The following is a 57,671-nucleotide window of genomic DNA, read 5'->3' as shown; positions in this document are numbered from 1 at the left end:
AACTGAATATTAATAAATTTAACTGGCGAGTAAGACAAATAAGCCTCTGCTACTGGGTAATCGTAAGCATCTTCTTTAAACCGCTTAGCAATTCCTCGGCCTGGAATTATTGCTGGATCTGGACCAAAAGCTTTTAAGCTTTCGGCATATTCGTTATAATATTGAGGAAATCGTCCCTGACTTTCAAAAACAGAAGCCGAAAAATTAAATTTATCTCCAAGACCACCTTGCACATACACCCCTCTAGTATTATTATACGTATAATTAAAATCTGCATCAGTATCTTTCCCTAACTCTAAATCAAAAACAGGATCCATAGTAAACCAGTAATCCTTACCTTGAAGCTGTACTAAATGTGCATTCCATAATTTTCTCCCCATCCAAGAGCTCACTGTTTTCTTCAACTCTTCTTGTGCCGCTTCCAAGTCATAATACCTAGAAACATCATCATAAAGCAAAGGCTTTGCAGCAGTATGACTGTTAGTGCCTATTAGATTAATTGCGCGATCAAACTTAGCGTAATCGCTATGAGTAAATGGTATGTTCAATTGACTTTTATACGCCTTATTAGTATAAGGGACTACTGAATCATTAATCTTATCAAACTCAGATTTAGCACGCTTTTCAAGCAGAGTTAGCTCGCCTTCTATTGTTTTCGAATCAGACAAATCTTGAGTTAAAACTGTTTGCGCTTCTAATGGTATTTTTAGAACTATAGAATACTGTTTAAAAACAGGACTCCCATTATAAGTTCCGGGCTCTATTTTTGGAAATGTTTTAACGACACGGATTGCTTCTGTTTTTAACTCATTATATATAGCATCTACATACATCACCCTAAATTGACCTGATGCATTGACTTCAAAAAGAATAACAACATCACCTTTATAACCTTCACTTAAAACAATCTCTGGAATTTTAAAGTTTTTATATAACAAATCGAACACCTGGCTATCAAAACATTTCTGAAGATCACTTATAGTTTCTGTTTTACAGCTATCAAAAACAGGAGGCTTATTATAAGAAGCGCTCTCTTGTGAAAAAACGAACGACTGAACACATAGTAATGCAACTAAGATACAATACTTCATAATGGCAAAATGGGGTTTATTTGAAGGCGGAAAGATACTCTTTTTTTAACAACGAGAAAACCCAAAAAAACCCTTATCTTTACTATAGGATAAGGGTTTAAACGATACAATATAAGGCAACTTATTTAATTATTAACATAAAGCGTTATAGGAAGACTATACATTACTTCTACAGACTTACCATTATTTTTTCCTGGTGTCATTTTCGGTATTTTTGCCACAACTCTATTCGCTTCTTTTTCTAACTTATGGTGCGGCCCTTGTGTTTTAAGAATCTCAACATTGCCTTCTTTATTGATTTTAAACGAAACATATACTTTTTGTTTCCCTGTAAGTCCTAATTCACCTCCCAAATCCGTATCAAACCGCTTTCTTATCAACTTGCTCAATTTATCAGACATGCATTTTCTACGCGCATCATTATCCTTAGATTTCTCACAACCAGGGTAGATTGGCACCTTTTGAACCGACATAATATTTACCAGCTCTTCTGGTTTTTCAATATCAAGACTCTTATCATCATCAGCGAGTACTGCTTTTTTTTCAACAGGTTTTTCTTCAGAAGCTAGACCAAAAACCTTCTTAACTACAACATCATCTTTAATAACCTCAACGGCATCATTTATAACCTTTGATTCCACTTTCTCAACTTTTGGCTCTACTTTTTCAGGCTCTGGCGCTTTATAGATTTCATAATTATTCATCACATACACAACATCTTCTTCAACAACATCTGATACTTGATCATATTCATTTTCCGCATAGGAAAAGGTCATTTCTAAAGCCGTGTAGCTTGCCAGCAAGCATATAATTAACCCAATCTGAAAATATAACGTTGAGTTTTTTTGTAAATTTGCACTATGCTTTTGTGATTTTGCTGCAGTTTTGTCGTTTTGGCGAACGACACTGTAGTTTTCATTAAATTGTTTCATAATAATTAAAGTTTATATGTTAATATTATGATAAAATAACAATAAGCATACCAAAACAAGAAATCCCGTTACAAAATTTGTAACGGGATTTTAAACGACCTTTATAAAGGCTATATATTAGTTTTGTATTTGAAACTTTATTGGCAAATGATAAGGTACTGTTACAGATTTCCCTCTTTGTTTCCCAGGTTTCATTTTAGGAAGTAAACTTACTATACGCTTAGCTTCTTTTTCTAATTTTGGGTGTGGAGCTCTCGCTTTTACATCAACGATGTTTCCATCTTTATTAATTTTAAAGAATACACTTATCCTTTTATTTCCTGGTGATAAACCTAGATCCTGAGCTAAATCAACGTTAAATTTCTTTGAAACGAATTTTCGTATCTTTTCATTCATACATTTTTTCTTAGCTTCATTATTTCCTTTTTCACATCCTGGGAACACAGGTACATTTTCAATTACAGCAAAAGCAACTTCAATATCTTCTTCTACTTCCTCTACTTCTACCTCTTCTACCTCTACAATTTCTTCTTCTTGAGATGTCTCTGTAGATTCCAATACTGTTTCTACCACTTCCTCTTCATCTTCGACAACCTCAATTACTTCTGGTGCTGGTGGTGGCGGCGGTGGTGGCGGTGGCGGTGGCGGTGGTGTAACATTTGTAATTGGTATTTCTTCGTCCAATTCATCCTCACCGGAAGAATAGGCATACTCGTCTTTTATATTTTCGTAAGTTTTGAAATTGATGGCGTAATTTGTAAAAAACAACATCAATGCCAAACCTACAGCAAAATACAACGCACTGTTACGACCGACGTTTGCTTTTGGATTTTTCTTAAGTTCCATAAATTAAAATTTGTTTAAACTCTGCCCGCTAAAATAACTATTAATTTGTTAAATAAACAAGCTATTATTCTTTTTTAACACCTATTTTCACAGTCTCTATTATTAATACAGCAAAAACTGTGCCTATTGTATTGGCTATAACATCGTTAAAGTCTGCCTCTCTATTTCTAGTTAATAGTCCTTGTAAAATTTCTATAAGTATACCATAGCTTAAAGACAATAGAACAGCATTTTGTATTGCTTTCTTTTTTTTAAGTTTTCTTTTATGATAAAACATAAAAAACCATAACAATGTAAAAAGCGTATATGCTATACCATGAAAAAGTTTATCGCTATTACTAGGTAAATCTTGTGTTACAGTATTTACATTAAAAAGGCTTAATAGTGCAAGAAACACACTATATAGTATACTTAATGATAATACATGCTTTTTAAGCACTTATGAGCGCTTTGTAATCCTCGGCAGATAATAAATTATCTAATTGAGAAACGTCTGAGAATTTAATTTTCACCATCCATCCGTCTCCATAAGGATCGGTATTCACCTTTTCTGGTTCATCTTCTAAAACGGCATTAAACTCAATAATTTCACCTGAAACGGGAATAAACAAGTCTGAAACAGTTTTTACAGCTTCTACTGTGCCAAAAACGTCTTCTATCTCTAGAGTTTCATCGACTGTTTCTACTTCTACATAAACGATATCACCTAATTCGCTTTGTGCAAAATCTGTAATACCTACAGTTATTGTATCGCCTTCTATGCTAATCCACTCGTGGTCTTTTGTGTATTTTAATTCTGCTGGAATATTCATTATTCTTTTTTATATAATTTTTTACAAATATATCTAATCAAACTGTCATTTCAAATTAGTACACTATAATAGTTTAATTACCAAAATTATATCTTAAAGTTATCCCTGAACGTATTGTTGTTTGAGGGAATGCTGTTGATATAGCATACTCTGAAAAAGTATAATCGAAGTAAAAAATTCCTGTTAAATTTTTACTAAAAGCATAATCTGCTTTGTATTTTAAAGTCCAAATAGTTTGCCCATTAGTAACTTGATTGTTTTCTATATCTAAATATCTAACTATTGTTTTGTTATCTCTTACAGAGATGTCTGCTTCCATATTTAGGTCACTAACAATTCTTTGCCTTGGTCCTGCTAAATTAGATTTTATTCTGACGTCTTTAAATTTATAACCCAAACCAAGAATATACTCTTTACCTTGCACCTCAGTCATTAAATTATTATCAAAACTTAAGGACAAGAATCTGTCTTTTCTAACTTCTGTTAGAATTTTCACTGAATTTTTCATTTCAAAATCGACTTTTATCAATGGACTAAACGTTTCTGTTAAATTAACATTACTGTATAGTGTTTCACTTTTAAAGTCTCCTGCCTGATCTAAATCTTCAAGTGGTTGTGAATCGTAATCCAAAGTATAGTCGATACCATTATAATCTAAATTTGTTCTAAATTGATTGATAGTATAATTAGAACGGTAACCGTGTGTGATTGAAAAACGCTTAAAACGTTTTTTAAACCATTTTAGTTTCATTAAACCTGTATACTTTAAATCCCAGTTTGGAATGGGGATATCTCGCAAAGCCTCTAATGTTGTTTTATTTGCTTTTTGTCCTGTATACGCACTTAAAAACGATGGTAATAAAACGGCCTGACTTGTTTTACCAAATCCTAAGGGATACCCTTCTTCGTCTAAGTTTGCTGGATTATTAACATCGATACCTTTCTCTTCTGCTAATCGTTTTGCTATTATTAATCTATTGGATCTTAAATCATCAAAAGCTGCAGAACTAATTTCATCACTTTTTCCAAAAGCTGTAGGCAAAGTAAATGTAGATATATTAAAATTACCGAATGTATTTGGTGTTAGAGACCTATATGTTCCATCTTCTATTTTATAATTTTCTGTATAATTCTGTGCATATGTTCTAAAACCTACTAAATCTATCTTCAAATCTTTTATAGGCTCTACATTTACAGAAACATCTAATTGCTTTGTTTGATTCTGCGTATATTGTTGATTAAATTCAGGGTAAACCGTTAGCCATCCATTTCGCGCAGCAAGTTCTCTAACATCTTTCTGACTTCCAAAAGTATACCCTGTAGTAGGCTCTAGAGAACCTAAAAAGTTTGGCGTTTGTAAATACCCTGGTAGAAAAGTTCCGTTTGTTTCTGAATAATTTAATTGGATACGTTTAACACTCGTTAATATATCTATACCAACATTTGCTATTTTTGTTCCAAGCCCTTTACCGCTTTTTGTTGGGGTCGTTACTTGTGTTTTACCTTTTGTAATCCCGTCTTTTTTTCCAGGAGGTGTTCCGCCTTTATTTCTATCTGACCGCGTAATTTTATTCTTTCCTCTCTTATTTCGTTTTTTAGTTAACCCAATATATTTGTACAACTTGTTCATATCCATCGTTGAATTTATATTGTGGGTATTCCCATTAGATATAGAATTACCTAAATCGTATGTAAGGCCATCATCTGCTAACAAATCACCATATAGATCTGACCCTTTTTGCCATTGAAATTCTCCCGTATAGGAATAGGTTGCACTTAAAAAACTTAACGTAGGGATCTTGTTTAACGGAATTTCATAATTAACCCCCAATTGTTGGTATTGAATATTAGGGTCTCCAAAGTCGAAAAAACCATCCCAAACATCTAATGTAGGGTCTTGCTCTCCATTAACAATATTATCTTTAAAATAATTTCTTACAATATTATTCTTTGATGTTGCATAATTAAAAGACAAGGCTTTTGTTAAATTCCAATTTACATTGTATTGGAAATCGAACGTATAATTTCGTCTAAAGAGCTCATCTAATTCGATATTACCTTCTCCTAATTCCAAGTCTCTAAATTTCTGCCTATTAAACTGTCTATTTAAGTTTGTATTCACAGAGAAACTTGCTGGCAATAAATTAAAATTAAAATCCTTTAATAGCTTCCAATACTTACCTGTAAACAAAGAGTCATTTTTCTTGAAGGGCTCAATAACTGTTGGCTGAAAGCTATAAGCATAATTAACCCCTGCTCTTACTTGTTTATCTATAGATCGCTCAATTTCGAAATCACGATGCTCAACCTTATTATAAGAATAGTCTAAGGTTAAATTTTCAACATCGTAAAATTTAGGCTTTGCGTCTCCAGTTCGTGTTTTTCTAACACCAATAAAATTGATACTTTTCCGTCTTGTATGATCTTCTGAATTTTCTTTTATTTTCTTACGATCTTCACTACTCTCGGCAGCGTCTAAACGTGTTTCCAACTCTAAATCTTCATATTGCTGATCGTATTTAGGTGTAATTAATTCTTCTGATTGTCCATAATTAAAAGGTATTTGTAGTCCCCATTTTTTAGGAAGTAATTGTCCTACGTTTACGTTTGTAACAAAATCGTACTGCTTCACGTCTTCAAGGCTTCTTTCATTTGGGCCTTGATCTACTGAACCAAAACCAGCAGTACTCATTCTTCCTGTAGCACTCAGGTTAGCAAAATCTGCAAAATTGGTATCTACATTTAAAATCGCAGCCCAACCGCCTTCGTTATCCATTTCGGATAAACGTAATTCATTATACCAAACCTCACCACAAGTCGTGAAATTTCTAGCATTTTTAACCCCAACCATAAGTGTTCTAACATCTCCAAAATTAGGATTTCCTTTTACCGCAATACGTTGTTGTCCGGCTACATAACCTGAAAACTGATCTCCTACTACAGGAACAGCTTCGTCACCAATCACATCATAAAAACTAGCTTCAACATCTGATAATGTGCCGTTACTAATCCCTAACGATTTTATTTGTTGCAGTAGTTCTAGTCTTAAATCGATCTCATTGGCTTCTGGCCATAATTGTTCACGAGAGCCTCCTTGAGAGACTTGTAACGGTATTTCTATTTGGTAATAATTTTGGGTTAAATCGTTACCCATTCTTATAAAACCTATTAAATCACCATCGGAAAGTCCTGGTGTATCCCCTTCGCCAGCATGCATAAACATACGCAAACGTTTATACTGCCTCATATCTAAACTGATATTCTTATATACCGCTCTAGAATCCTCTGCTTCTAAATTACAAACATTTACGACTAGGGATTGTTCGTTTTGTCGAATAATTGAATTATTATTATTTAATTGTTCTGGCTCTATGCCTGGAGGTGATTGATAACTACCGTCGTTTTCCAATGTACTTATTGCACCTACAGAAAAAGCGGTATCATCATCCTCTGCATTATCATCTACTCCTGGAGCTTCAAGTGATAGCGTATAACGCCTCCAGTCACTACGAACTAAATCTAAACTCCCAAAACGAAAAATGGTATTCTCTGAAAAATCTGTTAAATACATACGCGCAAAACGAATAGAACGTAAATCGGAAATCCCGTTAACCGACTCTACATGATCCCCTTGTACTGGTATTCTAAATTGATACCATCGTATTTGCTCTGTATCGCCATTAGCCAACTCTCGGGGTCTTATTTTTAAATCTCTAATAAAGCTACCAATTGGATTTGTACTCGTTATCTCACTCAGATCATTCAGGGGTAAATTTTGACGTGTTATTTCTAATTCATACTCATAATAACTATCGATTGTATTCATCGTATTGTCACGATTAATATCTTCGACATCGGGTTCTGTTGTAGACCCTCTATTGGTATCACTAAAAGCATCTGGTGAATTTCCTTCCACATTGTTATATTTTTTATAACGTTCTAATACATTCCCTTCTGCACTAATATAATATTGATAATTATCATTTGCCGGATCTAAAAGCCCCATATACGCTGGTGAAATTAAAACTTCTTCGGCATCATCTAAACCATCATAACCAACATCTTGATTGGCGCGTTCTTGTCCTGTAGTATCAAAAGCATAAATTAAAGCTTGATTTTGAGGCACTACTGTTTGTTCATTCCAACCGTTAACATTAGCAGCGCCTTGTAATAAAGAAATATTTCCATCTTGAGGTAATCCATTTTCATATAGTTTTCGTCCATCTTTTAACACATCTTCAGAAATACTTCCTAAGTTAAATATCAATTTTCCTCCTGGATTTAATGCGTTTTCTTGAAAAGGATCTTGTAACCAAAACTCTATATATTCAACATTAGATTGCTCAAAATCTGTAGAGGTTAATGCTCTCGTTATGCCGGCCCAACTCTCGGCAGGATCCGGATTTATATTATCTTCGGAACCTGGTTTAAAATTATAAGGCCCTCTTTCTTCTGGATAATATGACAAATCAAGCGTATTCAACACTGTTGTTTGCCCTTGTGCAATGTCTTGCTCTGGGAACAACTCATTCACAAAAACACGAGAGGTATAAATGCTAGAAATATCGTCGACATCAATTCCGTTTGGTCTTTGAATACTATAAAAAATAGGATCTATACTATACCAATTTAAAAGTGCTCTATCATACCCGTTCTGTATACCGCTCTCATCTTCTGGTTGGTTGTATATACGGCCTAAGTTCCTTGGCCGACTTGACATAAACCAAGCTTGTGGTGATTTTAAATCGATTCCATTTTGTGAACCTTCAAAATCATCTACATATGCTGTTGCTTCTCCGTTTAAATTAGTTCCTTTTGGTGCTCCTGGCAGTAAATAAGCAAATTCTCCACTAACAGAAAGATTAGAAGCCGCATCGGTATCTACATTAGGCAACTTGTTTGTTAATCGTGTAAAAAACGGAACCTCTGTAGAGAAGTTACCATTAAGGCCAAATATCGTATTGTTAATAGGCTCGCTATCGTAGTTTGCCTTTTGTGTTATTGGTCTTTCATTTAGATTTATATAGGTTGCACCTAAAACAAAATTTTCATTAAACTGATGTTCTACATTTAACCCTGTAAAACGCTTCGTTTGTTGGCCAAAAATAGCATTGTTTTCTGCTGTTACTTCTATAGGTGTATTAGACGCTTTTAATGCCTCGTCTAAAATTTGAACTGTTCCCGCGGTATAATTCACAGTATAATCCACGCCTTCTACCAGCACACGTCCTCCTGCTGTTACTGTTACAGATCCGCGTGGCACGTTAAATCCTCCTATAGGAATGCCGCCACCGCCTGAAGATTTATAGCGCCCCTTTAATTGGAATTTATTCTTTTCTATTTCATCTAAAGCACCGGTCTTTGTTTCCTTGTATAGAAGATCGTATACGTATTTTTCTTGATTAGGATTATCATAATTATCATCCTCATAATTTGATGGCATAGCAGGATCGGCTAAAACGTCGAATAAATAGCGACCAAAAGGCTCTACTTTAGTAAATACTATTTTCCCATTCTGAGGAATTACAGTTATTCCTGGAACGAAATCAAAAAAACCATCTCCATTAGCTTGTGGATCATTATTAAAATTTAACTGATCTAAATTAAAAAGTCGTAAAAGTGTTGTTTCTATAATAGGTTTGCCTTTAAAATCACTGCCAAAAGTTGTTCCTTCTACAGGACTTATATTGTTTAATGGAGCTCCTTCGTTATAAAATATATTCAGCTTAAAATCCTCTTGACTTAGCTGATATGCCCCAGTATCATAGATGTTTTTCATCATTAAGTTCCAAATAGGCTGCTCTACGCTTGTAATACTACTTTTAAGAAGCTTAAGGATTAGGTTATTATTCGTTACATTATCTATAGTCTCTCCATTAGTTCCTGTTGTTGTTTCTACGTCTGTAGCGCTTACACCATCATTAGCAAATTCTCCTACTTGATAAACTTGGCCTCCAACAGTAAATTGAAAAGCGACAGCTAAAACTTCATCATTATTTAAACGCTGATTTAAAGAAATGTAACCTAATTGCGTACTTAACTGATACTCTTGACCTTCTGTTAATTTTCTCGCATTTTCTAATTTAGCATAATCGAAACCTTCATTAAAATTAGGGATTAAAATTCCTGATCCTACTGTTGAAATATCTCTAATAGCGTCTGTTATTTGAGATCCAGGGCCTCCAATATTAGTTGGATTTAATCTATTATTACCATTATCGGGGAAAGCGCCTGGCCCTGCTGTAACTTGTACTCCTGGATTTCCAATAATACTCGATTCCCCTAAGTCTTGTAAGGCAACGATATTTCTTACATTTTCAGTACGGTTACTTCTATTTGTAATCCAAACTTCAGCTCTTGTAATTTGAATGTTTGTATTTATAAATGGGTAGTTTTCCAATGCTTTATCATAATTCTCTCTAAAGTATTGCGCTAAGAAGAAGTGTCTGTTTTCATCATAGTCTCTAATAAAGAAATCAAATTCAGCTAAAGTTCCTCCGCCTTGCGCTACTACAGATCGCGTATCGGATTTCTGTTCGGAAAAAACACCTGTAATTCTTGTTTTACCAAACTTAAGTTCGGTCTTTACTCCAAATAGACTTTGTGCTCCCGAAATTAAAGAACTATTTAAAGGCATACTTACATTACCAACTTCAATTTTCTGTATAATGTCATCCTCTGTTGGTGTATATTCTAATTTTATTAAATTCTGAAAATCAAAAGTAGACTCTGTATCATAATTCGCAGTCACTTGTAACCTTGAACCTACCTTACCCAACAAGCTCAAACTTATTCTTTGGTCAAAATCAAAAGTAAAGTTGCTTCTATTTCTTGGAGAGAATGATGGATTATCCTGCTTTGTAAACAAAACACCTAAATCCATTTCTAAAGACCCTTGAGGTATAATGGTTATAGGGCCTTCTCCAAAAATACTAGTAAAGAAATCTGAGTTAACATAAAGCTCTGGAATTAAATTCTTTTTTTCCTCTTCCGAACCTTCTTTTTTTCCTTCATAAGCATCGACCTTATCTTTATAATACCTTTTTAAATTTTCTTTAAGAACTAAATCCTGATACTCTTTAGGCGTTAGAATTATGGGATAATTTATATTAAAATTCCCTACCGTTTCTGTATAAATATAGCGATCTATACTGGCATCATAAGTATATTTTGTTTGAATACTGTTAGGGTTTGGCATTTCCAAAGTCCCTAAGCTAAACCCTGTTTTTACAGAATCTTGAGTTATCGTAGGGTCTAGCTCTTGAGCTAAAGCTGTAACTGACAACAATAGGAGAATTATTAATAAAGTGTATTGTTTAATGAATTTCTGTAAGGGCATGTTGGTTGTATTCAAAATCTACTATAAATTTTTTAAAGCTCGTTTGATTATTGTTTCTACGCTAACTTCTGGTTCTGCTTTTACAATTTTATCTACCACACGTTCGGCTTGTTTTTTAGAAAAACCTAGAACCTCTAAAGCAGATAACGCTTCATCTTTATTGGTATTGCTTTTGGCAACAGAAACTTCATCAATATCATAGATTTTTATTATTTTATCTTTTAAATCTATAATTACACGCTGTGCTGTTTTTAAACCAATACCTTTAATAGACTGAATTAAAGCAACATCTTCTGTTGCGATTCCCTCTTTCACCTGTTTTGGTGTTAGCGAGGACAACATTGTTCTGGCCGTGTTTGTTCCAATACCACTTACAGAGATTAACAATCTAAATACATCTCGTTCACCTTTAGAAACAAAACCATATAAACTATGCGCATCTTCCTTTACTTGGAGGTGCGTGTATAATTTCAAATGTTCTTCATTTGGGATTTGTGAAAATGTATGTAGTGAAATATTAAGTAAATAACCAACACCATTACAATCTATAACAACATCTGTTGGGTTCTTTTCTACTAATTTTCCTTTTATATGTGTAATCATTTCTAAAAGTCTTGTTAAACTTTCAAAACTACGCAATTTTTTTTATTTAGAGTCTATAAAAAACAAGTGCTAAAAAAGAGGTGTAATTTCCTGTTAACTACCTTTTTTTTTAAATATTTAGAGAGTCTTAAAAAGACTATAAAAGTTAGAATAAAAATAAAGGGAGCGCTATTTAAATGGCGCTCCCTTTTTATACTAAAAGATGTTTTTTTTAGGTTTTTATTTTTTTTCTTTTTGTTGTGCATCTATAACGGCAATAGCAGTCATATTTACAATTTCATCTACACTAGCTCCTAGTTGAAGGATATGTACAGGTTTTCGCATCCCCATCATTATTGGGCCTATAGATTCTGCCTTATTTAGTTCTTTTAATAACTTATAAGTAATGTTTGCTGATTCTAAATTTGGAAATATAAGTGTATTTACTTTTTTTCCTGCCAATTTTGAAAACGGAAACTTATCTTGAAGCATTTCTTTATTCAATGCAAAATCCGTTTGTAATTCGCCATCTACTAACAAATTAGGATGCCTCATATGTAAATATGAGACTGCTTCACGTACTTTTGTTGCTGTTTGATCATTTGATGAGCCAAAATTTGAATAAGAAGTCATTGCCATTACAGGCTCGAGACCAAACATTTTAACAACACCAGAGGTCATTTGAGCAATTTTTATTAAATCTTTAGCAGAAGGATTAATATTTATAGACGTATCACTCAAAAACATTGGGCCGCGCTGGGTCATCATAACATTTGTTGTAGCTATTCTTGTGGAACCTGGCGCTAAACCTATAAGCTCTAACATAGGTTTTACAACGTTTGGATAACTTCTTGAATAGCCAGAGATCAGTGCATCTGCATCGCCTTCATTAACCATCATTGCAGCATAAAAATTACGTTCTCGCATTACTTTTTGAGCTTCAAGCAACGTCACGCCTCTTCGCTTACGTTGTTCCCAATATACTTGAGCGTATTTATTTTTTTGCTCTATTTGTTCATCCGATTTAGGGTCTATGATTAATACGTCTGCGTCGAACTCTATCTCTTCCTTTAAGCGTTCTATTTGTTCTTTGCGTCCTAACAAAATAGGGATAGCAATACCATCATCGTGAACAATTTGAGCGGCCTTTAATACATCTAGGTGATCTGCTTCTGCAAATACAACTCGTTTAGGATTCAATCGGGACCTATTCATTAACAAACGTACGATCTTATTATCTGACCCCAAACGCTCCATTAATGTATTCTTATATTTCTCCCAATCGGTAATAGGTTCTTTAGCTATTCCACTTTCCATTGCTGCTTTTGCTACTGCTGGAGGTACTTCTGCTATTAAACGTGGGTCAAAAGGTTTAGGTATAATATAATCTTTTCCAAAAGTTAACCTTGTTTCTCCATAAGCTATATTTACTTGTTCTGGCACAGGTTCTTTAGCTAAACTGGCTAATGCTTTAACAGCTGCCATTTTCATAGCTTCATTTATTCCTGTTGCTCGCACATCTAAGGCGCCTCTAAAAATAAAAGGAAATCCTAAAACATTATTTACTTGGTTAGGATGGTCACTTCGTCCTGTTGCCATAATAATATCTTTACGTGTTGCTATAGCCACATCGTAATTAATTTCCGGGTCTGGGTTAGCCATTGCGAATACTATTGGATTTTCTGCCATTGTATTTAACATCTCTGGAGACACAATATCTGCTTTAGATAAGCCTATAAACACATCGGCATTTTTCATTGCTTCTTCCAAAGTATCTATTTTGCGATGGGTAGCAAATTCTGACTTTTGTGATGTTAAATCGTCTCTATCGTCTCTAATAACACCTCTACTATCGAGCATCACAACGTTTTCACGTTTAACACCGCATGCTAAATACAATCGTGTACAAGAAATGGCTGCTGCTCCTGCTCCGCTAACTACAATTTTAACATCTTCGATACCTTTTTTAGTCAGTTCTAAGGCATTTAATAACGCAGCTGCTGATATAATTGCGGTACCATGTTGATCATCATGCATTACTGGAATGTCCAATTCTTCCTTCAAACGGCGTTCAATTTCAAAAGCCTCGGGAGCCTTTATATCTTCTAAATTAATCCCTCCAAAAGTGGGCGCTATCATTTTAACGGTTTGAATGAATTCGTCTATATTTTCTGTATCGACCTCTATATCGAAAACGTCTATATCGGCAAATATCTTAAACAACAATCCTTTGCCTTCCATTACGGGTTTTGACGCTTCTGGACCAATATTCCCTAGTCCTAAAACAGCTGTTCCGTTAGAGATTACTGCTACCAAGTTGCCTTTAGCCGTATATTTATAAACGTTATTCTTCTCTTTTTCTATTTCTAAACAAGGTTCTGCTACACCTGGAGAATATGCCAATGCCAAATCCCTTTGGGTTGCATATTTTTTGGTAGGTACAACCTTTATCTTACCTGGTGTTGGCTTTGCGTGATATACTAAAGCTTCCCTTCTCTTGCTCTGTTTACTCATATTTATGTAGATTTTACTCTGACTTACAAATGTAAGTTTTTTTAAGATGAATGCTGTTAGAAAAAAACGACTCTTTAAAAAACCTGATTCTATAAAAATAGAGAACCTAAAGGGAGTATCGTTTTTACTTTTAATGCTATAAGTATAATAACGCTAAAGTTATAGTAGGTCTTACCATTAAATATGTAATGTTATCTTTTTTTCTATTTTAAATAATTATGTTTTCAAAAAATCAATATTACGTTTCAACCCTGAAAATTTTGTGCGTTTTACTGCCGATTTTTGAAATACTTTGCGAAACACATCTTCAGTTATTTCCTCCCAATCCTTTTTAGTCATATCTAGCAATTCTGGATGTGGGTTAAATAGAGGCTCATTATGCGCTTTTGAAAACCTGTTCCACGGGCATACGTCTTGACAAACATCACAACCAAACATCCAATCGTCGAACTGGCCTTTCATTTCATTAGGTAGTTGCTCTTTAAGTTCTATTGTAAAATAAGAAATACATTTACTACCATCGACTACATAGGGTTCTACAATGGCTTGTGTAGGGCAAGCATCAATACATTTAGTACAAGTCCCGCAATGGTCTGTTGTGATAGAATCGTAATCTAATTCTAAATCTATAATCAGTTCCGCTATAAAATAAAAGGATCCTACTTGTTGGGTTAATAGGTTACTATGCTTACCAATCCACCCTAATCCAGATTTAGCAGCCCAAGCTTTATCTAATACTGGTGCCGAATCCACAAAGGCACGTCCACTAACTGCTCCTATTTCATCTTGAATATAATGCGTTAATGCTTTTAACTTTCCTTTTATAATGTGATGATAATCGTTTCCATAAGCATATTTAGATAATTTGGGTGCAGTTAGGTCTTTTTGTGTCGCTTTAGGGTAATAATTAAGTAATAATGAAATCACACTTTTAGAGCCTTCTACTAACTTCGTTGGATCTAAACGCTTATCGAAATGGTTTTCCATATACTGCATTTCACCATGCCTATTGTTATTCAACCACTGTTCTAACCTTGGGGCTTCTAATTCCAAAAACTCAGCTTTACTAATACCACAGGACAAGAACCCTAAGCGTCTGGCTTCGGTTTTTATGAGTTTAGTATATTTTGCTTTTGAATTCATTTTTTATTAATTCTTTAAATTTGACCGTTCTTCAAACTTTAAAAAAGCATTTTTAGGTTTTAAGGTTATCAAAGGAATGATTTCTATCGCTTCAAATCTTGGAGTAAACGTATACTTTTTTACTAATTCTGCAACAGCAATAATCATTTCATACATTGCAAAATTATTTCCTATACATTTTCTTGGTCCTGCTCCAAAAGGAAAATAGAATTTTGAAAATTGACGTCCTCCTTCGGCAAAACGTTCTGGCATAAATTTCTCTGGATCATTCCATAACTTTTTATCACGATGCATTTCGAAAACCGAAAATAGTAAATTACACCCTGCAGGAAACGCCATCCCATTAAAAGTATCTGACGCTATGTTTACGCGGTCTAAAAAATAAACAGGAGGATATAATCGCAGACTTTCTTCGATAACTTGTTGTGTTATTTTAAAGCTAGAAACTTGAGTCATTAAATCCAAGGCTTCCTTGCCTTTAACTTCGTTGTATATCTGGTCTTGCCATTCGGGATGCTTTGCTAATAATTGAAGAGTAAAGGTTAAAGCATTTGATGTTGTTTCGTGACCTGCCGTAAATAGAATAAGCATTTCATCAATTAGCTGCTCTTCTGCCATTGGATGACCATCTTCATATCTAGCCTCCAAAAGCATGTCAAGTAAATCCTTTTGTTTTATTCCTGAAACCTTACGTGTATTTACAATTTGTTTTAATATTGCTTTGGCTTCTTCACTTTCCTTTATGTGCTTTTTGAGTAGACCACTAGATTTAAACCACCAAAGTAAATAGGGTTGTCGAAGTTCTTTAACTAGCATGCGTTGGCTAGACTCCGTAATTTCCTGTAATCGTTTTATTTCACTTGTATTCGCTATGCTGCTAAATAACGATTTAACAACAGTTTGAAAAGCGAGGTCATTTAAAATTGCAAAAACATCTATATTTTTATTCGGCGTAATCTTTTCATATTCAAAAAGAATAGCTGTTTGCATTGCTTCTAGTAATTTCTCTAATTGTTTTTTATGAAATGTGGGCTGTATTAATTTTCTCTGTTTTTTCCATAACTCGCCTTGAGACGTTAAAAGTCCTTTACCTACGTATTTAACTAAATCTTCTGTTTGTATTTTTGATTTAATATAGTTTTTTTGATTTTTTTGAAGGACATACTCTGCAAATTCTGCATTTTTTGAAAAGTAGATTCTAGAATTAAATCCTATTTTTAAACTAAAAGTATCCCCTTTTAATTTAAAATTTTTACGATGAAATGGTAGTGGATTCTTTAATATACCCGCCGAATGTTTTAAAAAGTGAATCAATGACACTTTAGGTATCTTTCTTTTTTTATTCATTGATTCGATCTTTCTTTTTATTTAAATTTTTAAAATAATCCCCCTTGTGTAGGTCCTTTTATTTTACCCAAGTGATTATAAGCTAAAGCTGTTACTTCTCGCCCTCGAGGTGTACGCATTAAAAACCCTTGTTGTATTAAAAAAGGTTCATAGACCTCTTCTACCGTTTCAGGGCTTTCACTTACAGCTGTTGCTATTGTACTAATTCCTACAGGGCCTCCTTTAAATTTTTCGATTATAGTAGACAAAATTTTGTTATCCATTTCATCTAAGCCATAAGCATCAACATTAAGAGCTTCTAAAGCAAATCTGGCAATTTTAATGTCTATACTTCCATTGCCTTTTATTTGAGCAAAATCACGAACACGACGTAATAGCGCATTTGCTATTCTTGGAGTGCCTCTACTTCGTCCAGCGATCTCTATAGCGCCTTCCATTGATATTGGCACATTTAAAATCTCTGCGCTACGTTGTATTATAGTTGTTAGTAATTCTGTACTATAAAATTGTAATCGACTTTGGATTCCAAATCGTGCACGCATTGGAGCAGTAAGTAAACCCGATCTCGTTGTAGCACCTACCAATGTAAACGGGTTCAAATTTATTTGTACTGTTCGAGCATTAGGTCCAGATTCAATCATTATATCAATTTTATAGTCTTCCATTGCCGAATATAAATACTCTTCAACAATGGGACTCAACCGATGTATTTCGTCTATAAATAAAACATCTCTATCATCCAAATTTGTTAAAAGTCCCGCTAAGTCTCCTGGTTTGTCTAAAACGGGACCAGATGTTATTTTTATGCCTACTCCTAATTCGTTTGCTAGGATATTTGCTAAAGTCGTCTTCCCTAAACCTGGAGGGCCATGGAATAATGTATGATCTAGTGCTTCTCCTCTTTGGTTTGCAGCTAGAACGAAAATCTTCAGATTCTCCAACACTTTATCCTGACCAGTAAAATCATCAAAGGATAATGGTCTTAAGTTTTTTTCGATATCGAACTCTTCTGGAGAAAAGTTATTTTTTGTTGGATCTAAATTCTCATTCATAATCATTCTCTGCCAATACAGAAATCTCTTTTAGTGTATATATAAAGCCTTCTTTTAAACGTTTGCTATGGAAGATACAAAGCCTTTAGTTAATATTTTAAACCTGAAATTAAGCCTCCTTTTAACCTAAACCTAGTATAGAAACGTTATTCAAAGATAAATAAAAAGGCCCATTCTTACGAATGAGCCTTTTTATTTATATAACTATTATTTTATTTAGTGTTGTAGTTCCTCTTCACCTTCTTTTAAAGGAACAACTTGAGGTACAAAATCTACATCATGTCCTGGCTTGCTATAGTCGTATGCCCAACGGTGAACATGAGGAATTTCACCTGGCCAGTTACCATGTACATGTTCCACAGGTGTTGTCCACTCCAATGTATTAGACTTCCAAGGGTTTTGAACCGCTTTTTTACCATTAAACATACTGTTAAAAAAGTTGTATAAAAATACGATTTGGAAAGCTCCTCCAACTAAAGCGAAAACTGTTATAACGACATTTACATTAGCTAAGTCATCGAATAAAGGGAAGCTACTATTTGTATAATAACGTCTTGGTAAACCAGCCATTCCTATAAAGTGCATTGGAAAGAATACTCCGTAAGCACATACAGCCGTTACCCAAAAGTGAACATATCCTAAGTTTTTATTTAGCATACGGCCAAACATTTTTGGAAACCAGTGATAGATTCCTGCAAACATCCCGTATAATGCTGAGATTCCCATTACTAAGTGAAAGTGAGCAACAACGAAGTAAGTATCATGTACGTTAATATCAAGCGCACTATCTCCAAGTATAATCCCTGTTAAACCTCCTGTTATAAATGTAGATACTAAACCAATTGAAAACAACATTGCTGGGTTCATTTGGAGGTTTCCTTTCCATAAGGTGGTTATATAATTAAATGATTTTACTGCCGATGGAATTGCAATTAGTAATGTTGTAAATGTAAATACAGATCCTAAGAATGGATTCATTCCTGAAACAAACATATGGTGTCCCCAAACAATTGTAGATAGGAAAGCAATTGCTAAAATAGAGGCAACCATGGCTCGGTATCCAAAAATTGGTTTACGTGAATTTGTTGCTATAATCTCTGATGTTATACCCAATGCTGGTAATAAAACGATGTAAACTTCTGGGTGCCCTAAGAACCAAAATAAGTGTTCAAATAAAACAGGTGATCCCCCTTGATAATGTAAAACTTCGCCTTGTATAAATATATCTGATAAGAAGAATGAAGTTCCAAAACTTCTATCCATAATTAATAATAATGCTGCCGATAATAATACTGGGAATGATATAATTCCAATAACAGCAGTTACAAAGAAAGCCCAAATTGTTAATGGAAGTCTAGTCATAGACATTCCTTTTGTTCTAAGGTTTATAACAGTAACAACATAATTAAGAGATCCTAATAAGGAAGAGGCGATAAAGATAGCCATTGAAACTAACCACATTGTCATTCCTGCTCCCGATCCTCCTTGTGCCATTGGTAATGCACTTAATGGTGGGTATATTGTCCATCCTGCTGCTGCTGGACCAGCTTCAACAAAGAATGATAATACCATAATTACACTAGATAAGAAAAATAACCAATATGATACCATATTAAGGAATCCTGAAGCCATATCTCTAGCACCAATTTGTAACGGAATTAATAAGTTACTAAACGTTCCACTTAAACCTGCTGTTAACACAAAAAATACCATTATAGTACCGTGTATAGTAACCAAAGCCAAATAGATATCGGCATCCATAACACCATCTGGTGCCCACTTCCCTAACAAGGCTTGAAATATTGCATTTGGCTCTTCTGGCCAAGCAATTTGCATACGCATCATGAGGGACATAAAAACACCTATAACCCCCATAATAGTACCTGTTACAAGGTACTGTTTAGCGATCATCTTGTGATCTTGACTAAAGATGTACTTCGTTATAAATGTCTCCTTATGATGATGACCATGATCGTCGTGTGCGTGAGTATCTGCTGCGTGTGCTGACATAATCTAATATCGTTTTTTCTTTTTATTATTTATTAAGAGAATCTTTAAATGGTTTTTGAGTTTTTAACCAAGCATCGTACTCTTCTTGTGTTTCTACTATTATTTTCATTTGCATATTGTAGTGAGATTTACCACATATTTTATTACATAATAATAGATAATCAAATTCATAACGTTCTAATGCTTCACCACCTTGAGCGACTAATTCCTTGCTTTTTTCAACTCTAATTTTATTAATGTTTTGAACCTTATCAATCATCTCTGGTGTTTCTCTCATATCGGCTGTAGTCACAGTAGGTGTAAAACCAAACTGAGTAATCATTCCTGGAACACAGTTCATTTGTGCTCTAAAATGAGGCATATAAGCCGAGTGCAATACATCTTGCGAACGCATCTTAAACAATACCGGGCGCCCTACTGGTAAATGTAATTCTTTAGTAATAATATCATCTTGTGCATTAGGATCTGCTTCATCAACTCCTAAAACATTAGCGCGGTCTATATCAATCAACCTTACATTTGCTTTTCCTAATGTATTATCAGCACCTGCATAACGTGCTTTCCAGTTAAATTGCTGTGCATATAATTCTACAACTATAGTATCGTCTTCTTCAGAGACATTCATTATTTCGGTCCAAGTAAACAAACCTTGAATAATTAAACCTGCTAATACGATTACTGGAATAATAGTCCAAATGGCTTCTAATTTATTATTATCTGCAAAAAACACAGCTTTTTTACCTTTTTCGCCTCTGTATTTAAATGCAAAGTAGTGTAATAAAAATTGAGTTATGGTTTGAACAAAGAAAATAATGACCATTGATATAATCATTAAATTATCAATGCCTGGCCCATGTTCTGATGCTGAGTTAGACATTAATGGTAAATCGCCATATTTAACAAAGCATACAATAGTAATTACATAAATGAAGATTAAAAAACCTATCATTAAATATCCATTTAACCTATTGTCACCATCATGTGCTATTTGACTGTTACCTCCATCGGCATTATTGCCTTGAGTTAAATCAAATATTTTTACCATTTGCCTTATGGCAACTGTAATAAATACTAAAACTAAAATTGATAATAAAGCCGTCATTGTTGTCGTTCTTCTTTACTTATTTATTATTAATAATGGAAATGTTCACTTTCTTTTACAAAAGGATTTCTTTTTGCTGTCAATGGTTGTTTCGAAATAGCATAGAATACTACTAGAATGAATAATCCTGCGAAGAATAACATTGAACATATTTCAGGTATACCTATGTGCCATTGATCTCCAACTGTTGCTGGCATGATCATATTGAAAATGTCAATATAGTGGCCTCCTAAAATTACTAAACCTGCCATTACTACGAACCATGGTAATCGCTTATAATCACTGTTCATTAATATTAGTAATGGGAATATAAAGTTCATGGCTAGCATTCCAAAGAATGGTAATTTATAATCTTCTATACGTGTAACAAAATAAGTTACCTCTTCTGGGATGTTAGAATACCAGATTAACATAAACTGAGAGAACCATAAATAAGTCCAAAAAATACTAAAACCAAACATAAATTTAGCCAAATCATGTAAGTGACTATCATTTACTTGAGGTAATAATCCTTTGCCTTTTAAATACATTGTAATTAAAGCTATAACAGTAATACCACATACCATCATACCTGCTAATATGTACCATCCAAAGAGTGTACTAAACCAGTGTGGGTCTACACTCATTATCCAATCCCAAGACATCATTGATTCTGTATATAAAAAGAATACTAAGAAAGCAGCCGAAATACGGAATGTCTTTTTAAAGTTTTTATTATCATTTGCTTGATCCTGAGCTAAAGAAAATTTTCTTGAGAAATAACGGTATGCACTCCAACCTCCTATAAAGATCAATGCTCTAATGATAAATCCTGTTTTATTTAACCAACCTGATTTCCCTGCTACTAAAGCATCAAACTTAGGACTCTCTGGGTTTACCATATCTGGATCCATCCAAACAAAGATGTGATGTCCTGACAAAGCAGCAATAAGCACTACTATTAATGCTCCTGGCAACAAGTAGTATGTAATTCCTTCCATGACTCTAAACAATAATGGTGACCAACCTGCTTGTGCTGCATATTGTACGGCATAAAAGGCTAACACACCTAATGCAATCATCATAAAGAAAAAAGCAGCAATGTATAATGCAGACCAAGGTCTATTATGTACTGCGTGTAATACGTGTTCGACATGTTTTGTATGTTCATCTACAACATCGTGTCCTGCTGTATGATTATTTCCTGTTGGATGCTTTTCACTGTGCACAGCCTCAGTTGTATGTGAATCATGCGCTTCTCCCGCACTATGGGTTTCTGCGTTACTATGGTCTCCTCCTCCATGGTGAGACTCACTAGCTAACATGGTTTCAACTTCTTGAAAGGATTTATGAGAATCCAAGAAACCATATACTATCCCTAGTGCTCCTATGATGATTAGTGCAAAAGCAGCTATTTTTAGTCTATTTGAAAATGTGTACATATCTATATATAAACTTTATCTATCTTATTTTTCTAAATCTGCTTTTAACTTTAAAACGTAAGCAATTACTTGCCAGCGTTCCTCTTCGTTAATTAGGTTAGCATAAGAACCCATTGCATTTTTTCCGTAATAAATCGTATGGTATATACTTCCTGCTGTAATAGCTCGTCCTGCATCAGCATAACTTGGTATCCCTAATATTTTCTCACGTTTAACTAATTTCCCTTGTCCTTTACCTTTGTTACCATGACAAATACCACAGTAGATATCGTAAAGTTTTTTTCCTCTAGCTAAATCTATTTGTGTAGAATCCAAAGGACTTACTAATGAATCTTTAGCCAATAGGTAGCCTTCATTGGTATTTGGTATATCAAATGGCGTGTATCCTCTAGGCACAGATCCTTCTACAGGTAATTGAGCTTCAACACCTCCTGGAAAGGCATCAGATTCTTGATATGTAACATAACCTACTGGTTCGTACATATTGGGCATATACTCATAGTTAGGTCTTGTTTTCTTTTGGCATGAAGCCATAGACACTAAAACTATTGCTAATATTATTATTTTTATACTGCTTTTCATCTTGTATAATTAATGCGCTTTATCTACTATGTTTATCTCTACAGCTCCAGTTTCAACCAACAAGTTTTGTAGTTCGGTCTCATTACCATGAATAGGCATCTCCATTAGGAAATGGTCATCTGTAGTTCTTGGATCTGGATTTTCTGCTTTCTTGAAAGGCCACATTTTACTTCTCATATAAAATGTAATAACCATTAAGTGAGCGGCAAAAAATATTGTAAGCTCAAACATAATAGGTACAAATGCGGGCATATTCTCTAGATAGCTAAAACTAGGTTTTCCACCTATATTTTGTGGCCAATCTTCTATCATGATAAAATTCATCATTACCACTGCTACACACAGCCCCACACAGCCATATATAAACGATGTAATGGCTATTCTTGTTGGCGCTAATCCCATTGCCTTATCTAGCCCATGGACTGGAAATGGCGTATATATCTCTTCAATGTGATGCTTTTCGGCTTTTACTTTTTTAACAGCTGCCATTAAAACATCATCATCTGTATAAATAGCGTGAATTACTTTTGAAGCTTCCATATGCTACTCTTTATTATTTTTTTGTTCTTTATCGTCTTTTTTCTCAACATTAGAAGTCCTTGCATCTGCACCAGTTCCTACTAGACTATCACCTCTCTCTCTAATGTTCTTGTAACGCTCTCCTGATGATTTCAAAATTGTCTTCACTTCGGCTTGAGCAATTACAGGGAATGTTCTTGAGTATAATAAGAATAATACAAAGAAGAACCCTATTGTTCCAATAAAAATTCCTATATCTACAAATGTTGGCGAGAACATTGTCCATGAAGATGGTAAATAATCTCTATGTAATGATGTTACAATAATTACAAAACGTTCAAACCACATTCCTATGTTTACCACAATAGATATTGCGAAAGAGAACATAATACTCGTTCTTAATTTCTTAAACCACATAAATTGAGGAGAGAATACATTACAAGACATCATTGCCCAGTATGCCCATGCATAAGGTCCTGTTGCTCTGTTTAAGAATGCGTATTGTTCATATTCAACTCCCGAGTACCAAGCTACAAATAGCTCTGTGATATATGCAACACCAACAATAGAACCTGTAATCATAATTACAATGTTCATTAACTCGATATGTTGTACGGTTATATAATCTTCTAGACCACATACTTTTCTCATAATGATAAGCAATGTGTTTACCATTGCGAATCCAGAGAAAATTGCTCCTGCAACGAAGTAAGGTGGAAATATCGTTGTATGCCATCCTGGTATTACCGATGTTGCGAAGTCAAACGATACAATAGTATGCACTGAAAGTACAAGTGGAGTTGCTAAACCTGCAAGGACCAAAGATACTTCTTCAAAACGTTGCCAGTCTTTTGCTCTTCCTGTCCAACCAAAACTTAATAAACTGTATATTTTCTTTTGGAAAGGTTTAATTGCTCTATCTCTAAGCATTGCAAAATCTGGTAATAAACCTGTCCACCAGAATACTAATGATACTGATAAGTATGTAGAAATTGCAAATACATCCCAGAGTAATGGAGAGTTAAAGTTTACCCATAAAGATCCAAATTGATTTGGAATAGGTAATACCCAGTAAGCTAACCAAGGTCTTCCCATATGTATAATTGGGAATAATCCTGCTTGTACTACTGAGAAAATTGTCATTGCTTCTGCAGAACGGTTAATTGCCATTCTCCATTTTTGACGGAATAATAATAGTACTGCAGAAATTAATGTTCCTGCGTGACCGATACCAACCCACCAAACGAAGTTAGTAATATCCCAGGCCCAACCTACGGTTTTATTCAAACCCCAAGTTCCAATACCTGTTGATACGGTATAAATAATACAACCAATCCCCCAAAGAAACGCGACTAGTGCGATTGAAAAGACAATCCACCACTGTTTGTTTGCTTTTCCTTCTACAGGTGCTGCAATGTCTACAGTTACATCGTGATACGATTTTTCGCCTGTAACTAAAGGTCTTCTAATAGGTGCTTCGTAATGAGACGCCATAATCCTTTTATAATTGTTTGTTAGTTAATTCTTTTTATGCTTCTGTCGTGTTTCTCACTTTTGTATGGTACTGCACATTAGGTTTAGTACCTACGCTTTCCAATAAGTGATACATACGATCGTCTTTTAACAGTTTTGCAACTTCACTACTCTTATCGTTGATGTCTCCAAATATCATTGCACCACTACTACAAGCTGCAGAACATGCTGTTTGGAAATCACCATCTTTAATAACTCTTCCTTCTCGTTTGGCATCCAAAATGGTTTTCTGTGTCATTTGAATACATAGAGAACATTTTTCCATTACACCACGAGAACGTACTGTTACGTCTGGATTGATAACCATTCTTCCGAGGTCATCATTCATAAAGTAATCGAATTCATCGTTCTCATTGTACAAGAACCAGTTAAAACGACGTACTTTATATGGGCAGTTATTTGCGCAATATCTTGTCCCTACACAACGGTTATATGCCATTTGGTTTTGTCCTTGACGACCATGTGATGTTGCTGCCACAGGGCATACTGTTTCACAAGGTGCATGGTTACAATGCTGACACATTACAGGTTGGAAAGCGACTTGAGGATTATCTGCTGGATTTTCCATTTGTCTGAATCCATCTAAAGATCCATTCTCTCCAAACAAACCTGAAAACCCTTCTTTTTGAGCATCATCTTGCGCAAAAGTATCGTCATTAGAGTAGTATCTATCAATACGTAACCAATGCATATCACGACTACGTCTAACTTCTTCTTTACCTACAACAGGAACATTGTTTTCTGCGTGACATGAGATCACACAAGCACCACATCCTGTACAGGCATTTAAATCGATAGAAAGATTAAAATGATGTCCTACGGAGCGATCAAATTCATCCCATAAATCTACCTCTTGTGAAGTCACTGGTGTTTCTTCGTGATTTAAAGACACTACAGGAACAGCATTCCAATAGTTTTTATCCTTGGTATTGAAGATCTCTAGAGTTGTTTCTCTAACAATGTCTCCACGTCCCATTAATGTATTTTGAAGCTGAGTACATGCAAATTCATGTTCACCAGCTGCTGGTGCAATTTTAGAAATATTCTGAACAGTATTAAAGCCATTGTATAACGCAAAAGCATTCACACCATTTCGCATTTCATCCTTTAAGGCTTTACTTGTTCTTCCATATCCGAAAGCTAAGCCTACAGATCCTTTAGCCTGCCCTGGTTGAATGATAACAGGTACAGTCATTGAGATACCGTTTACAGTTATATCTGCATAACTACCATTCAATCCACCGTCGGCAACGTGCCAGTTCTTAAAACCTAATGTTTCAGCATCTACAGCAGAAACGGTTAAGTAATTATCCCAAGTTGTTCTAGTAATTGGATCTGGAAATTCTTGAAGCCAAGGATTGTTCGCTTGTTGCCCATCTCCCATACCTACTTTAGTGTATAAAGTAAGCTCCATTCCTTTTGCTTTGGCAGCAGCTAAAGCTCTTGCTGCATCTCCAGAAGGCACAACCGTTGTTTGTTCCTCCCCTTCTGTTGAAAAAGATTCTGTTTCAACTGTTACTGCTGGTGTTTTGCTTACAAATACTCCATCGTGTAATGCTTTATTAAAAGATTCTCCCTTTAATATATTCTCATTCCATAGTGCTTTAATATAGTCGTTATATGATATATTATTTCCATTCCACGTTAATAACGCTTCTTGGAATTGCTTTGTATCGAACAACGGACGAATAGTTGGTTGCATTAAACCAAAATGTCCTTTTTTAATTTCTACATCACCCCAAGATTCTAAATTATGAGGAGCGGCTGCTTTATATTGTACTAAAGAGGATGTTTCATCTAATGTCATTGAGAATGCAACAGACAACCCTGTTTTCTTTAACCCTTCTGCAAAGTCGTTTGCATTAGATAAAGTATACATTGGGTTAACACCACTCATTATAATAGCTCCTACCTTACCTGCTTTCATATCAGCAATTAAAGCGGCTATTTTTTTATTATCACCTTTTCTTGTTTGAATTGTATTTACGGTATCAAACGCTTTACTTTTAATGTGTTCATTAATTTCGAGCACAACCGTTTGAGCATCCACATCTTGAATCCCTGTAATTACAACACCATTGCGCCCTGCTCTTACAATCTCATCTGCTGCCTTTTGTACAGCAGTCTCAATATGCTTTGGTAACTTAACAGTTACAGAACCACCAACGATTAAACTATATAATTTAGCCAAGGCTCTTTTCTGCTCTGTAGGAGTTAATGGGATACGCTTGTCTGCGTTTGCTCCAGAAAGCGACATATTAGACTCAAACTGAATATGACGAGACATTTTTCCATGTTCTGGAACACGTTTTTTAGCATAATCGGAATCAAATCCGCCACCTTGCCAATCGCTTAAGAAATCTGCACCAACGGAAACAATTGTTCCTGCTTTTGAAAAATCGTAATTAGCAAGTGCACGTTCGTTGTATTTTGCTTGAAACGCATCCAATGCAGCCGATTCTGAAACGGCATCGTATGCGACATGATTTACATTGCCATACTTTTCTTTGAATTCTGAAATCAACTTACTTGTTGATGGACTAGCATAAGTCTGTGTCAACAATGCGATTTGCTGACCAGAAGCTTTTAGTGCCTCAAGTTTCTGAGATACCTCCATATTAAAAGATGACCAAGAGATTACACTCTCATCTTTCATTGGTGTTTTTAATCGCTTGCTATCATACAATCCTAAAACCGATGCATTTACTCTGGCATTAGCGCTACCATTAGCAGCTGCCATTGTATTGTTTTCAATTTTGATTGGACGCCCTTCTCTAGTCTTGACTAAAACGCTAGCAAAATCAAAACCATCAGCTATAGTCGTTGCATAATAATTAGCAACACCAGGAATAATACGATCTGGTTGAACTACATAAGGAATTGATTTAATCACTGGCCCTTCACAGGCAGCCAGAGAAGCTGCAGCCGTACTAAAACCAACATATTTCAAGAAATCACGACGCGTTGTCGAAGAACTTTCCAACGCTTCCTTATCACCTAAGAACTCATCAGTAGGAATTTCTTGAACAAATTCGTTTTGTTTTAGCGTCTCAACAATAGAGCTATTTTCTTTTAGCTCTTCAACACTTTTCCAGTATTTCTTGTTTGATGACATATTATATAATTGAATTACTTCTTAATTTATTCTTTATCGTTTTAAATCTCTTTATAGTGAGATTTACACTTTTATATTAAGCGTACTAAAACACTTTCTAGTAATGGCATTTACCACATTCTAAACCACCCATTTCAGATACAGTAATCTTATCTAAATCACCATACTTTTTGGTTAACTGGTCATGTATTTTTGTATAGTATGGGTTGTCTTTAATTTTTACTTTAGTTTCTCTATGGCAGTTAATACACCATCCCATTGTTAATGGAGAAAACTGAGACACTACTTCCATAGTCTCAACTGGACCGTGGCAGGTTTGACACTCTACACCTCCAACAACAACATGCTGTGAGTGGTTAAAATAAGCAAAGGCTGGCAAGTTATGTATTCTCGTCCATTTTACTGGCTTAGTCACTCCTGTGTAGGCTTGATTTGCATCATCCCATCCTACAGCATCGTACAACTTTTTAATCTCGCCATCATAAAATCCTTTTGTGTAATCTGGAGTTGCCGTATCTTCTGCCACTTCTGAAATAGATTTATGACAATTCATACAAACGTTTAACGATGGAATACCTGAAGTTTTACTCACTCGTGCAGAAGAGTGACAATACTTACAATCCACGCCATTATCTCCTGCATGTATTCTATGTGAGAAATGAATTTCCTGAACAGGCTCATACCCTTGATTAACCCCTACTTGCATTAAGTAACCATAAACAAAATAGGCACTAGCTAACAACAAGAGTATCGCTGTTACCAATACCAAGAATTGATTTTGCACAAAGACTTTCCAAACTGGAACACCTTTAGACTCTTTCACCTCTAACGCTACACCTTTTTCTTCAGCAAAACGACGCAATGTTCTATTCACTAAAATAAGCGCACCTGCTAATAAAGCAAACAACAATGCCAGAGCACCAAGGATTAACTTGTTTGAAGCACCATCTCCTTGCCCAGAACCACCTCCTCCTACAGAAACTTCTGGCTTCACAGGAGTCTTTTTAACTTCTGCTGTATAGGCTAAAATATTATCAATATCTGCATTTGACAACGACGGAAAAGCGGTCATCGCCACACCATTGTACTCTTTAAATATTTTGTTTGCATAAGGATTTCCAGCTTTAACCATCCCGGCACTATTCTTGATCCAAGAATAAAACCACTCTCTATCTAAACCTTCTGCTTCTGCCAAACGAGATTCAATATCACGCAATGCTGGCCCTGTCATTTTCTTATCTAACTTATGGCAAGACGCACAATTCGTATTGAAAAGTATTTTACCCTTTGCAGGATCGCCATCTTGGGCAGAAAGAGAAGTTGAAAACGCTATTAAAAGAATTAAGCTTAAACGAAGGATACTGCTGCTTAACTTACGGTGAATCACCTGTTTCATATTATTAGTAAAATTAGCTTCTAAACTTTGGTATGGTTTTTTCATATGTATTGAGAAAAAAATACGCTTATAAAATCTAGGCAAAAGTAACACTTATACTCCATTTTAGAAATGTTAGGGAAGTCTTAATTTCTAATTTAGAGATATTCTAAATAATAAATTTAAGCTATTATTAGTTTATAAGATTTACATTTGTAATAATTAATATACATCTATGAAACGATTTTCTTATAAAAACCTTTGTTTGTTAGGTATTTGCCTTATCACAATTACGATTAAAAGCTACGCACAAGAGGGCAGTGTAGTTGTCAATCAAGCCCCAGCTATCGCCTCATTATTAGAATTAAAAAAGGAGATAAACAAAAGTGAAGATGATATTGGCCGTTATAAAATTCAAATATATTCAGGACAGAGATCTGAAGCTAATGAAATCAATTCAGCCTTCAAACATAAGTTTAACAAATGGCCTAGTAAGATGGTTTACGAGACACCTAACTACAAAATATGGGTTGGTAATTTTAGAAGTAGACTTGAAGCTGATCGTGCCTTAATAGACATTCAAAAAACATTTCCTTCTGCCTATAGATTCAAACCTAAAAAAAAATAAAAGCATAAAAAAAGCGACTCAAATGAGTCGCTTTTTTTATGTCTTATACTCAGGGTATAATTATTTCAATTTCTTTTTCACTTCTACTTCGTGGAATGCTTCAATAGTATCCCATTCTTTTACATCGTTGTAATTTTGAATTTGCATACCACAATCGTAACCTTTAGCAACTTCTTTAACATCATCTTTAAATCGTTTTAACGATGCTAATTCGCCAGTATATACTACAACACCATCCCTAATTAAACGGATTTGTGAGTTTCTAAAGATTTTACCATTCATAACCATACATCCTGCAATTGTACCCACTTTAGAAACCTTAAATAGTTCTCTAATTTCTGCAGTACCTGTTATTTCTTCTTTCAACTCTGGAGATAACATACCTTCCATTGCATCTTTAAGATCATTAATTGCATCGTAAATAATTGAATATGTTCTAATATCTACCTCTTCTCTATCTGCAATAACTCTTGCATTTCCAACAGGTCTAACATTAAATCCTATTATTATAGCGTCTGATGCTGTTGCTAATAACACATCACTTTCGGTAATGGCTCCCACACCTTTGTGCAGAATATTAACCTGAATTTCTTCGGTAGATAATTTCTGGAATGAATCTGTTAATGCTTCCACAGAACCATCCACATCTCCTTTAAGAATAATATTAAGCTCTTTAAATGTTCCTAAAGCAATTCGACGACCGATTTCTGCTAATGTTAATGTTTTCGTTGTACGAACATCTTGCTCTCGTTGTAATTGCATACGCTTAGTTGCAATTTGCTTCGCTTCACGTTCATCTGCAAAGACATTAAATTTATCGCCTGCTTGAGGCGCGCCATCTAAACCTAAGATAGATACCGGTGTTGAAGGCCCTGCTTGCTTAACGTTATTACCACGTTCATCTTGCATGGCTTTAACTTTACCACTATTTTTTCCTGCAAGAACGTAATCTCCGATTTTAAGTGTTCCTGCTTGTACTAATATTGTAGAAACATAACCTCTACCTTTATCTAAGTAGGCTTCTACAACTGTTCCTACAGCTGCTTTATTAGGATTCGCTTTAAGCTCTAATAGCTCAGCTTCTAATAATACTTTTTCAAGTAATTCTTTAACACCTGTTCCCATTTTAGCTGAAATATCATGCGATTGTATTTTACCGCCCCAATCTTCAACCAATAGGTTCATTTGTGCTAAACCTTCTTTTATTTTCTCTGGATTTGCATCTGGTTTATCTATCTTATTTATAGCAAATACTATAGGTACTCCTGCTGCTTGTGCGTGTGAAATAGCTTCTTTTGTTTGCGGCATGATATCATCATCTGCTGCTGCTACAATAATAGCAATATCTGTAACTTGTGCACCACGGGCACGCATTGCTGTAAAGGCCTCGTGACCTGGTGTATCTAGAAATGCTATTTTTTGACCATTATCCAACTCTACTCCGTAGGCTCCGATATGTTGTGTTATGCCTCCTGATTCACCTGCAATTACATTCTCTTTACGGATGTAATCTAAAAGCGATGTTTTTCCATGATCAACATGCCCCATTACAGTTACAATAGGAGCTCGTTCTATTAAATCCTCAGGTTTATCCTCAATTTCTACTATAGATTCTTCTATATCGGCTGTAATAAACTCAACCTTATAACCAAATTCTTCTGCTACAATCGTTAATGTTTCTGCATCTAAACGCTGATTCATTGTAACCATCATCCCTAAAGACATACATGCAGAGATAATTTGTGTTACTTGCACATCCATCATCGTTGCAACTTCACTTGCAGTCACAAATTCTGTTACTTTTAGAATTTTGCTTTCTGCTGCTTCAATTTGTTGATCAATTTCAGATTGCTCTCTATGCTGATCTCTTTTATCTCTTCTATACTTAGCACCTTTCCCTTTATTAGATTTACCTTGAAGTTTCTCTAATGTTTCACGTACTTGTTTCTTTACATCTTCTTCGCTGGGCTCTTCTTTTACAATAGCACGACGTCCAGGTTTTTTTCCTTTGAATCTATCGTTACCGCGATTATTGTTATGTCCACCGCCTGATTTATTATCTCCAGGCTTAGATATACGGCGACGTTTTTTCTTATTAGGATCGTCTGTTTTCTTTTCTTCTTTCTTTTTCTTAGGCTTATTAAATTGAGATAAATCAATTTTATCGCCTGCTATTTTAGGTCCAGAAAGCTTTTGGTATTGTGTTTTCACCTTTTCTTCAACAATCTCTTCCCCTTCAGGTGTTACGATTGTTTTAGCATCAGCCTTTTTAATTTCAGCTTTTTTATCGTCAGCTTTCTTCACTTCCATTTTCTTAGCTTGAACAGGCTTTACCGCTTCTTTCTCCTTTGGAGCTTTCGCTTTTGGAGGTTCTGCTTTTGGAGTTACTACTTTAGGTGCTTTTTTAGCGACGCTTTTCTTCTTAGGCTCTAAGTCTATTTTCCCAATAGTTTTAGGCCCAGTAAGTGTTTTCGCTGCCTTTACAATTTCTTGCTTTGGTGCTTCAGTAACCTCAACTTTTTCTTCTTGCTTGGGAGCTTCAACCTTAGGAGTTTCTACTTTTGGAACACTAACTACTTCTTTTTTCTTAGGGTCTAAATCTATCTTACCAATAGTCTTTGGCCCTGAGAGAGGCTTAGCTGCTTTAACGATTTCTCGCCTTCTAGCGGCTTCTTTTGCTTCTTTTGCCTCTTGCTCCTTTTGCTTAGCTTCAAGTTCTTGTTCACGTTTTACACGTAAGTCTTCCTTCTCTTTAAGCTTAGCTTCACTAACTTCTTGAGAAGCTACTTTTTTACTAGCATCTGTTTGAAACTCATCAGAAAGAATCTTGTAGGTTCCTTCTGAAATTTTCGTAGTCGGGCGCTTCTCTATTTCAATGCCTTTAGAATCCAAAAACTCTACAGCACGATCTAAAGAGATATTTAGCTCACGTAATACTTTATTTAATCTAATCGTTTCAGCCATAAATTGCCTTTAACCTTTAATTTTACTCCAAATATATGTTAATCTTCGAACTCTTCCTTAAGAATTCTAATAACATCTAGAATTGTTTCCTCTTCTAAGTCTGTTCTTTTTACTAAATCTGCAACATCTTGCTCCAATACGCTTTTTGCAGTATCCATTCCAACCTTGCTGAATTCTTCGATTACCCAACCTTCAATTTCGTCAGAAAACTCTCTTAATTCAACATCTTCTTCAGCACCTTCTCTAAACACATCTATCTCATAACCTGTCAGTTGACCGGCTAATCTTATGTTATGTCCTCCGCGACCAATAGCTTTACTTACTTCTTCTGGTTTTAATATCGCTTCAGCACGTTTATTCTCTTCATCTATTTTAATAGAGGTCACCCTTGCAGGACTTAACGCTCTAGTAATATACAGTTGGAGATTTGTTGTGTAATTTATTACATCAATATTTTCATTGCCTAATTCACGAACAATTCCATGAATTCGAGAACCTTTCATTCCAACACAAGCCCCTACTGGGTCAATTCTATCGTCGTAAGAATCTACAGCTACTTTAGCTTTTTCTCCTGGAATTCGCACGACATTCTTAATTGTTATTAAGCCATCGAACACTTCAGGTATTTCAGATTCAAATAATTTCTCTAAAAATTTAGGTGATGTACGAGACATAATAATGGCAGGTTTATTTCCCTTAAGCTCAACACTATCTATAATACCTCTAACATTATCGCCTTTTCTGAAAAAATCTGAAGGTATTTGTTTATCCTTTGGCAGAATAATTTCATTCCCTTCATCATCCAATAAAATCACAGCTCTATGACGTATGTGATGTACTTCCGCTGTATATATATCTCCTTCTAATCCTTTAAATTGTTTAAAAACATTTGTATTATCATGCTCATGAATTTTTGAAATCAAATTCTGACGCAATGCTAAAATCGCACGACGTCCTAAATCTATTAATTTCACTTCTTCAGACACATCTTCTCCCACTTCGAAATCAGGCTCAATCTTGCGTGCTTCCGACAATGTTATTTCTTGATTAGGTTCTTCCACCTCGCCATCTGCTACAACAATTCTATTTCTCCAAATCTCTAAATCACCTTTATCAGGGTTTATAATTATATCGAAGTTATCATCATCTCCAAACTTCTTTTTTAAAGCATTTCTAAAAACATCCTCTAGAATTGCCATTAACGTTACACGATCGATTAATTTATCGTCTTTAAATTCCGAAAACGATTCAATTAACGCAAGATTTTCCATAACTCTTATTTGAATTAAAATTTTATCATAACTTTTGCTTCTACAATGTCGTTGTAAGCAATATTTCTTTTCTTTTGAACAGTCACTTTTCCTTTCCCAACGGGTTTAGGCTCTCTGACTTTCCATGCTACATCAATAGCTTCATCTGAAGCATTTGTAAGTTCTCCTTCTATTGTTTCTGTTTGCATCTTCACTTCTAAGGTACGCCCAACATTTTTCTTATACTGCCTAGGTAACTTTAACGGCGAAGCAGCTCCAGCAGAGGCCACTTCTAGAGAAAAATCCTGTTCTTCTCTATCAATATTATGCTCTATTGCTCTACTAATAAACATACAATCCTCCACTTTAACACCATTATCGCCATCGATAATAATATTAATCAAATTATCGCCAGATACAGAGAAATCTATCAAAAATAAATCTTCTCGTTCTAGCAAAGCTTCTTCTAGTAAATTTTTAACTGTGGTTATAAACATTTTCAAGTATAAAAAGAGGGGACTTCATGTCCCCTCACCTTTTCTTATTTCTTCAACGGTGCAAATATACACATTTTTATTGATTTTCATAACCAATAGAAAATCATTTTTTTTATTAGCTTTAGTATTTCTCATTAATCCTAAAACAGCTATATGAAAAAAATACTAGTTCCTACAGATTTTTCCGACGAAGCAGAAAATGCAATAAAGGTAGCGGCGCAACTCGCAAGAAAACACAACTGTGAACTTATTCTTTTACATATGCTAGACCTCCCCTTAAACCAACTTAGTACCGGTGGACCTCCCGTTGATCTACCTGAAGCTGTTTATTTTATGAAGCTTGCACACAAGCAATTTGAATCCATAATGAAAAAAGAATACTTAAAAGACATTACGGTTCATGAAATGGTTGATTTTCACGACATCTCAAAAGGCATTCTCGAAACTTGCAAAAAACATAATATTGATTTAATTGTTATGGGTTCTCATGGCGCAGATGGGCTAAAAGAAATGTTTATTGGCTCTAATGCTGAAAAAATTGTACGCACTTCGGAAACCCCTGTTTTGGTTATTAAGAACGAACATAAAAATTTCAATATAAAAGAATTTGTTTTTGCATCAGACTTTAAAAAAGACAATAAAGCGACCTACAAACAAGCGATTAAACTCGCGAGAACCTTTAACGCTAAAATACATTTACTTTTTGTTAACACACTCGCTAATTTTACAACTACCGCAAACACTAAAGTTCGAATAAATCAATTCATTGAAAACACAGATTTTAACAACTACACGATTAACATCTATAACGATGAAACTATAGAGAAAGGCATTTTAAACTTTTCCCATATTATAGACGCCGATCTTATTGGAATAAGCACTCATGGAAGGCAAGGCATTGCTCATTTTCTTATCGGTAGCTTAAGTGAAGACATTGTAAACCATGCAAAGAGACCCGTAATTACTTTCAAAATATAAGCACGTCAATGTTTATATTTAAAAATAAAAAAACCCTCCATAAAGGAAGGTTTTCTTGTTGGCCCACTAGGGCTCGAACCTAGACTCTTCTGCACCAAAAACAGACGTGTTGCCAGTTACACCATAGGCCAATAAACGATTGCGGGTGCAAATATAAAACGAATATTGATATCTGCAAAGTTTTTTTGAAAAAATTTTTCACTTCGCTTAACCTTAACTTAAAAACACAACCCATTTAATAATTATTACTAAATTCGCCATCATATATAAACACAAAAATACATGACTTCAATCAACTTAAAAAAATGGAACAACATTTTAGGATGGTTCGCTTTTTTAATTGCATTAATTACTTATAGTTTAACTGTCGAACCTACAGTGAGTTATTGGGACGCGGGAGAATATATATTAACCTCTGCAAAACTGCAAGTGGGGCACCCACCAGGAGCACCCCTCTTTCAAATGCTAGGCGCTATGTTTTCGACTTTTGCATTCGAACCTACCCAAATTGGATTAATGCTGAACATGCTTAGTGCCGTTTCCAGTGCTTTTACCATTTTATTTATGTTTTGGAGTATTAGTCTTTTATTAAAAAAAGTGGTTGGAGTATCCAATTTATCTGATTCTAAAATCAAAGCTATTTTAGGAAGCGCATTGGTTGGAAGTTTAGCCTTTGCATTTACAGATTCCTTTTGGTTTAATGCAGTCGAGACAGAAGTTTATGCTATGGCAACACTTATCATGTCTATTCTATTTTACTTAGCATTACGCTGGGAAGAAGACATGAACAAACCCCGCGGTAATCGCTGGCTTATTCTAATAGCCTTCATTATTGGGCTGTCTTTTGGTGTTCACTTTATGGGCTTATTAACCATTCCTGCCATAGGATTAATCTATTATTTTAAAAACTACAAAACCATAACTTTTGCGAATTTTATAATTGCGAACGTTGTTTCTGTCGCTATTTTGTTATTTATTTTCAAACTGTTAGCACCTAACATTCTACGTTATTTTAGTGTTTTAGAAATTTTCTTTGTTAATACCGTAGGACTGCCATTTAATTCTGGTTCCATTATTGCAGGTTTACTCTTAATAGCTGTTATATATTTAAGCCTAAGATATACGCGTCAAAAAAACTTTACCCTTATAAACACTGGTATTCTTTGTGTCACTTTTATTATTATAGGGTTTTCGTCTTGGTTAATGTTGCCTATTCGTGCCAATGCCAACGTTGTAATCAATGAAAACAACCCTTCTAGTGCAAGAGAATTATTAGCCTACTATAACCTAGAGCAATATCCTGAAACCCATCTTTTTTACGGTCCACTATTTACAGATCAGTTTTCTGGATTGGATGAAGACATCCCCTATGTAGATGACAAGCCTAAGTATGAGAAAGATGAAAAATCAGGAAAATATATCATTGTTAATGATTGGAAAAAAGCAAAACAAAATTACAATTCTAAGCACGCTTCTATTTTACCAAGAATGTGGAGTGGTGAGAATGCCGAAAACTACTTAATGTTTTCTGGTTTTTTAGATTTCAATATTAAAGCAGATTACATAATAGATCCTACAGTTAAAAGAAAAATTGAACAGTTCCTCTATAAGTACGAAAACAAAGAACTTACAGAAACGGAATTCGATCAATTTATGGCAACTTACCAGCAAGAGTTATCCATATACTCTAGCAAAGGCATCAACAATATTAAAGGTCTTATAGCCCAATTTAAAAACGAAGTAGCTAAAGGCAATGTTGACTATGAAGGTTATATTAAGTTCTTAAAAGAATACGGGCAATACATCGATATTGAAAAACCGTCGCTTACATCCAATATAATCTATATGCTAGAATATCAATTAGGATACATGTACTGGCGTTATTTTATGTGGAATTTCACAGGACGGCAAGACGATATACAAGGTAAATATGACAATCATGGTAATTGGATTAGTGGAATTAATGCTTTTGACGCGATGCACTTAGGCCTACCACAAGAGCACTTACCTAGTGATATTAAAAACAACAAAGCCAGAAATACGTATTATTTCCTGCCGTTTATTTTAGGCTTAATTGGCCTCTTTTTTCTATTTAATAAAGACAAAAAAACATTTTGGGTACTCCTGGTATTTTTCTTGTTTACAGGTATCGCCATTCAAGTATACACTAACGTAAGGCCTTTTGAGCCTAGAGAAAGAGATTACTCCGTAGTCGGTTCTTTCTATGTTTTTGCACTATGGATTGGCTTTAGCGTTTATGCTATTTACGATGTTTTACAAAGTAAAATTAAAACCCCTTTTTTAGCACCTGCAATCACATTAGTTTGCCTCATATTAGCCCCTACTATTTTAGCGGCTAATAACTGGGACGACCATGACCGCTCTGGAAAATATACAGCTAAAGCTATGGCTAAAAAATATCTAGATTCTTGTGCAGAAAACGGCATCTTATTTTCTATCGGAGATAACGACACCTTTGCCCTTTGGTATGCCCAAGAAATTGAAGGCTACAGAACAGATGTTCGTGTTGTGAACACTAGCTTATTTCAAACAGATTGGTACATAGACCAAATGAAACGTAAAGCTTATGATAGCGATCCTATACCATCACAATTAACACATGATCAATATAAATTTGGTACACGAGAATACATCATGAAACGTACTTATTATGATGATCCAAAAACAGGTGAATCTAAACCTATTTATAGCAAAGACACCCTATTAATCAAAGATTTTTTGAATTTTGTAACAAGTGATAATCCTAAAACTAAATTTAAAAGCGTTTTAGAATTACAAGGAGAAGACCCTAACCAATACCCTTCTCAATACAGAAATACTAATTATTTCCCTGTAGAGAACATTAGAATTCCTGTAAATAAAGCCGCGGTACTATCTAACGGCATTGTAAAACAAAAAGATGCAGATGAAATAGTTCCTTATATAGATATAAAAATAAAGGAGAACGCGATATACAAACAACGCTTACTAATGTTAGATATTGTAGCCAATAACGACTGGAAGCGCCCAATCTATTTTACTGGAGGCGCTTTTGGTTCAGACGACTACATTTGGATGGAAGACTACTTACAGCTAGACGGTATGGTTTATAAACTCGTTCCCATTGCGACCCCTGTAGACCGAGCTAACCCTTTTGATATGGGACGTGTTGATAGCGAATTAATGTATGAAAAAGTAAAGCATTGGGATTGGGGTAATAGTGGTAGTGATGAAATTTACCACGATCCAGAAACAAGAAGAAACTCTATTACTTACAGAGGCAATTTAGCAAGGCTTATCGAGCAACTAATTACTGAAAAGCAATTAGAAAAAGCAGAAGAAATTGCAGATATTGCAATGACCAATATGCCCGTAGATAAATTTGGCTACTATACGCTTTTAGAACCTTTTATTACAGCGTATTACGAAACTAAGGCTATAGATAAAGCAAGACAACTTTTTAAAGATGTTTCGGTAAAATATCAAGAAAACCTAAAATACTATAGCGAACTTGATTTTAACGACCAAAGGGACAACTTAGTAGAGATATATACCGACTTAGAACGTTATCGCTCTCTAATTATAGTACTTGCTAAATACGATGAAGATTTTGGAGAAAAAGAATTTCTAATTTTCAATAACTACGAAAAACTATTTCAAGATATTTTCCCTCAAGAAGAACAAGAAACTAGAGATATCGATATATCTAGAGATAGCAGTATTATTAATATTGAAGAGTAATTGCATTTTGAATAGTATTCCTATAAAAATACCAAAGATTATAAAACGAATTTTCCCAAACTATGTTTGGGATTTTTCGTCTAATAACAAGACTTTATACTTAACTTTTGATGATGGTCCTACACCAGAAATTACAGAATGGACCTTAAACTTACTAAAACAATACAATGCAAAAGCAACTTTTTTCTGCATTGGTAACAACGTTAAAAACCACCCTAATATTTTCACCGCTATCCTAGAAGATGGACACAGCATAGGGAATCACACCTATGACCATTTAAAAGGCTGGAAAACGTCTAAATCACGCTATATACAGAACGTAAAGAAAGCACAAAACATAATAGACACTACAATGTTAAAACACATAGAGTCTAATAAGAATGCGATTAATTCTAAGACTAAACTTTTCAGACCTCCTTTCGGGAAGATAAAAAACAGTCAAGGCAAAGCTTTAATAAAATTAGGTTACACAATTATTATGTGGAGTGTTATTGCTTTTGATTGGGAACAAAACGTTTCTAAAGAACAATGTTTAAAAAACGTTATTAACCACGCTTCAAACGGTAGTGTTATTGTATTCCACGACAGTATAAAAGCATCAAAAAATATGAGATATAGTCTTCCTAGGGTTTTACAACATTTTAGCGAAAGAGGCTATTGTTTTAAAGCAATACAGCTTTAAATATACTGCTGGATAATACTAATTAATGTATTTGCGTCTTGCTCACCACTTTGCCGCCATTTCATTTCACCATTTTTATAAATAATAAGCGTTGGTAAGCCTTTAACTCTAAGCGCTTCAGATAACTCCTTATTTTTTTCCACATCAATCTTTATCACTTTAGCTTTATCGCCAAGTGCTGCAGCTACATCACGAAGGACAGGATGCATTGCAGTAGATTGCTCATTCCAGTCTGTGAAAAAATCCAGTAACACAGGAATGTTTACATCAATTAATTCTCCAAATTTTGACATTATTTAAAGTATTCGTTTAAGATTGCTTCCTCAAATCTACAATTTTTTAACAACTTATATGTTTTACATACTTGATTTTAAACTGGTTTACTTCCTTTTTTAAGCTCTATCACTGTAATTTCTGGCCAAATCCCAACCCTTCCTGGGTATGCATGAAACCCAAAACCTCTATTTACGTTTATATATTGATTGGCTTCTTTATATATTCCAGCCCATTGCTTATAAATATATTGCACTGGACTCCATTTAAAAATACCTGGTATTTCTATACCAAATTGTAACCCATGTGTATGTCCGCTCAATGTTAAATGATAATGTTCTTTATGTGATTTCACTTCATGTTCCCAATGCGATGGATCGTGACTTAATAAAATTTTAAAATCGGTACTAGAGACAGCTTCCGTTGCTAAATCTAAATCGCCTGCTTTTTTAAAATTTTTACCCCAATTTTCAACTCCAATAATAGCTAAACGGTCGCCATTTTTTTCAAGATACTCACTTTCATTCAACAACAATTTAAAATCAATTTTCTTGTGAATATCTTTTATCGCCTGAAAATTAGCTTCTTTAGCCTCTTGACTTGGCCAAGTTACATATTCACCATAATCATGATTACCAAGTACCGAATACTTTCCATGCTCAGGTGTTTTAATGCGTTTAAAAGTATCAATCCAAGGGGTCATTTCTTCAGCCTTTGTGTTTACAATATCGCCTGTAAACATAATAACATCCGTATCTTGTTGATTAATTAAATCTATTGCATATTCAATTTTTTCTTTATCATCAAAGCTCCCTGAATGGATATCACTTATTTGTGTTAGTTTAAACCCATCAAAAGCTTCAGGTAAATCTTCGAAATGAATCGTATATTTTAAAACCTTATAATTATATTTTCCTTTAAACACACCATACAACAATGATGCAAAAGGAATAGCTGCAATCCCTAAAGCCAGTTTACTTATAAAAACACGTCTGCTTGGCAAATACTTTTCTGAAGTTCCAGAGAAAAAATTATCGGTTAAATAATTATAAGCCCCTACAAAAACACGAATAATATCCTCGCCAAACATTATTACAAAAAGCATTAATTTTGGAACAAACATTAACAAAAAAAGTGCCATCGCTCTCAAGGATGCTGAGTTAGGCCCCACACTTCTATCATAATTTAAAAACACAACAGCTAAGTAACCGTAAACAACTATAGATATAATAATATATAGCCAAAACACCCATTGTGTTTTGGAAACTGTTTTTACAGCTTGAAAGGCATAGACATCAATAATTAAAAAAACTATTGCGGGTATTAATAGTCTTAACATAAATAACACATATTTATAACAAAATTAAACATTAAAACAGTGATTTATCTTACTAATTTGTTAAAGGTTTTTAGTTTTAAATCGCGTAACTCCTTTGCATTTGTCTCAAATGTTATCGTTTTAACTCTATTGGGTAATAAATCAAAGAAGTTATCGGAAAAACGCCCTTTTTCTTCACTATACAAGAACACATCTTTTTGCAATGTACTACTTGATAGTGTTATTGAAAACCCTGTTTCTGTTTTTAAAATACTTTGCTTAATATCGCCTTGAAATAACTTCAATTTTTTGTGATTTACGAAATAATAAAGCGCTTTTTCTTCATTGAATGATGAAACAACTAACACTTCCTCTTTTTTAATCCCTAACGTTTTAAGATCCCATTTTTGTTTTATGGCACTACTATTTGCCGCCACCGTTATTGGTCTTGAAAATTGATGTAAAACCTGTCCATTAAAATCCATGATTTCAAGTTTTAAATTGCCTTTATGTTTTTTTAAATCATCATTTACAACATAGGTATTCAATGTATCTCCAATCACTCTCGAAGAAATTAATACGTTTTGGAATGCTTTTTTTGTTTTGTAATGCATGGCTTTCCAATTACCTAAAAAATCGATACTAGACCATGAAACTACTGGCCAACAATCATTGAGTTGCCAGTAAAGTGTTCCCATGTTATAAGGTTTAGCCCTTCGCTGTGCCTCAAACCCCTTTGTCATTCCATTAGCTTGTAATAATTGACTAACATACACATAATCCTCATCATTATCTGGAATTGGGTAATCGCGTGCCATATAGTTCTTTATAATAGCATAGCCTCTTGGATGCTTTTGATGGCTTTTAAAAGCCTCTGAAGATATTGAAGTACTATTATTACCATTTATATATTTTATAGCTTCATAACTTGGAAAAGATTGAAACCCAAACTCACTCATAAAACGTGGCACGGCATCTAATAGGTGTTCAAAAGGGTATTCATCATGCCAAATCCACCAATCATGAGCATCACCTTCTGTTTTATACAGAGGGTTACCTCTCCCATAACGTGGCGAGCTTTCCCAATAATCAATTTCACTGTGATATGTATTTACTATTTGTGGCAATAGCGTATCGAATAACTTAAGATAATTACCCCAAATCTCTTCTTTTTCTACTTCACTTCGTCCTTGTTGCCAACCCCAACGCTGCCACCCTTCTCTATTCTCATTATTACCACACCAAAGCGCAATAGAGCTATGGTTACGCAACCGTTTTACATTGGCTATAGCCTCGTTCTTTACATTATTCAAATACGCCTTGTCTCCAGGATACATCGCACAAGCAAACATAAAATCTTGCCATACCATAATTCCTTTTTCATCACATAACTCATAGAATGTATTGTCTTCATAAATCCCTCCTCCCCAAACACGTAACATATTCATATTACCTGCCACAACATCTCCTAAAAGGCGTTCATAATCTTGAGACTCTACTTGGTTTTGAAAACTGTGTTGCGGTATATAATTGGCTCCTTTTATATAAACAGGCACATTATTAACTTTAAAATAAAAGGTTTCGCCAATACTATCTTTTTCGGTAATTAACGCCACTGTTCTCAAGCCCTTTTTTAAAACATAACGATCCAAGACTCTTTTGCCTTGCTTCACAACAACCTTAAGATTGTAAAGATAGGGATCCCCAATATTATGAGGCCACCATTTTCTTGGATCTTTAATAGTAAAAGGAACAGTAATAATGTTTGAGGTCTGCACTATATTTAATTTAGAATTCAAGACTTCATCAACATATATTTCAACATCCAATGGTTTTTTAATATCTGAACGGACTTCAAGTTGTGCTTCTAACTCAGCAATAGTATCATTCAACACTTTTTGCTTATAATACACTGTTTCTATCTTAAAATCATTCCATGCTTTAAGATTTATAGGCTTTGAAATACCACTAGTAATAAACACTGGCCCCCAATCCCAACCATAATGAAATTGTGGTTTTCTGGTAAAAACCCTATTTCCGGCAGGCAATGTATAAGGTTGCTTTTGCCTTGCAATGGCTTCTACTTTTGCAGCACTTTCAAAAACAACACGTAATGTATTCTCTTGCTTCAGAACGGGCTTTACATCTACTAAAAAAGACTTAAACGCATTTTGAGTTTTCAGTATTTCTTTTTCATTTAAATAAACTGTCGCATACGTATCTAATCCTTCAAAAATTAATTCTAAGTGTTTTTTTAAAAGTGTTTCGTTAGCAACTTTAAATACCGTCTGATACTCCCAATCCTTAGTTGCAATCCATTGTAGTTTTAATTCATTATTTCCTACAAATGGATCCGCTATTATTCCGTTACTAAATAAATCCGAATGGACCTCTCCTGGGACTTGAGCAGCATACCAAACGGAATCTTTTACGCTTTTAAAAGTCCAATTCTGACTTATCGGTTTTATTGTAGGCAAATCATCCGTTTTACAACCAACCATTGCAAAGACGAATAGCACTAAAAAAAATCTATTCATTATCTGTGTTTACTTTATCTAAAATGGCCTTTATTTTTTCTTTATCTGAAGTAACACGCATACGCTCATCAAAAAAAAGATCACTATTCATGGATACATTTGGTCTTTCATTCACTTGTTCTACTCTTGTAGCAGAAGCATGTACTTCTAAAAAATCAGCCTTTTTAAAAAACATTACGTTTTGAGAATGTACTCCTCCTCCTGGCAATATTATTACCCTATTGTTTGATAAAGATTTCATTTGCTTAAGTAGCTCTACACCGTTTATAGCCGATACTTCTTGTCCTGATGACAGCACCCTTTCGACTCCTAAATTTGCTATAATTTCTAAAGCTTTAAGCGGGTTTGGTGTCCAATCGAAAGCTCGATGAAATGTAAATGGCAATGGCCTTGACAATTCAATTAAGATTTTTGTACGTTCAACGTCTACAGTATTGTCCTTATTTAAAACCCCCGAAACAATTCCCTGGCAGCCTAAATCTTTACAAAGCTGAATATTACGTTTCATAGCCTCGAATTCTGCTGTCGAATATGTAAAATTACCGCTCCTTGGTCGTATCAATATAAAAACAGGAATAGACAAAGCTTCTAAAACGCCTTTTATTAAACCATAACTTGGCGTTATACCGCCTATTGCTAATTCACTACACAGTTCTATACGATGTGCCCCTGCGCGTGCTGCATTAATTGCAGATTCATACGAGCTGGCACAGATTTCTAACACCATTCTTTACTCTATTTTTAATGACTTATTAATTTATGATAATTTCATCAATAAATGTCCATGCCTTATAACCGCTACCTTGCATCCCTTCAGGAATAACACCGTAATTCGGTATTCTCAGTACAATTGTCTGGGTTTGTATATTATTGAAATGAGATTTAAAATCTACAATCAAAGGCTCTGAATCTAAAGAAAATGCTTTAAAATCGACCCCATTAAAAGAGACCTCAACTGTTTTTGGGGCATATATCCATTGCCCATTCGCATTATAAAACCGTGTAGTTATACTATTCACTTCTGTTATGTTTCCTAAGTCTATAGTTACCATTACATCTTCTCCAGAAAAACCAAGCCATTCCTTATCTCCATAACGCGCATCACTTCCGCTAATACCATTAATCAAGCCTGCTTTACCACTTCCAATATAGGCTTTATGTGGTTTGGGTATCAAGCTAATGTTTTTCCCTACAGCTTTATGATAATTAAATTCCTGTGTTAAAATGTTACCTAACGCAACTTCCTCATTAAAAACAGCCGCCTTAAGTACCATACTTTTAGTTATAGGTATTAATGTATCATAGCGCTTAGATGTCCCAACAGGTACACTCCCGTCTAAAGTATAACGAATAGTATTATTTTTAGTCGTTGTTTTTAATTTAAACCCTTTTTTATTCTCTTTAGAAATCAATTCCGATTTTACCTCATATAAATGATTTGCATAGTTAATTCCCAAGACCTCTAATCGCTTATTAAATACCGCTACCCGAGAAACAAATTCGTTATAATTCTTTTTATTGCCCTTTGACCAAACCACTTCACTCATTGCCATAATACGTGGAAAAACCATATATTCTACTCGCTCTTCAGTTGGCATGTATTCCGTCCACACATTACCTTGCGCTCCCAATATATAGCGCTGTTCCGCGACATTTAAGGCCTCAGGAATAGGATTAAAGTTATACACCTTCTCTAAAGGCAAAAACCCTCCTATTGCAATAGGTTCGCCCTCATTTGTAGATTGATAATAATCAAAATAACAATGAGATGTTGGCGTATTAATAACATAATGCTTCTCTTTAGCTGCTGCTACAGCCCCAGCGGTACCTCGCCATGACATTACGGTGGCATTTGGTGCCAACCCGCCTTCTAATATTTCGTCCCAGCCTATAATCTGCCTCCCCTTACTATTTAAATACTTTTCAACCCGTGAAATAAAATAGCTTTGCAACTCATGTTCATCTTTTAAACCTTCTTCTTTTATTCTTCGCTGACAATTATTACAAGCCTTCCATCTTGTCTTTGGAGCTTCGTCTCCTCCAATATGAATATACTTACTAGGGAACAATGCTAAAACCTCATCTAAAACGGCTTCAATAAACATAAATGTGTCTTCTTTTGTACAATAGATATTCTCAAAAACACCCCATTTTGATGCAACAGCAACAGGCGCTCCAGTACAACCAAGTTCTGGATATGCTGCCAATACTGCTTGTGAATGGCCTGGCATTTCAATTTCCGGGATTATAGTAACGTTACGATTGCTAGCATATTTTACAATTTCCTTTATTTCTTTTTGTGTATAAAATCCCCCATATTTCTTTCCGTCGAATCGGTGAGGCTGATCACTATAATGCCCTATCAACGTTTCTTTTCTAAATGCTGAAATTTCATTAAGTTTTGGATATTTTTTAATCTCGACACGCCAGCCTTGATCTTCGGTTAAATGCCAATGAAATGTATTCATTTTTAACATCGCCAAAGCATCAATATATTGCTTAATAAAGACTATTGAAAAAAAATGACGGCCAACATCTAAATGCATCCCTCTATATTCAAATTGAGGCGCATCTTCAATCTTTAAACATTGAATAGCCACTTGTTTTTCTTTAAATTTTCCATTTTCAAAACTTACAGGAAGTAATTGCCTCAAAGTTTGCACCCCATAAAATGCGCCTTGATCTGTAGCAGCTATAATTTTTATCGCTTTAGAAGAAATTTCTAATTGATATCCTTCCTTATTTAATACTAGACTATCCTTTACAAAGGAAATAACATTCTCCCCAACTGTTTTTTTTAATTCAATTCGATGAGAATTATTTATATAAGATTCTAAAAACCGAGCCGACACTTTAAACTCTTCATTAAACTCCAAATGTGTTTTAGAACTTAATACAAATTGCCCTTCAAAAACCTTTTGCTTTAAAGGGATAGGAATTACATTTGGCGTAACAACCTCCAAAGAAGCCTCCTTACAACTAAAAACAATACCGATAAAAATTAAAACAAGGAATAATCTATTGCTATGCATTTTCTTATATTAGATGCCATAAATGTACTAATCTATTTTTAATGACGCTTAAACCCATTCTCGTTTTTATTATCCTACTGCTATGCGTTTCCTGTAAAAAAGCAGTAGATAATACCCCTGCCGTAAAAGACAAACCATTAATCACTTATGTAAATCCTTTTATAGGCACAGGTGGTCATGGTCATACTTATCCTGGAGCTACTTTGCCTTTTGGAATGATGCAACTTAGTCCAGACACAAGACTAGATGGCTGGGACGGCTGTTCGGGTTATCATTATAGCGATTCATACATCTATGGGTTTTCGCATACACACCTGAGTGGCACTGGAGTAAGTGATTATGGTGATCTTTTATTAATGCCGACCAATGACGTTAATTTTAATAATGGTGCTAATGGCAAAAAAGGATATAGAGCATCATTTTCTCATAACAATGAAAAGGCTAGTCCTGGATATTATCAAGTACACTTGGACAGCACCAATATAGATGTTGCCTTAACCGTTTCTAAACGCAGTGGAATACACAAATACACGTTTCCTTCTGCTAAGGATCAAATCCTTATTTTAGACCTTGAACATCGCGATGAATTACTTTCTGGTAATATCGAAATGATTTCAGATTACGAAGTGACTGGCTACCGTCATTCAAAAGCGTGGGCTACTAATCAAAAACTCTTTTTTTACATCAAATTTTCTCATCCTATAATAGATGGGGAAACAGGATATAGTCTAGCTCCAAACAAAGCGAAAAAAGCCTTTTTTAAATTTAAAAACCCAAACAACGAGCCTGTTTATGTTAAAATAGGAATCTCTGCCGTAGACGAAACAGGCGCCAAAAATAATTTTAAGGAAGAAATAGAGAACTTTTCCTTTGAGCAAATTAAAACAAAAGCTGAAAACAACTGGGAAACGCAATTAGCTAAAATCGTTATAGAAAGTAACAACAACGATTATAAAAGTAATTTTTACACCGCAATGTACCATGTCGCTATTGCCCCCAATTTATATCAAGATGTTGATGGGCGTTACCGTGGTATGGATTTAGAGATTCATAAAACTGAGGCTTTTGATTACTATACTGTATTTTCACTTTGGGACACTTATCGTGCAGCACACCCTTTATACACAATTATTGATCAAAAAAAAACCAACGATTTTATTAATACTTTTTTAGCAAAGCATAACGAAGGCGGCATTATGCCCATTTGGGATTTAGCAGGCAATTATACCGGTTGCATGATTGGCTACCATGCTGTTCCTGTTATTGCTGACGCTTATCTAAAAGGCATAAAAGACTACGATACAGAAAAAGCAATGCAAGCGATGCTACACAGTGCAACACGTGATAAACTAGGGCTAGAAAGCTACAAATCCTTTGGATTTATTCCAGTAGAAAAAGAAAGTGAATCGGTTTCAAAAACCTTAGAATATGCCTATGACGATTGGACAATTGCACAAATGGCTAAAGCGATGCAAAAACCAGAAATATATAAAACCTATACAAAACGAGCGCAATACTACAAAAACATTTTCGACCCCGAAACTCAATTTATGAGAGGTCGTTTTCGCAACACATGGTTTGCACCTTTTGATCCTTATGAAGTAAATTTCAACTATACCGAAGCTAACGCATGGCAATATAGCTATTACGTGCCCCAGGACATTTCTGGATTTATAAATTTACTTGGAGGCAAGAAACAATTAGAATCAAATTTAGATAAACTATTTATTGCCGAAGACAAAACTTCTGGAAGACATCAAGTAGATATTACAGGATTAATAGGACAATATGCCCATGGCAACGAACCAAGTCACCATATGGCTTACCTCTATAATTTTGTAAACAAACCATACAAAACTCAAGAAAAAATACACCAAATATTAACAACATTGTACACCAATACCCCTGATGGTATTTCAGGAAATGAAGATTGCGGGCAAATGAGCGCTTGGTATATTTTTAGCGCGTTAGGATTTTACCCTGTTACACCTGCTTCGAACACATATATTATTGGAACTCCTTTATTTAAAAAAGCAACCATTTCTTTAGAGAACGGGAAACAGTTTACAATTAACGCAACCAATATTAGTGATACAAATAAATATATTGATTACGTATTACTTAACGGTAAACAACTCAACACTACCTTTATTACTCATAACAACATTATGGAAGGTGGCCTTTTAGAGTTTGTTATGACCAACACACCTTCCACTTGGGGCACAAAAGAAGGAGAAGAACCTAAAACAGCAATCTCTGAACATTTAATTGTTTCGCCGCCGTTCATCGCAAAAGGAAAAACAGCTTTTAACGGCTCTACTACAATAACACTACAGAGCAATACCAAAGACGCCATTATCTATTATTCTACAGATAATACTCCTTTAAAAAAATATAAAAAGCCCTTTACAATTTCTGAAGCATTAACACTAAAAACTTATTCTGAATTAAAGGAACAAAAAAGCCCAACCATTGCGACTTCTTTTTTTAAAATAGACCCCAATTTATCGCTTAAACTAGAAACAGAATATGCCAACCAATACAATGGTGGCGGGAAAGACGCCTTAATAGACGGCATTGTAGGAGCTGCAGATTTTAGAACAGGAACCTGGCAAGGTTACTTTGATAAGGATGTTATAGCAATAGTAGATTTAGGAAGCATAAAAGATATAAACACCGTTAGTATTGGGTTTTTACAAGATCAGCGCTCATGGATTTTTTATCCAACAAAAATAGAATGCCTCGTCTCTAAGGATGGGAAAAAATTCATCCCTTTTGCAAAAAGTCAAGAGGTAAAAACTATAAACCCTTCAGAAAAAGTTACCATAAAAAACATAACCTTTAAACAAAATAAAGCAAGTTACCGATACGTCAAAGTCATTGCAAAAAAGCTTGGTGCATTACCAGAATGGCATTTAGGCTACAAACATAATGGCAGGAGTTGGCTATTTGTAGATGAGATCGATATTAAATAACCTGTCCTTTTACAATTAACAACGCCTATATTTAAATCTATTTTTAGAACCCTAATTTTCACCTTTTTTTAGTCTGAAATAACAAATCGAATTATGAATAACCAAAACAACAAATCAGCATTAACTACTCTAGTCACCGTTTTCTTTTTCTGGGGATTTATTGCAGCATCAAATGGTGTTTTTATCCCATTTTGTAAAACCTATTTTAATATTGATCAATTTCAATCTCAATTAGTCGAATTCGCGTTTTATGGCGCTTATTATATCGGCGCACTCCTTTTATTTATCATTTCTGGATCTATAAAAAAAGACATTATAAATTCTTGGGGATATAAAAAGGGAATCATATACGGGTTACTTTTATCTGCTATTGGAGCTTTTATAATGTATCCTGCTACCGCTGGAGCCGAGCAAGGTCAAACTCAAGTTTTTTACTTCGTATTAGTTGTTTTATTTATTGTTGGCCTTGGCTTTTCCTTACAACAAACAACAGCCAATCCTTTTGCTATAGCATTAGGAGACCCTAAAACAGGCTCCCATCGTTTAAATTTGGCTGGTGGAATTAATTCTTTCGGCACCACTATAGGCCCCGTAGTAGTTTCCCTCATTCTTTTTGGATCTGCCGTAAGCGGAGAAGAACTTACAACAATGATTAAAAATAATGAAATAAAACTAACAACTATTCAGGCCCTATATATAGGTGTTGGTCTTTTATTTCTACTAGCTGCTGCTTTGTTTCATTTCTCTAAAAAACTCCCTGCTTTAAAATCAGACACAGCATTCGAACCTGCTAACAAAGCCCGCAACTTACTCATTGCATTAACACTGATTATTATAGCGTGTTTCGGATACATCTTTAGCACCTATTCTGGGTCTCAAGAAACAGCTTCAGAAAGTTTAGAACAAACGCGTTTAATTCTATTATTTGTAGCGCTATTTGCGGTCATCGCTTCAATATTTATAGCTCGCAGCCTTTCAGCAAAAAAAGCCGATGGTTGGGGCGCTATGAAATACCCGCAACTGGTATTAGGCATGTTAGCGATCTTTACATATGTTGGTGTAGAAGTAACAATAGGAAGTAACCTAGGAGAATTATTAAAACAAGTGAGTGATGAAGTAAAAAACCTTAACCCTTTAGGCTTGCCTGTTTTTAATGATGCTGAGATTGCACCATTCATCTCATTATACTGGGGAGGCTTAATGATTGGACGCTGGGTTGGAGCCATTACTGTTTTTAATCCTAGTAAAGGCTTAAAAAAAGGCTTATTAATTATTGTGCCCTACATTGCTTTTGGTGTTATCTTATTAGTAAATTTTGGAAAATACTCTATAACTGAAATATTATTATTTTGCATTTGTATCGCCGTTCAAATTGCAGGCTTCTTTATTGCAAAAGACAACCCCGTAAAGAGCCTTAAAATATTTAGTTTACTCGGCGTATTTGCAATGCTAATAGGACTGTTTACCTCTGGAAACCTAGCGCTATTTGCATTCTTATCTGGTGGACTATTTTGTTCTATTATGTGGCCTTGTATTTTTACATTAAGTATTGCTGGCTTAGGAAAATACACTTCGCAAGGCTCTGCATTTTTAATTATGATGATCCTTGGTGGTGCTATTATTCCGCCTTTACAAGGTAAAATTGCAGATATTTTTAGCATACAATCCTCTTACTGGATTGCTGCCATCTGTTTTGGATACTTATTATTTTATGCCTTTAAATCAAAAAGCATCTTAGACAAACAAGGAGTTGCTTATTAAGGCTTTCTAATCTAAAAAATTAAGGGCTTATAAGTTTTACCTATAAGTCCTTTTTTATTTCTAATACGCCTTTAGTTTTGGTTATACTTAGCAAAAATAAAACCGATCAAGACCAAACAGTTTTTCTATAATTAATTAAAAAATGATACCTTGTAGATTAAATAAACTACGATAATGAAACGCAGAGATTTTTTAAAAAACGCCTCTTTAACAGGCCTTAGTTTAGCCGTTGGAAGCACGCTATCTGACGGTAAAGATAGCCTTGTTTCGCAAAATTTGGAAACTAACGACACACTCACAAACAGCAAAAAGGTTTCACTACCTATAGTTATTGCTACTTGGAATGTTCCTAATGCAACAGCTAAAGCCGGTGCTACACTGCTAGCAGGAGGCTCCTTATTGGATGCTCTAGAACAAGGCTGTAGGGTTGAAGAAGCAGACACTAACAATCAATCTGTTGGTAAAGGTGGACGACCAGATAGGGATGGCAACGTGACATTAGATGCTTGCATAATGAACAAATATGGAGATTGTGGCGCCGTTGTTTATATGCAAAATATTACTCATGCTATCTCGGTTGCTAGAAAAGTTATGGAAGAGACTCCACATGTAATGCTTGCAGGGAAAGGGGCCGAGGATTTCGCTGTTTCTAAAGGAATGCAGAGAGAAAACCTTTTAACAGAAGCCTCTAAAAAACAATGGCAAGAATGGTTAATAGATGCCAAATATAAACCCATCATAAATATTGAAAACCATGACACCATAGGCATGTTAGCTATGGATAAGAACGGGGACCTCTCTGGCGCATGTACCACTAGTGGCTTGGCCTACAAAATGGGTGGCCGCGTAGGTGATTCGCCTATTATTGGATCTGGATTATTTATAGATAATGAAGTTGGCGGTTGTGTTGCCACTGGCATGGGCGAAGAAGTAGTAAAAACTGTTGGCAGTTTTCTTGTTGTTGAATTAATGCGTCAAGGAAAATCGCCTCAAGAAGCTTGTGAAGAAGCCATTAAGCGCATTGTAAACAAACCAAACAGTAATTACAAAAAATTTCAAGTTGGCTATATTGCCATAAATAAACAGGGCATAACAGGTAGTTTTTCTATTCATCAATGGTTTAGCATGACCAAATTTCAAGATGGTGAAAACAAAAACTTCCAGTCTAAATTTATTGTAAAAGCTTAACAAAGTTAAAAAAACACAAACTCATTTATAAATTAAAAGCAGAAGTCGCCTACTAAAAATCAAGCTTTACTTATAATAAGCAGCATGCTTTTTATTAACACGTTCTCGCTCTTTAAAAGCAGAAGTTTTGTATTTTGCGGCCTATCTGTTTTTAGGTAAACTCTAGCCCTTTTTTAAAGCTCTAGAATTTGCTTATATAAACCTTATTTTTAACATAACATTTCTACAATGTCTGATCAAAAACGTCTTTTTTTAGTTGATGCCTTCGCATTAATTTTTCGTGGGTACTATGCCTTTATTAAAAATCCTAGAATAAATTCTAAAGGGGTAGACACATCAGCGGTAATGGGGTTTATGAATTCGTTATTAGATGTTATAAAGCGCGAACGCCCAGACCATCTAGCGGTATGTTTTGATAAAGGAGGTAGTGTAGATCGCGTTGAAATGTTTGAAGCTTACAAAGCTAATCGCGATGAAACTCCAGAAGCCATAAAAATTGCGATTCCCTTAATTCAAGACATTTTACGCGCTATGCACATTCCTATTATGGTAAAATCGGGTTTTGAAGCCGATGATGTTATTGGAACCTTAGCTAAAAAAGCAGAAAAGGAAGGCTACAAAACCTTTATGGTCACCCCAGATAAGGATTTTGCACAATTGGTCTCTGAAAATATCTTTATGTATCGCCCTGTATTTGGCGGAGGATATGAAACATGGGGCATTCCAGAAGTACAGAAAAAATTTGAAGTTACCGACCCCATACAAGTGATAGACTACTTAGGAATGATGGGAGATTCTTCAGACAATATTCCCGGCTTACCTGGTGTTGGCGAGAAAACGGCTAAAAAATTCTTAGCAAAATATGGCAGTATGGAAAACCTTTTAGCCAATACACACGAACTAAAAGGTAAAATGAAAGAAAAGATAGAAGCCAATCGGGAGCTAGGATTACTTTCAAAAAAACTAGCAACAATTATGTTGGATGTTCCTGTAACATTTAGCGCCAAAGATTTCGAAATGTCGCAACCGGATATTCCTGCTGTAACCACTATTTTTCAAGAGTTAGAATTTAGACGCTTAATAGATAATTTCACCAAAACATTTAGCCCCACAGAAGCCTCTCCTGCATCTAATAAAGCAGACACTCAAACTATTACTAAAGCACAAACCGCTGCGGGCGCAGGTCAATTCTCTTTATTTGGAGGAGATCCCTCGGGAGCGAAAACAACAGAAACTACAAAAGAGTTCTCAAGAAAAACAGCAACAACAACGCCACATTTTTATCAAAGTATCGTCTCTGGAATCGCCTTAAAACTGTTCCTCAAAAACCTAATGAGTCAAACCAGTGTGTGTTTTGACACAGAAACAACAGGCTTGAATCCCTTAACAGCAGAATTGGTAGGCATTTCCTTTTCTTGGGAGGCTAAAAAAGGGTTTTACATTCCGTTTCCTGAAAATAAAGATGAAGCTCAACAGCTTATAGAGCAACTCAGACCCTTCTTTGAAAATGAAAAGATTCAAAAAATTGGACAAAACCTTAAATACGACATTAAAGTACTACATAAATACAACCTTTCTGTTAAAGGGCCTTTGTTTGATACAATGCTAGCACATTATCTAATCAATCCAGATATGCGCCATAATATGGAGGTACTCGCCGAGACGTATTTAAACTACTCGCCTATAGCCATAACAACACTTATAGGTAAAAAAGGAAAGCAGCAGCTTTCTATGCGAGAAGTCCCCTTAGATAAATTAACAGAGTATGCTGTTGAAGACGCAGATATTACATTACAATTAAAAGAACATTTCCAAAAAGAATTGGGGGATGCTAATACACAAAAGCTATTCAACGATATAGAAATACCTTTATTACGTGTTCTAGCTGCAATGGAATTAGAAGGCATTAATTTAGACCTTCCCTTCTTAAATTCGCTTTCGGAAGCATTAAACAACGATATTAAAGCTTTAGAAGCTAAAATTTACACTCAAGCTGGAGAGGAATTTAATATTGCCTCACCAAAACAATTAGGTATTGTTTTGTTTGAAAAGTTAAAATTAGTGAGCAAGCCTAAAAAAACAAAAACAGGTCAGTATTCTACTGCCGAAGATGTACTTTCTTTCTTAGCCAAAGATCATGAGATCATCCAAGACATATTAGATTATCGTGGGTTATCCAAACTAAAAAGTACTTATATTGACGCTTTGCCAACACAGGTAGACACACACACTAATCGCGTGCATACAGATTATATGCAAACGGTTGCTGCTACAGGACGCTTGAGTAGTAATAATCCTAATTTACAAAACATCCCCGTACGCACAGCACGCGGAAGACAGGTTAGAAAAGCCTTCGTTCCCAAAAACAAAGACTACGTTTTACTGGCTGCCGATTACTCTCAAATAGAACTCCGTATTATTGCTGCCTTAAGTGATGAAGAAACCATGATTACAGCTTTTAAAAACGGAGAAGACATTCATGCCGCTACCGCTGCAAAAGTATTTAACGTTCCTTTAGAAAACATTACTAGAGAACAACGTAGTAACGCTAAAACCGTGAATTTTGGAATCATATATGGTGTTTCAGCCTTTGGACTAAGTAATCAAACTAATTTATCTAGAAGCGAGGCAAAAGCACTTATAGACACCTATTATGAAACCTATCCGAAACTACGTAAATACATGAGTGATCAAGTCCATTTTGCGCGCGAGAAGGGTTATGTACAGACTGTTTTAGGGCGTCGCCGTTACCTCAAAGACATTAACTCCCGTAATGCTGTTGTTAGAAGCGCAGCAGAACGTAATGCTGTAAACGCCCCTATACAAGGGAGTGCTGCCGACATTATAAAAATAGCGATGATTAACATTTATAATAAACTAGAAATCGGAAATTATAAAACCAAAATGTTATTGCAAGTGCATGACGAATTAGTATTTGACGTTTATAAGCCCGAATTAGAAACAATGAAACAGTTAATTAAAGTAGAAATGGAAAATGCTTTTGAATTAAAAGTCCCATTAGATGTAGAATTGGACACAGGCTTAAACTGGCTAGAGGCCCATTAATTTAAGTTTTTCTTACAATTAATACCGTATCGTTTGAGAAGCTCATCCAAGCAAAATCGTAAATCCAGTGGTATACTTTATCATTTTTGTTCGTGTGATAGTGCGTTAAGTAATTAAATCGAAATTGCTTTTCTTCTAAAATTATTCGTGATACTTTTTTCTGCACACGATTCTTCCCCATAACTTCAAGAAGAATAGACCGGTTTCGATGTAAAATACGGTCAATTTTTATTGAAGCCTTTAAAGTCACACGTCTTAAATTGGTGTGATAATAATTTTTACACCTTAAAGAGCAAAACAACTTATCACTTCTACCAAGAATATCTTTTTTACAAATTTTACATTTTTTACTACTCAAAACACTGGTTATTATTGATTTTCACATTAGTCGTTTTTAACGGTTAATATACAACTAATATTTTAACACACTAAAAATCAAACAAAAAAGACTTATTTTTACATTATGGCCATATGTACTGAAATCGCAAAAAAATTAAAACGAAAAAACTATTCAAAGAGTACTCAAGACACCTATTTACACTACATTAAAAACTATCTGGATTTCTGTAACGAAAAAAAACTTAACTCTTCCAGTAATATAGAGTCATTCATACAACAATTAATTTCAAAAAAACGTTCAATAAGCACCCAAAACCAAGCTATTAATGCAATTAAATTCTATTTAGAAAACATACTTCTATTAGATAAAGTTTATTTAAAAATAGACCGTCCTTTTAAACCCGTTTTTTTACCCACAATTCTTTCATTAGAAGAAGTTAAACGTCTTTTTAACAATACCCAAAATAAAAAACACAAAACCATACTTAAAACCATTTATGGTTGCGGTTTAAGAATAAGTGAAGTTATAAACCTAAAAATTAAAGATATTGATAGCGCTAGAAATTGTATTATAATTAAACAAGCCAAAGGTAAAAAGGACAGGCTTGTTCCATTACCCCAAGAATTATTATTAGAATTAAGGCTCTATTATAAAATCTATAAACCTAAAACATACCTGTTTGAAGGTGTTTCCCAAAAAACAAAGGAAACCACCAGTATTCCATATTCGACATCTAGTATTAGAGCGTTTCTAAAACTCGCAGTTAAAAAAAGTAAAATTCTGAAAAAAGTCACACCACACACCCTACGACACAGCTATGCTACGCATTTATATGAATATGGAGTTAACCTAAGAAGCATTCAAGTATTACTAGGTCATAATAGTAGTAAAACTACCGAAAAATACACCCATGTATCCAATGTACATATAAATAAAACACCTAGCCCCTTATCTTTTCTATAAAAATTAAAACTATATTGCATAAGGAATATAAGTGCAAGTGAGTTGCACTTATACAATAGTTAGGCTTAATTAGAAAAAGATGATGAGCATCAAGAAAATAATTCAAAAATCAATATTCTTTACACCTTTTTATTTTGGTATTGTAATTCTATATAATCTTGTT

Annotated in this window: 37 protein-coding genes and 1 tRNA gene (1 of these 38 running past the window's edge); 9 read left to right on the top strand and 29 right to left on the bottom strand. The window is 34.7% G+C overall.

Annotation, left to right across the window (positions count from 1 at the left end; translation table 11 throughout):
* The 19 genes from AC2D8I_RS12810 to AC2D8I_RS12720 all read right to left on the bottom strand — a co-directional run.
* Nucleotides 1-1,091 carry the 5' portion of an energy transducer TonB gene (locus AC2D8I_RS12810; protein ID WP_484706415.1) on the bottom strand. The gene continues 1,021 nt to the left of window position 1, outside the view, so 1,091 of the gene's 2,112 nt are visible here — the first part of the coding sequence; its start codon is at nucleotides 1,089-1,091; its stop codon lies off the left edge, out of view.
* 125 nt (nucleotides 1,092-1,216) lie between these two features.
* Nucleotides 1,217-2,023: an energy transducer TonB gene (locus tag AC2D8I_RS12805; RefSeq protein ID WP_484706414.1), complete on the bottom strand. Its 807-nt coding sequence runs from the start codon at nucleotides 2,021-2,023 to the stop codon at nucleotides 1,217-1,219.
* A gap of 117 nt (nucleotides 2,024-2,140) precedes the next feature.
* Nucleotides 2,141-2,869 carry an energy transducer TonB gene (locus tag AC2D8I_RS12800; protein ID WP_484706413.1) on the bottom strand — a complete coding sequence of 243 codons (729 nt, stop codon included), beginning with the start codon at nucleotides 2,867-2,869 and terminating at the stop codon, nucleotides 2,141-2,143.
* A gap of 64 nt (nucleotides 2,870-2,933) precedes the next feature.
* Nucleotides 2,934-3,308, bottom strand: coding sequence for a VanZ family protein (locus tag AC2D8I_RS12795; RefSeq protein ID WP_484706412.1), 375 nt, complete (start codon nucleotides 3,306-3,308; stop codon nucleotides 2,934-2,936).
* A complete protein-coding gene (gene gcvH / locus AC2D8I_RS12790) occupies nucleotides 3,301-3,681 on the bottom strand; it encodes a glycine cleavage system protein GcvH (RefSeq protein ID WP_484706411.1) in 381 nt (126 codons plus the stop codon). Before gcvH ends, AC2D8I_RS12795 begins: the two co-directional genes overlap by 8 nt.
* A gap of 73 nt (nucleotides 3,682-3,754) precedes the next feature.
* Nucleotides 3,755-11,035 (bottom strand): T9SS outer membrane translocon Sov/SprA, encoded by a 7,281-nt coding sequence (gene sov, locus AC2D8I_RS12785; protein WP_484706410.1) that lies wholly within the window; start codon nucleotides 11,033-11,035, stop codon nucleotides 3,755-3,757.
* A 6-nt stretch (nucleotides 11,036-11,041) separates the two neighbouring features.
* Nucleotides 11,042-11,623 (bottom strand): Holliday junction branch migration protein RuvA, encoded by a 582-nt coding sequence (gene ruvA / locus AC2D8I_RS12780; protein WP_484706409.1) that lies wholly within the window; start codon nucleotides 11,621-11,623, stop codon nucleotides 11,042-11,044.
* A gap of 219 nt (nucleotides 11,624-11,842) precedes the next feature.
* A complete protein-coding gene (locus tag AC2D8I_RS12775) occupies nucleotides 11,843-14,116 on the bottom strand; it encodes an NADP-dependent malic enzyme (protein WP_484706408.1) in 2,274 nt (757 codons plus the stop codon).
* Between the two features lie 216 nt (nucleotides 14,117-14,332).
* Complete coding sequence (queG, locus tag AC2D8I_RS12770) at nucleotides 14,333-15,259, bottom strand: tRNA epoxyqueuosine(34) reductase QueG (protein ID WP_484706407.1); 927 nt, start codon at nucleotides 15,257-15,259, stop codon at nucleotides 14,333-14,335.
* 6 nt (nucleotides 15,260-15,265) lie between these two features.
* Complete coding sequence (locus tag AC2D8I_RS12765) at nucleotides 15,266-16,606, bottom strand: cytochrome P450 (RefSeq protein ID WP_484706406.1); 1,341 nt, start codon at nucleotides 16,604-16,606, stop codon at nucleotides 15,266-15,268.
* Nucleotides 16,607-16,635: 29 nt separating this feature from the next.
* Nucleotides 16,636-17,658 (bottom strand): Holliday junction branch migration DNA helicase RuvB, encoded by a 1,023-nt coding sequence (ruvB, locus tag AC2D8I_RS12760; RefSeq protein ID WP_484706405.1) that lies wholly within the window; start codon nucleotides 17,656-17,658, stop codon nucleotides 16,636-16,638.
* Nucleotides 17,659-17,874: 216 nt separating this feature from the next.
* A complete protein-coding gene (locus tag AC2D8I_RS12755) occupies nucleotides 17,875-19,668 on the bottom strand; it encodes a cytochrome c oxidase subunit I (RefSeq protein WP_484706404.1) in 1,794 nt (597 codons plus the stop codon).
* Nucleotides 19,669-19,693: 25 nt separating this feature from the next.
* Complete coding sequence (locus AC2D8I_RS12750; RefSeq protein ID WP_484706403.1) at nucleotides 19,694-20,770, bottom strand: cytochrome c oxidase subunit II; 1,077 nt, start codon at nucleotides 20,768-20,770, stop codon at nucleotides 19,694-19,696.
* Between the two features lie 29 nt (nucleotides 20,771-20,799).
* Complete coding sequence (locus AC2D8I_RS12745; protein ID WP_484706402.1) at nucleotides 20,800-22,191, bottom strand: quinol:cytochrome C oxidoreductase; 1,392 nt, start codon at nucleotides 22,189-22,191, stop codon at nucleotides 20,800-20,802.
* Between the two features lie 24 nt (nucleotides 22,192-22,215).
* Nucleotides 22,216-22,773: a c-type cytochrome gene (locus AC2D8I_RS12740; RefSeq protein WP_484706401.1), complete on the bottom strand. Its 558-nt coding sequence runs from the start codon at nucleotides 22,771-22,773 to the stop codon at nucleotides 22,216-22,218.
* Between the two features lie 9 nt (nucleotides 22,774-22,782).
* The gene (locus tag AC2D8I_RS12735; protein WP_484706400.1) at nucleotides 22,783-23,313 is read right to left on the bottom strand and encodes a DUF3341 domain-containing protein; all 531 of its coding nucleotides are present in this window, start codon (nucleotides 23,311-23,313) and stop codon (nucleotides 22,783-22,785) included.
* A gap of 3 nt (nucleotides 23,314-23,316) precedes the next feature.
* Nucleotides 23,317-24,786 (bottom strand): NrfD/PsrC family molybdoenzyme membrane anchor subunit, encoded by a 1,470-nt coding sequence (nrfD, locus tag AC2D8I_RS12730; RefSeq protein WP_484706399.1) that lies wholly within the window; start codon nucleotides 24,784-24,786, stop codon nucleotides 23,317-23,319.
* 34 nt (nucleotides 24,787-24,820) lie between these two features.
* Nucleotides 24,821-27,940: a TAT-variant-translocated molybdopterin oxidoreductase gene (locus AC2D8I_RS12725; RefSeq protein ID WP_484706398.1), complete on the bottom strand. Its 3,120-nt coding sequence runs from the start codon at nucleotides 27,938-27,940 to the stop codon at nucleotides 24,821-24,823.
* Nucleotides 27,941-28,037: 97 nt separating this feature from the next.
* Nucleotides 28,038-29,336, bottom strand: coding sequence for a c-type cytochrome (locus AC2D8I_RS12720; protein WP_484706433.1), 1,299 nt, complete (start codon nucleotides 29,334-29,336; stop codon nucleotides 28,038-28,040).
* Nucleotides 29,337-29,550: 214 nt separating this feature from the next.
* On the opposite strand from AC2D8I_RS12720, the gene AC2D8I_RS12715 reads away from it, so the two are divergent.
* A complete protein-coding gene (locus AC2D8I_RS12715; RefSeq protein ID WP_484706397.1) occupies nucleotides 29,551-29,943 on the top strand; it encodes an SPOR domain-containing protein in 393 nt (130 codons plus the stop codon).
* A gap of 60 nt (nucleotides 29,944-30,003) precedes the next feature.
* Here AC2D8I_RS12715 and infB read toward each other — a convergent pair whose 3' ends face one another.
* Genes infB through rimP form a run of 3 tightly spaced genes read right to left on the bottom strand, consistent with a single transcriptional unit; the run spans nucleotide 30,004 to nucleotide 34,654 of the window.
* Nucleotides 30,004-32,907, bottom strand: coding sequence for a translation initiation factor IF-2 (gene infB, locus AC2D8I_RS12710; RefSeq protein ID WP_484706396.1), 2,904 nt, complete (start codon nucleotides 32,905-32,907; stop codon nucleotides 30,004-30,006).
* A gap of 38 nt (nucleotides 32,908-32,945) precedes the next feature.
* Complete coding sequence (gene nusA, locus AC2D8I_RS12705) at nucleotides 32,946-34,178, bottom strand: transcription termination factor NusA (RefSeq protein ID WP_484706395.1); 1,233 nt, start codon at nucleotides 34,176-34,178, stop codon at nucleotides 32,946-32,948.
* Between the two features lie 14 nt (nucleotides 34,179-34,192).
* Nucleotides 34,193-34,654: a ribosome assembly cofactor RimP gene (rimP, locus tag AC2D8I_RS12700; RefSeq protein ID WP_484706394.1), complete on the bottom strand. Its 462-nt coding sequence runs from the start codon at nucleotides 34,652-34,654 to the stop codon at nucleotides 34,193-34,195.
* Between the two features lie 153 nt (nucleotides 34,655-34,807).
* On the opposite strand from rimP, the gene AC2D8I_RS12695 reads away from it, so the two are divergent.
* Nucleotides 34,808-35,632: a universal stress protein gene (locus tag AC2D8I_RS12695; RefSeq protein ID WP_484706393.1), complete on the top strand. Its 825-nt coding sequence runs from the start codon at nucleotides 34,808-34,810 to the stop codon at nucleotides 35,630-35,632.
* Nucleotides 35,633-35,690: 58 nt separating this feature from the next.
* Here the strand turns inward: AC2D8I_RS12695 and AC2D8I_RS12690 are convergent.
* Nucleotides 35,691-35,763, bottom strand: a tRNA-Gln gene (locus tag AC2D8I_RS12690).
* Between the two features lie 151 nt (nucleotides 35,764-35,914).
* On the opposite strand from AC2D8I_RS12690, the gene AC2D8I_RS12685 reads away from it, so the two are divergent.
* Entirely contained in the window at nucleotides 35,915-39,373 is a 3,459-nt protein-coding gene (locus tag AC2D8I_RS12685) for a glycosyltransferase family 117 protein (RefSeq protein WP_484706392.1), read from the top strand.
* Between the two features lie 7 nt (nucleotides 39,374-39,380).
* The gene (locus AC2D8I_RS12680; RefSeq protein WP_484706391.1) at nucleotides 39,381-40,055 is read left to right on the top strand and encodes a polysaccharide deacetylase family protein; all 675 of its coding nucleotides are present in this window, start codon (nucleotides 39,381-39,383) and stop codon (nucleotides 40,053-40,055) included.
* Here AC2D8I_RS12680 and AC2D8I_RS12675 read toward each other — a convergent pair.
* From AC2D8I_RS12675 to AC2D8I_RS12655, 5 genes are all read right to left on the bottom strand, one after another.
* Entirely contained in the window at nucleotides 40,052-40,348 is a 297-nt protein-coding gene (locus AC2D8I_RS12675) for a thioredoxin family protein (RefSeq protein WP_484706390.1), read from the bottom strand. The two genes, AC2D8I_RS12680 and AC2D8I_RS12675, sit on opposite strands and share 4 nt — an antisense overlap.
* A gap of 77 nt (nucleotides 40,349-40,425) precedes the next feature.
* Complete coding sequence (locus tag AC2D8I_RS12670) at nucleotides 40,426-41,667, bottom strand: metallophosphoesterase (protein WP_484706389.1); 1,242 nt, start codon at nucleotides 41,665-41,667, stop codon at nucleotides 40,426-40,428.
* A 44-nt stretch (nucleotides 41,668-41,711) separates the two neighbouring features.
* Nucleotides 41,712-44,183, bottom strand: a complete 2,472-nt coding sequence (locus AC2D8I_RS12665; RefSeq protein WP_484706388.1) for a beta-mannosidase — start codon at nucleotides 44,181-44,183, stop codon at nucleotides 41,712-41,714.
* On the bottom strand, nucleotides 44,176-44,910 hold the full coding sequence (locus tag AC2D8I_RS12660) for a copper homeostasis protein CutC (protein WP_484706387.1): 735 nt from the start codon (nucleotides 44,908-44,910) through the stop codon (nucleotides 44,176-44,178). Before AC2D8I_RS12660 ends, AC2D8I_RS12665 begins: the two co-directional genes overlap by 8 nt.
* A gap of 25 nt (nucleotides 44,911-44,935) precedes the next feature.
* A complete protein-coding gene (locus AC2D8I_RS12655) occupies nucleotides 44,936-47,215 on the bottom strand; it encodes a beta-N-acetylhexosaminidase (RefSeq protein ID WP_484706386.1) in 2,280 nt (759 codons plus the stop codon).
* A 41-nt stretch (nucleotides 47,216-47,256) separates the two neighbouring features.
* On the opposite strand from AC2D8I_RS12655, the gene AC2D8I_RS12650 reads away from it, so the two are divergent.
* The 4 genes from AC2D8I_RS12650 to polA all read left to right on the top strand — a co-directional run bounded on the left by AC2D8I_RS12650 (nucleotide 47,257) and on the right by polA (nucleotide 56,205).
* A complete protein-coding gene (locus AC2D8I_RS12650; protein ID WP_484706385.1) occupies nucleotides 47,257-50,190 on the top strand; it encodes a GH92 family glycosyl hydrolase in 2,934 nt (977 codons plus the stop codon).
* 93 nt (nucleotides 50,191-50,283) lie between these two features.
* Nucleotides 50,284-51,951 carry an MFS transporter gene (locus tag AC2D8I_RS12645; protein WP_484706384.1) on the top strand — a complete coding sequence of 556 codons (1,668 nt, stop codon included), beginning with the start codon at nucleotides 50,284-50,286 and terminating at the stop codon, nucleotides 51,949-51,951.
* Between the two features lie 174 nt (nucleotides 51,952-52,125).
* Nucleotides 52,126-53,139, top strand: a complete 1,014-nt coding sequence (locus AC2D8I_RS12640; protein ID WP_484706383.1) for an isoaspartyl peptidase/L-asparaginase family protein — start codon at nucleotides 52,126-52,128, stop codon at nucleotides 53,137-53,139.
* 228 nt (nucleotides 53,140-53,367) lie between these two features.
* Nucleotides 53,368-56,205, top strand: a complete 2,838-nt coding sequence (gene polA / locus AC2D8I_RS12635) for a DNA polymerase I (protein ID WP_484706382.1) — start codon at nucleotides 53,368-53,370, stop codon at nucleotides 56,203-56,205.
* Nucleotide 56,206: 1 nt separating this feature from the next.
* Here the strand turns inward: polA and AC2D8I_RS12630 are convergent, their stop codons facing one another.
* On the bottom strand, nucleotides 56,207-56,563 hold the full coding sequence (locus tag AC2D8I_RS12630; RefSeq protein ID WP_484706381.1) for a hypothetical protein: 357 nt from the start codon (nucleotides 56,561-56,563) through the stop codon (nucleotides 56,207-56,209).
* A 105-nt stretch (nucleotides 56,564-56,668) separates the two neighbouring features.
* Between AC2D8I_RS12630 and AC2D8I_RS12625 the strand changes: the two genes are divergently transcribed.
* Nucleotides 56,669-57,508, top strand: coding sequence for a tyrosine-type recombinase/integrase (locus AC2D8I_RS12625; protein WP_484706380.1), 840 nt, complete (start codon nucleotides 56,669-56,671; stop codon nucleotides 57,506-57,508).
* The last annotated feature ends 163 nt before the right edge of the window (nucleotides 57,509-57,671 follow it).

It is taken from the genome of Lacinutrix sp. YIN62, from assembly GCF_057219185.1.
This window is presented reverse-complemented; position numbering and strand designations above follow the sequence as displayed.

Coding starts and splice junctions, on each gene's coding strand:
- nusA (WP_484706395.1), bottom strand. CDS start 34,178: ATGGAAAATCTTGCGTTAATTGAATCGTTTTCGGAATTTAAAGACGAT.
- AC2D8I_RS12800 (WP_484706413.1), bottom strand. CDS start 2,869: ATGGAACTTAAGAAAAATCCAAAAGCAAACGTCGGTCGTAACAGTGCG.
- AC2D8I_RS12650 (WP_484706385.1), top strand. CDS start 47,257: ATGACGCTTAAACCCATTCTCGTTTTTATTATCCTACTGCTATGCGTT.
- AC2D8I_RS12655 (WP_484706386.1), bottom strand. CDS start 47,215: ATGCATAGCAATAGATTATTCCTTGTTTTAATTTTTATCGGTATTGTT.
- AC2D8I_RS12765 (WP_484706406.1), bottom strand. CDS start 16,606: ATGAATAAAAAAAGAAAGATACCTAAAGTGTCATTGATTCACTTTTTA.
- AC2D8I_RS12625 (WP_484706380.1), top strand. CDS start 56,669: ATGGCCATATGTACTGAAATCGCAAAAAAATTAAAACGAAAAAACTAT.
- AC2D8I_RS12640 (WP_484706383.1), top strand. CDS start 52,126: ATGAAACGCAGAGATTTTTTAAAAAACGCCTCTTTAACAGGCCTTAGT.
- AC2D8I_RS12660 (WP_484706387.1), bottom strand. CDS start 44,910: ATGGTGTTAGAAATCTGTGCCAGCTCGTATGAATCTGCAATTAATGCA.
- AC2D8I_RS12755 (WP_484706404.1), bottom strand. CDS start 19,668: ATGTCAGCACACGCAGCAGATACTCACGCACACGACGATCATGGTCAT.
- AC2D8I_RS12675 (WP_484706390.1), bottom strand. CDS start 40,348: ATGTCAAAATTTGGAGAATTAATTGATGTAAACATTCCTGTGTTACTG.
- AC2D8I_RS12715 (WP_484706397.1), top strand. CDS start 29,551: ATGAAACGATTTTCTTATAAAAACCTTTGTTTGTTAGGTATTTGCCTT.
- AC2D8I_RS12645 (WP_484706384.1), top strand. CDS start 50,284: ATGAATAACCAAAACAACAAATCAGCATTAACTACTCTAGTCACCGTT.
- AC2D8I_RS12750 (WP_484706403.1), bottom strand. CDS start 20,770: ATGACGGCTTTATTATCAATTTTAGTTTTAGTATTTATTACAGTTGCC.
- AC2D8I_RS12695 (WP_484706393.1), top strand. CDS start 34,808: ATGAAAAAAATACTAGTTCCTACAGATTTTTCCGACGAAGCAGAAAAT.
- polA (WP_484706382.1), top strand. CDS start 53,368: ATGTCTGATCAAAAACGTCTTTTTTTAGTTGATGCCTTCGCATTAATT.
- AC2D8I_RS12805 (WP_484706414.1), bottom strand. CDS start 2,023: ATGAAACAATTTAATGAAAACTACAGTGTCGTTCGCCAAAACGACAAA.
- AC2D8I_RS12735 (WP_484706400.1), bottom strand. CDS start 23,313: ATGGAAGCTTCAAAAGTAATTCACGCTATTTATACAGATGATGATGTT.
- AC2D8I_RS12775 (WP_484706408.1), bottom strand. CDS start 14,116: ATGAGTAAACAGAGCAAGAGAAGGGAAGCTTTAGTATATCACGCAAAG.
- rimP (WP_484706394.1), bottom strand. CDS start 34,654: ATGTTTATAACCACAGTTAAAAATTTACTAGAAGAAGCTTTGCTAGAA.
- gcvH (WP_484706411.1), bottom strand. CDS start 3,681: ATGAATATTCCAGCAGAATTAAAATACACAAAAGACCACGAGTGGATT.
- AC2D8I_RS12720 (WP_484706433.1), bottom strand. CDS start 29,336: ATGAAACAGGTGATTCACCGTAAGTTAAGCAGCAGTATCCTTCGTTTA.
- infB (WP_484706396.1), bottom strand. CDS start 32,907: ATGGCTGAAACGATTAGATTAAATAAAGTATTACGTGAGCTAAATATC.
- ruvB (WP_484706405.1), bottom strand. CDS start 17,658: ATGAATGAGAATTTAGATCCAACAAAAAATAACTTTTCTCCAGAAGAG.
- AC2D8I_RS12740 (WP_484706401.1), bottom strand. CDS start 22,773: ATGAAAAGCAGTATAAAAATAATAATATTAGCAATAGTTTTAGTGTCT.
- AC2D8I_RS12745 (WP_484706402.1), bottom strand. CDS start 22,191: ATGTACACATTTTCAAATAGACTAAAAATAGCTGCTTTTGCACTAATC.
- ruvA (WP_484706409.1), bottom strand. CDS start 11,623: ATGATTACACATATAAAAGGAAAATTAGTAGAAAAGAACCCAACAGAT.
- AC2D8I_RS12665 (WP_484706388.1), bottom strand. CDS start 44,183: ATGAATAGATTTTTTTTAGTGCTATTCGTCTTTGCAATGGTTGGTTGT.
- AC2D8I_RS12685 (WP_484706392.1), top strand. CDS start 35,915: ATGACTTCAATCAACTTAAAAAAATGGAACAACATTTTAGGATGGTTC.
- AC2D8I_RS12725 (WP_484706398.1), bottom strand. CDS start 27,940: ATGTCATCAAACAAGAAATACTGGAAAAGTGTTGAAGAGCTAAAAGAA.
- nrfD (WP_484706399.1), bottom strand. CDS start 24,786: ATGGCGTCTCATTACGAAGCACCTATTAGAAGACCTTTAGTTACAGGC.
- queG (WP_484706407.1), bottom strand. CDS start 15,259: ATGAATTCAAAAGCAAAATATACTAAACTCATAAAAACCGAAGCCAGA.
- AC2D8I_RS12670 (WP_484706389.1), bottom strand. CDS start 41,667: ATGTTAAGACTATTAATACCCGCAATAGTTTTTTTAATTATTGATGTC.